Source organism: Bradyrhizobium sp. TM239 (assembly GCF_036247985.1).
GTDB lineage: Bacteria > Pseudomonadota > Alphaproteobacteria > Rhizobiales > Xanthobacteraceae > Bradyrhizobium > Bradyrhizobium ottawaense.
Genome location: NZ_BTIR01000016.1, coordinates 1 through 56,322, shown reverse-complemented (window position 1 = coordinate 56,322; position 56,322 = coordinate 1). Strand labels below are relative to the sequence as shown.

Genomic DNA, 56,322 nt, shown 5'->3' with positions numbered 1-56,322 from the left:
GACGTCGTGGTCGCCGGCGTGCGCGCCCAGCCGGACGGCTCGGTCGTGGTCGACGGCTCGGTGCCGATCCGCGATCTCAACCGCGCCATGGACTGGCACCTGCCCGATGAAGAGGCAACGACGGTCGCCGGCCTCGTCATTCACGAGGCGCGCTCGATCCCCGATCGCGGCCAGAGCTTTACGTTCCACGGCTTCCGCTTCCGCGTGCTGCGCCGCGAGCGCAACCGCATCACTGCGCTCCGTATTTCACCGGTGCCGCGCGAGGCGGAGCTGGAAGAGGCGAAGCCGCGACGGGCGGGGACGTCGTTCTAAGCCCCCAGTCATTCCGGGGCGATGCGGAGCATCGAACTAGGGTGCGCCCTTGCGCACCCGAGAATCTCGAGATTCCGGGTTCGGCTCTTCGAGCCGCCCCGGAATGACGAACTAGTTTTCCCCCGGCGCCTTCGCCTGGATCGCGAGCGCGTGCACGCTGCCGGAGAGTTCCGCGGCCAGCGCCGAATTTATCATGCGGTGGCGCTCGACCCGGCTCTTCCCTTTGAAGGCATCAGACACGATATACACACGGAAGTGCGTCTCACCGCCGGGCCGATGGCCGGCGTGGCCTTCATGCAGATGTGACTCGTCGACGACATTGAGGCTTTCCGGCGTGAAAGCTTCCTGCAACTTGTTGCTGATAGTGTCTCTCATAGCCATGTATGTGCCATTCAGGTGCGCGATCGCACTCCGTCAATTGCATAGGCCGCCTCTGGCGGCCGTACGTCAAGTACGCCGAAGTGAAACTTCGGCTACGGGTTTCGTCCTAATTGCAATGTCAAGACTTGAAGGTTTTTGCATTGCGTAGTCAAAGTCAGCCATGCCGATCGATTCATCAAAGTTCTTCGACTCCATCCGCGTCAAGCCGCGGGGCAAGCAGCCGGAAGTGAAGCCGCGCGACACCGCGGTCGGTTGCGAATGGGCCGGATGCCAGAACAAGGGCGCGCATCGCGCGCCGAAGGGCCGCGAGAACCAGCGCGAGTACTGGCACTTCTGCCTGAACCATGTGCGCGAGTACAACCAGAACTACAATTTCTTCTCCGGCATGAATGCCGATGCCGTCGCGCGCTACCAGAAGGATGCGCTGACCGGCCACCGTCCGACCTGGAAGATGGGCGCCAATGGCGGCAAGAAGGGTGCGGAAGCCGAGATCGACATGGCGGCCGACCCGTTCAGCATGTTCAGCGAGATCAACGGCCGCGCGGGCTGGCGCAAGGGCCCCGAAGCCGCGCCCAAGGCCGAGACGCGCAAGGTGATGAACGCCGAGCGCAAGGCGCTGCAGGTCATGGGCCTCGGCCCCGATTCCACGCTCGCCGACGTCAAGACCAAGTACAAGGCCCTGGTGAAGCAGCACCACCCCGACGCCAACGGCGGCGACCGCTCGACGGAAGACCGCCTGATCGAGATCATCAAGGCGTATAATTATCTGAAGACGGTGGTGCGTGAGGCGTAAGGGCCTCGCGGGCGCTGTGTAGGTGCGAGGCACCTCGGCGCCAAACCCTCGGTGTCGTCCCGGACAAGCGGAGCGCAGATCCGGGACCCATAACCCCAGGGAGACGTTTGGCGAAGACTCATAGTGAAATGGTCTTCCCGTGGTCCTCACACCTGTCTCTCACCGATAAATCACGCGGTAGGGGTCCCTGCTTTCGCAGGGACGACAGCGGAGTGATCGACTCCGCTGTTGCGCCTCTTTCCGCGCGCTGGTCGCCTACGCCTCCGGCATCGCCCCCACATAGGACGAGCTCGGCCGGATCAACCGCCCCGTCCGCCGCTGCTCGAGCGCATGCGCGGTCCAGCCCGCGCTACGTGCCACTGCGAAGATCGGCGTGAAGGCCTGCCTCGGGATCGCCAGCGCATCGAGCAGGATGGCGGTGAAGAACTCGACATTGGTCTCCAGCGGTCGCTCCGGATTTTTCTTGCGCAAGGCGGCGCGGATGTAAGCCTCGACCTCGCCGGCGAAGGGCAAATCGGTGCCGTTGGACGCCAGCGCCTCGACCGCGGTCTTGAGCACATCGGCGCGCGGATCGCGCACGCGGTAGACGCGGTGACCGAAGCCCATCATCCGCTCGCCGCGGGCCAGCGCCGCATCCACCCAGGGCTGGATGCGTTCGCGCGAGCCGATCGCGTCCAGCATCTCCAGCACCGGCTCCGGCGCGCCGCCGTGCAGCGGGCCCGTGAGCGCGCAATAGCCCGCGGTCACCGCGGCAAACAGATCGGCTTGGGTCGAGGCCACCACGCGTGCGGTGAAGGTCGAGGCATTCATGCCGTGGTCGCTGGCGGTGACGAGGTAGGCATCGAGCGCGGAGACCTCGCGGGTTTCAGGCGCGGCGCCACGCAACATCCGCAACGTGTCGGCGGCATGGCTCGCATTCGGGTCGGGCGCGACCGGCTCCAGCCCCTTGGCGCGCCGGACCAGCGCGCCTGCGATCACCGGAAACGCGCCGACGATCGTCGATTCGTGCTCGAGCCCGTGCTCGGCGCGAAGTCCCGCGACCGCCGCGCGAAACCCGTCGATGACGCCCATGCCGCGCGTTGCCGGCAGCAGGTCCGGCAGCCGCGCGAACGCGCGCTCGCGCGCCGCACCCAGGCTCGCCCGCACATTGGCTTCACTCAAGCTGGTCTTGTTGGCGCCGTTCCAGAGCCGGGCGGTGACGCCCTCGAAACTCGATTGGGCGGCGAGACGGCCGACATACTCGCCGGCGATGATCAATTCGCCGCGCTCGCCGTCGACATGGCTCAGCACGGTCTCCGCCGCGGGAACGCCGTCCAGCCCGATCTGGCTTTTGGTGAGGTGGATGTTCATGGCCCAAATCTCCCTTTGCGTTGCACCAAGGAAAATTCGGGCCTCTCGACAGATTGATCAATCTTGATTACATAAATCAATATGAAAAATTCCGATGGGCTCTATCTCTCCGCCCGGGAAGCCGCCGCCGAGCTGGCGATCTCGCCGGCCACGCTCTACGCCTATGTCAGCCGCGGCCTGATCCGCTCCGAGCCGACGCAGGACTCGCGCAAAAACCGCTACCGCGCCGAGGACGTCCGCGCGCTGAAGGAGCGCCGGGTGCCGTCCCCGGAGCCGCGCGGCCTGCGCAGCTTCGACGCCGACCTGCCTGTCATGGATACGGAGATCTCGACCATCACCGAAGAGGGCGCGATCTATCGGGGCGTCAATTGCGTCGATCTCGCCGAGAACGACACGCTCGAGCACACCGCGACGCTGCTGTGGGATGTCTCCGAGGTCGATCCGTTCGCTCCGGACAATCAGCCCGCGCTCTCCGAAGAGATGCGCACGATCGCAGAAGCTGCACGCCGGGCCGCGCCGATCGACCGCGCCATCGCCGTGCTTGCACTGGCCGCGAGCGTCGATCCCCGTGCGTTCACCCGGGCGCCCGACGGCCGCGCCATGGTCGGCGGACGGATCGTCCGGCTGCTGGTCGCGACCATGCTCAATTCAGAGCCGTCGGCCGAGCCGCTGCATCAGCAGATCGCAAAAGCCTGGGCGGCGGACAACAAGCACGCGCCCGATCTGATCCGCCGCGCGCTGGTGCTGCTTGCCGACCACGAGCTGAACGCCTCGACCTTCACCGCGCGCTGCGCGGCCTCGACCGGCCTCAACCTCTATGATGCCGTGATCGCCGGTCTCGCCTCATTGAAGGGGCCGAAGCACGGCGGCGCCAGCGTGCTGGCTTCGCAGCTCGTCAAGACGCTGATCGATCGCGACGTCGCGCCCATGGTGCGCGAGCGCGTCGCGCTCGGCGAGCGGTTTGCCGGCTTCGGCCATGGCGTCTACAAGCGCGGCGATCCCCGCGCGCAATCGCTGCTGAATGCGCTGTCCCGTGCAGGCGCGCCGCGAAAGTTCACGCGCGAGGTGCCGGAGCGGATCGCGGAGGCGACCGGCGAATTCGTCAATATCGACTATGCCCTCGCCGTGCTCGTGCACGCGCTGCGCCTGCCCGCCGGCAGCGAGCTCGCTCTGTTTGCGATGGCCCGCAGCGTCGGCTGGATCGCGCACGCCAGCGAGCAATTGCAGTTCGGCAAGCTGATCAGGCCAAGGGCAAGGTATGTGGGGCCTGCGCCGGGGCGGCGGGCGGGGACTAGTTAGGGGGGCTCGCCGCTGTCGTCCCTGCGTTCGCAGGGACGACACCTGCGGTGTGGCGCCGGCTAAACCCGTGGCTTGGCCGTCGCTGCGACACCACCGTTCTGCCGCCTCCGATAGATCCACACGCCCACGCCGCCAACGATCGCAACCGCAACCACCGTCAACATCCAGATATGCTTGCCGACATGCCCGTGGTGATGCAGCCCGGCATATTCGTGCAGCGCCGACACCGCCAGCACGCCCGGCAGCACGTGCGCGGGGGCCCAGACCAGGATCGCCGGGATGTTCACGGCATAGAACTTCGCCGGCGCCATGCCGAGCGCGCCGGCGGTCACGGGGACGAAGGCGCGGATCGGCGGCACGAAGCGGGCGAAGAACACGGCCCAGGTGCCGAAGCGGTGGAAGAAGCTCTCGCTCTCGGCGACCACGCGCGGATAATTGGTCAGCGGCCAGGTGTTGAGGATTTTGCGCTGCTGCCGATGCCCGACCCAATAGGCCGAGCCGTCTCCGAGCACGGCGCCGACCGACGCCGCCAGCAGCACCCATGGCAGCATCAACTCGCCGCCCGGAACCAGGGCGCTGAGCGCCAGGATGATGGTCGAGCCGGGAATGACCGATCCCACCACCGGGACCGCTTCGAGCAGGGCCGCCAGGAACAGGGTCAGATAGGCCAGCCACGGATGGGCCGAGACGAACAAGATGAGGGGATCGAGGAAGGACGTCACGTCGTCTCTGTGGCGGGCTGGAGCACTGGGGCTTGAACCCTACATAAGTAAGGAGAGCCGGTGAAAGTGCCATCTGGCATGGGCAAGGCCGGCCCTCCGGCGCGAAATTCCAGCGTGATTCGCAAGGCAGCCCTCCAAAAACTGCGTTCCTTGCCTATCTAAATGAAAAGACAATGGAACTTTGATTGTGGCACGGGCTTCTGCCGGCCACTGGTCTCTGATAGGTTGATTTTCAGCACCCAGCCGCAGCCAACGTGCAAATAACTGGTTTCGGGATCGCCCGGGACCTCGGAGGATTGATGACGACCGCCGCCCTGTCCAAAGTTGAGGAAGTTTCCGGTCTGCCCGACATGAAGGTGTCGGTGCGGCAGGTGTTCGGGATCGACAGCGATCTCGAAGTCCCCGCCTATTCCGAAGTCGATCCTCACGTGCCCGAAGTCGATTCCGACTATCGCTTCGACCGTGCCACCACGCTCGCCATTCTCGCCGGCTTCGCCCGCAACCGCCGCGTGATGGTGACCGGCTATCACGGCACCGGCAAATCCACCCATATCGAGCAGGTCGCGGCCCGCCTGAACTGGCCCTGCGTCCGCGTCAACCTCGACAGCCACATCAGCCGTATCGACCTCGTCGGCAAGGACTCGATCGTGGTCCGCGACGGCAAGCAGGTCACCGAATTCCGCGACGGCATCCTGCCCTGGGCGCTCCAGCACAACGTCGCGCTGGTGTTCGACGAATACGACGCCGGCCGCCCGGACGTGATGTTCGTGATCCAGCGCGTGCTGGAGGTCTCGGGACGCCTGACGCTGCTCGACCAGAACAAGGTGATCAAGCCGCATCCGTCGTTCCGGCTGTTCGCCACCGCCAACACCGTCGGCCTCGGCGACACCTCGGGCCTCTATCACGGCACCCAGCAGATCAACCAGGGCCAGATGGACCGCTGGTCGATCGTCACCACGCTGAACTATCTCAGCCATGACGAGGAAGTGGAGATCGTGCTGGCCAAGGCCAAGCACTATCGCACGCAGGAAGGCCGCGACATCGTCAACAAGATGGTGCGCCTCGCCGATCTCACCCGTAACGCTTTCGCCAATGGCGATCTGTCGACGGTGATGAGCCCGCGCACGGTGATCACCTGGGCCGAGAACGCCGACATCTTCGGCGATATCGGCTTTGCGTTCCGCGTCACCTTCCTCAACAAGTGCGACGAGCTCGAACGTCCCCTGGTCGCCGAGTTCTACCAGCGCTGCTTCAACGCCGAGCTGCCGGAATCGGCGGTGAATGTGGCGCTGAGCTGATCTCTCACGGTGTGTCGTCCCGGCGAACGCCGGGACCCATACCGCGTGATGTTTCGATTGAAACGACGCTGATAGTTTCCTGACACGAGAGCGGCCGGTGGTTATGGGTCCCGGCGTTCGCCGGGGCGACAGATAGGGTCAGATGACCACCTCCAACTCCAAATTCCGCAGCACCAAGGAAGCGCCGACCGAGCCGTTCAAGCGCTCGGTCGCCTCCTGCCTGAAGGCGATCGCCAAGACGCCGGAGCTCGACGTCTCCTTCGCGGCCGAGCGGCCGGGCCTCGCACCCGGCAAGGCGCGGCTGCCCGAGCCCGCGCGCAAAATGACCAAGCGCGATGCCGCGATCGTGCGGGGTCATGCCGATTCCATCGCGCTGAAGATCGCCTGTCACGATGCCAAGCTGCATCGCAAGCTGATGCCCGGCAATCCGCAGGCGCGCGGCGTGTTCGAGGCGGTGGAGCAGGCACGGGTTGAGGCGATCGGCGCGCGCCGCATGGCGGGCGTTGCCAAGAACCTCACCGCGATGCTCGACGACCATTTCCATCGCGGCAAGTTCGACGAGATCACCGACCGTGCCGACGCCCCGCTGGCCGACGCGCTGGCGATGCTGGTGCGCGAGCGCCTGACCGGCATGGCGCCGCCGACCGCCGCGAAGAAGATGGTCGATCTCTGGCGTCCCATTCTCGAAGACAAGATCGGCAAGCGGCTCGACCGTCTCGACACCCTGGTCGAGGACCAGACCCGGTTCGGCGACGCCGTGCACGATCTCCTGACCGCGCTCGATATCGGCGACGAGCGCAACGCCGACAGCGAAGACAATGACGAGAACGACGAGAACCAGGACGGCGACAACGACCAGTCCGGCGCCGAAGGCTCGCCCGATTCCGACGCCGCGCAGGAGATGAGCGCCGACCAGGCGCAGGCGAGCTCGGAAGAGATGAGCGAGAGCGCGATGGAAAGCGCGCAGGCCTCGACCTCGGACACGTTCGACGACGGCGAGCTCGGTGACGACGAGACACCGGGCGAGGCGACGCGTCCGAATTCGCACGGCAAGAACGAGCCGCGCGGGCCGGAATATCACGCCTTCGCGCCGAAATTCGACGAGATCATCGCCGCCGAAGACCTCTGCGACCATGACGAGCTGGAGCGCCTGCGCGCCTATCTCGACAAGCAGCTCGCGCATCTGCAAGGCATCGTCGCCCGCCTCGCCAACCGCCTGCAGCGCCGCCTGATGGCGCAGCAGAACCGCGCCTGGGAGTTCGATCTCGAAGAGGGCATTCTGGACCCCGCGCGCCTGTCGCGCGTCGTCACCGATCCCTATCATCCGCTGTCCTTCATGCACGAGAAGGAGGCGACGTTCCGCGACACCGTGGTGACGCTGCTGCTCGACAATTCCGGCTCGATGCGCGGACGGCCCATCACGGTCGCCGCGACCTGTGCCGACATCCTCGCCCGCACGCTGGAGCGTTGCGGCGTCAAGGTCGAGATTTTGGGCTTCACCACGCGCGCCTGGAAGGGCGGGCAATCGCGCGAGGCGTGGCTTGCCGCCGGCAAGCCGGCCAATCCGGGCCGTCTCAACGATCTCCGCCACATCATCTACAAATCCGCCGACGCCCCCTGGCGCCGTGCGCGAAAGAATCTCGGCCTGATGATGCGCGAGGGGCTGCTGAAGGAGAACATCGACGGCGAGGCGCTGGACTGGGCGCACAAGCGCCTCTTGGGTCGGGCCGAGCAGCGCAAGATCCTGATGATGATCTCGGACGGTGCGCCGGTCGACGATTCCACGCTGTCGGTCAATCCCGGCAATTATCTCGAGCGGCATCTGCGCCACATCATCGAGGAGATCGAGACCCGCTCGCCGGTCGAGCTGATCGCGATCGGCATCGGCCACGACGTGACGCGCTACTATCGCCGCGCGGTGACGATCGTGGATGCCGAGGAGCTCGGCGGCGCCATCACCGAGAAGCTCGCCGAACTCTTCAGCGAGACCAACACCGCACCAACCCAGCCGGCCGGTCGCCCGCGACGCAAATTGCATTCGTGAGCACGCATCGATCCCGCCGCAGCTTCCTTAGGCACGCAGCGGCGGGATTTTCCACTCTCGCACTCTCCCGCCTGGCGCAGGCGCAAGCCGCGACCGAGCCGCAGCCGCGCGCGCTTCAGGTCGAGAACGCCGTCGTCGAGCCTGTCAGCGTCGAGGTCAACGCGCGCGTCATTCCCAATTTCGAGCCGCGTGACCGCACGCGCACGCGCTTCGGCTCGCTGGACTATCGCAGCGGCCTGGTGCTGACCTCACCCTATCGCGGTTTTGGCGGCCTGTCCGGCATCCGGCTCGATGCCAGGGGCGAGGGCTTCCTCGCGGTCTCCGACCAGGGCGGCTGGTTCACGGGCCGCATCCGCTATTCCGGCCGCAACATGGCCGGGCTCGCCGACGTCGAGGCCGCGCCGCTGCTCGGCGCCGAAGGGCGGCCGATCACGGAAAAGCGCCTGTGGTGGGATTCGGAATCGATCGCGCGCGACGGCAATTTCGTCTATGTCGGGCTCGAGCGCGTCAACCAGATCCTGCGCTACGATTTCTCCAAAGGCGGCACGCGCGCGCGCGGCGAGGTGGTACCGGTGCCGGCGGGCGTGCGCAAGCTGCCGTCCAACAAGGGACTCGAAGCGCTGGTCGTCGTGCCCAAAGGCAAAGACCAGAACATGCCGCTGGCGGGCACCCTGATCGCCTTCTCCGAGCGCGGGCTGGATGCCGACGGCAACCTCACAGCCTTCCTGATCGGCGGCCCGACGCCCGGCCAGTTCAGCGTGCGCCGAACCGAGAAATACGACATCAGCGATGCCGTGCTGCTGCCCTCCGGCGAGCTTCTGATCCTCGAGCGCAAATTCTCCTGGTTCACCGGCGTCAACATCCGCATCCGCTCGATCCCCCTGAAGTCGATCGCGCCGGGCGCGCTGGTCGACGGCCCCGCGCTGTTCGCTGCCGATCTCGGCCACGAGGTCGACAACATGGAAGGCATCGACGCCCACGTCACGCCCGACGGCGAGACCGTGCTGACGCTGATCTCCGACGACAATTTCTCGATGCTGCAGCGAACCCTGCTGCTGCAGTTCACGCTGGCGGAGTAGGCCGTGTCGTAGCCACCATTGCGCTCGCGTGTCCCGGACGCGCTGCAACGCGCGAGCGTTGCTGCGCAGAGCCGGGACCCAGGAAACCGCGCGTTCGCTGTTGCATGGGCCCCGGCTCTGCGGCGCATCGCTGCGCGCTGCGCGCTGCGCCGTGTCCGGGGCACGAAACCGCCGTCGAGCGGCAATGCATGGCCCTGCCCGCTGCCATGCCGCCCGCGAGGGCTGGCAATCTGCCGTCCGCCCATTACACTCCATGCAATTGCTTCCATCCCTCTTACCGGAACTCCCCCGCATGAGCGTCCTGTTTTCCCCGATCAAGCTGCGCGGCCTGACGTTGAAGAACCGCATCGTGGTGTCGCCGATGTGCCAGTATTCGGCCGACGACGGCGTCGCCAATGACTGGCACTTCACCCACATCAACAATCTCAGCCTGTCGGGCGCGGCGATGTTCTGCATCGAGGCGACCCATGTCGAGGCGATCGGCCGCATCACGCCCGGCTGCCTCGGGCTCTACAGCGATGCCGCCGAAGCCGCGCTGAAGCAGGTGCTCACCTCGGTGCGCAAGCATTCCTCGACCGCGATCGCGATGCAGCTCGCCCATGCCGGCCGCAAGGCCAGTAGCGCGCGGCCATGGGACGGCGGCCAGCTGATCCCGGTGGAGCAGGGCGGCTGGCAGACGGTGGCGCCATCGGCGCTGCCGCACAAGGAGGGCGAGGCCGCCCCGCTCGCGCTGGACGCGGCGGGCCTCAAGCGCATCCGCGAGGCCTTCGTCGACAGTGCGAAGCGCGCGGAGCGCATCGGCATCGACGCCATCGAGCTGCACGGCGCGCACGGCTATCTCTTGCATCAGTTCCTCTCGCCGATCTCCAACAGGCGCACCGACGAATATGGCGGGAGCCTGCAGAACCGCATGCGCTTCCCGCTCGAGATCTTTGATGCGGTCCGCGCCGTCTTCCCGCACGACAAGCCGGTCGGCATGCGGGTGTCGTCGACCGACTGGGTCGAGGGCGGCTGGGATCTGGCGCAGACGATCGAATTTGCCAACGCGCTGAAGGCGCGCGGCGTCGACTGGATCGACGCCTCCTCCGGCGGCGTCTCGCCGCTGCAGAAGATCCCGCTCGGCCCCGGCTATCAGGTGCAGTTCGCAGACAGCATCAAGCGCGAGACCGGATTGCCGACGATCGCCGTCGGCCTGATCACCGACGGCAAGCAGGCCGAAGAGATCGTCGCATCCGGCAAGGCCGACATGGTCGCGCTCGCCCGCGGCATGCTCTACGACCCGCGCTGGGCCTGGCACGCCGCCGCCGATGTCGGCGGCGAGGTCGAGGCCCCACCGCAATACTGGCGTTCGCAGCCCTCGACGCAGAAGGCGCTGTTCGGCAAGACGACGTTCGGGGCGAGGTAGGGGTGCGTGGTTGAGGCACGTGTGGCTCGATACCCGCGCCACAAACTCTGCTGTCGTCCCTGCGCATGCAGGGACCCATACCGCGTGATCCATCGATGGCGCGCGGTGGCGGTTGACAACTTAACTAAGAGTCTTCGCCTCACCACTTCCTGTGGTTATGGGTCCCTGCGTGCGCAGCGACGACAGCGGAGAATGTCGCGCGGCCTTTCGCCCGCCCCCCCTCCGTAAATCTCCCCAGCTTCCACCCCCCGCAAAACTGGCCTAACCTTGCGCGACCCAACTGCTCACGGAGGCCCGCCATGCGTTTTCGTGTTCGCAAAACCGCCCATGTGTTCGAGCGCGTGGGGCTTGCGATGGCCGGCGCGGCGTGCGGGCTGTTCGTCGGTGCCTATGTGGGATCGGCGATATCAGCGCTCACCACGCAGGGCTTTCTGATGGTGATGATGGTGCTGGGCTTCGTCGGCTTCTATCTCGGCATCGACACGCCGCAATTGCCGTTCGACGAGGCGCATAGCGCGATCGACGCCGCCGAATTCCTCAGCGCGGCCGGCACGCTCTGCGCCACGCTCACCGCGCTCGCCTCCGTCGCCGTCATCGTGCTCCGCCTCGATCCGCACCTGGCCTGGACCTGGCTGGCTCTGCTCGGCTGGGTCGCCGGCGTCGCCATGCAGATCGTCGGCGGTGCGAAAGCGAGAATGCGGAAGTAGCCTTCTCTTCACTCTCCCCTGGAGGGGGCAAGACGTCCCTCAGAACACCACACCCACCCGCGTGCCGCGCTTCCAGGCGATGCGGCAGCGCTTCTTGGTGTTGACGTGCAGCAGCTCGAAGCGATCGGGGATGTTCACCTGGCCGCCGAGATCGACGCAGGCGCCGCCGGGCGAATAGTCGATCAGCGTGCAGTTGATGACAGGCGCGCGGGGGTCGGTGATGATCTTGGCCTGGCGCGACACCAGTCCTGCAGGCTTCACGCGGGCATATTTACGCGGATACATTGGCACTCTCCTCCAATTCCGCAGGTCTAGCGGCGGACACGGTGCAGGATGATGCGGAAGAGTTGATGCGATCCGGCTAAAGCGGGCGGGAGAATTTTAATGAAAAGTAGCGGCGAAGGCAGAAAGCGGCGGTAGCGGGGTGGGGCGTGTCGCCTCACACCGCCTCCGCCACATCCACCCCCGGCCGCACCGGCATCGGCACCGTCTCATACACCTTCGGCATGTTCACCGGCCGATAGTCCGGCTCCACCGCCATCCGCTTCAGCACGCTCTCATGCACATGCGCGCCCTCCGGAATGAGGCGCGGCTCGCAGTCGGGGATGTAGAAGCCGAACAGCACCTTCCGCTCCGGCCACTCCCGGTACTTCGCGCTCTTCGGAAAGAATTCCAGCAGCCGCCAGGCGGACGTCATGGAATCGTGCAGCACGCCCGTCTTCCCCGTATAGGCCGGTTCCACGTATTTGAACGGCGAGTTCTTGCGCTGGATGCCCCAGGCGAGCTGCTTGATGGTCGCCGGGTTGAAGTTCAGCCCCGCCTTCTCCGCCTCCGCGATCATCCAGATCAGCGGATATTTGGAGTCGCCGCTCTCGGCTTCCGGATAGCCGCCGCCGACGTCGCTGTGCACGCCGGAGAACCACACCTGCAGAATGTCCTGCGGCACCTTCTTCTCGTCGGGCACATAGCGGTTGCTCCAGAACTCCTGCGGCTCCCAGTACTTCTTCAGGCGGAACATGCAGCGCCGCTCGTCGATCGCGATCGCCTGCCGAAAAATCTCGACGCTGGGATTGCGCAGCGTGAAGGCGAGCTCCTCCAGGCTCGGCCAGAACAGCCGGTCGGCGCGCGGCACGATCACGCTCGCCACCGTGTCCCACACGCCGACGAAGTGGATGGTCGGCCAGCGCGTCGAGGTAATGCGCGCGAACTGCGCGGCGAGATCGAATTGGTCCTTCGGCAGCGGCCCCTGGTCGTCGAAGGCGACGTCCTTGAGGTCCTCGACGTCGTTGCCGCGCCCGGTGCCGGAATATTGCTTGTAGGCGACGAGACCGCTTCCCGCGAGGTTCGCCTGCTCCGGCCTGATCAGGCCGATCTTGTGGATCAGCCCCGCCAGCACCCGAACCGTGTAGGCCCCGCGCGAAAAGCCGAACAGATAGATCTTGTCGCCGGGCGCGTAATGCTCGACCAGGAAGCAATAGGCCGAGAGCACGTTGGCATCTAACCCGTAGCCGGTGGCGAGCCCCAGCACCAGATTGATATTGGCCTTGAGCCGGTGCCACGTCGTCGGCTCCGTCACGGTGCCGACGCCCGGATCGTAAAACACCATCTGCCGCGGCGACGTCCTGTCGGTCTTGCGCAGGCAGCGATAGAGCTTGAGGACGTTGGAGATGTTCTCCGAGATCTCGTTGCCGGTGCCGTCACAGCAGATGACGAGGTTTTTCGGCGCGGTCGTGCGGTCGTGCTCCAAGGGTCATCCCCTCCCGGTAATGCTACCGGGACGAGTATAGCAAAAAAGCGCGACGGCGAGGAGCCGGCGACGTCAGCCGCGACGGCGCTGCGCTCCCTCGCCCCGCAGGCGGGGCGAGCCGAAGAGAGCCGCTACTTCTTCTTCCCCGGTCCGAAATCCGGCTGCCAGGCCGCATCCTTGCGGCTCGGCGCTGCCGCGATCACCTTGGCCTTGTCCTTCTTCGGCTTCTTGGTCTCGCGATTGCCGCGTTGCTGTCCCTTGGCCATGTCGGTCTCCTCTTGAAATTTCTCTGGGGGTGCGAGTTCGTCCAGTTCGTCCGATTGCAGCACGCGTCCGCGCGGCGTGCAGACCTTCACCTCGATGGCGCCGTCGCGCAGAAACTTTCGCGCCAGCCGCAGCGCCAGGCTGGCGCTGCCGCGGCCGAGATTGGCGCAGCCATATTCGCTGGTGGCGCTGACAAGGTAGGGCACGCGAATGGCCCTAGCCATTGAAGATGGCCGCCGCGCACACCAGCAGCAGAAGGAACAGCGGAACCACAACCGGCGGCACGATCCATTCGGAAAGGCGAAACTGCGACATGCTCGCTCCTGCTCGAACTTGCGGCGGGAGCGCACGTCACCCTCAGTCACCGGTCGAAGCCGTTGCGAGATGTGCGGTGATGCGATGACTCTACGCCTGCACCGCGCCGATAGCGAGGGCTAAAACGCCGCGCGCGCAATCACCGCGCGTGCCGCGTTGGCGCGCGCTGCCGACAATAACGCTGGCTATTGCCGCGCAATGCGCGCATGCTCGCTCCCGCCAGCGTCCGGTGGGGCCCCTCTTTTTGAAAGGCAGGCGCGCATGACCATCCGCTCGCGGCACGAATCCGTGACGTTCAAGCATCCGTTTCACATCCGCGGCATCGCGCGCGAATTGCCGGCGGGCCGCTATGACGTCGTCACCGACGAGGAGATGATCGAGGGCCTGTCGTTCGCCGCCTGGCGCCGCGTCGCCACCATGATCACGGTGCCCACGGAGGGCGCGCGCGGCGGCACCACGGAAGTGCATGCGATCGGCTCGGTCGACCTCGCGGACGCTCAACGCATCGATGCGACCGCCCATGACTGATGTTCCGGTCGAGCTCGACAAGCACCGTGGCATGGCCGCGCAAAAGGCCACCGACCTGCGCCGCGCGCTGGCCGAGGTCGAGAACAATGTCCGCGAGCTGCGCGAGCGCGAGGCCGATCTCGAAAGCCGCATGCTGACGGTGCCGGCGATGTCGTGGCCGGAAGCCGCGGTGAAGGCCCGCTATCTGCTCAACCTCTACGCCGCGAGCCTGCCCAGCGAGGACACCCGCCACCGCGCGCTGGTGGCCGCCCTGTTCGACGATTTCGCAAGGCTCAACGGCGACGGCTGAAGGCGGCCGCTACACAGGTGTCGTCCCGGACAAGCGAAGCGCAGATCCGGGACCCATAGCCACGGAATTGAGTTGTTGCAGATGCTCGTGCCACGGCGTGTTTGATCAAGCCGACCGGGTCGTAGGTCCCGGCCCCCCGTGCGCAATGGCGCACCAGGCCGGGACGCGCGCAGTACAGGAGTAACCCCATGACGCTCACCACCAGCCGCTTCATCGGCCACGACCAGGACCGCGGCATCGTCCAGTTCTCGATGCAGGACGGCGCGAAGGAATTCGCCTGCGCGATCTCGACCTCCGCCATGGACGACCTCGAGCGCGGCCCCCGCGCCCGCCCCAATGAGCGCGAAGCCCAGTTCACCCGCCTGCGCGAGCGCATCGAAGCCTGCGCGGGGCGGAAGTATCAGGCGACGGAGTTCGAGGGCACGCCACCGGGGATCGTGCTGCGGAGCATTGATTTTCGGGGGTAGGGGGAGGGGGCTGCGCAGAGCGGCGATCCCGCGCCTCACGCGGCCCGGTCGAGTTCCTTCTCGTAGGCTTTCAGGCTTCCCTTCAGGGTCTCTTCGAGCTTGCCTGTGCGCGATCCGATCGCCGCATTGGCCGCGCGTACGGCCGCCGCCTCGATCGCCTCGTCGCGGCTGAGCTTGTCGTGATGAAACAGCCATTTTGCCACCGTCGCCCAATCCCACAGCGGGCTGTCGGACGTCACGCGGGCGACCGGCGCGGGAAAACCCTTGGCGCGCTGTCCCTTGGAATATTGCGTCATCGCCGCGCGCGTCATTCCGGTGCGGGTGGCGATATCGGAAAGACTGACGAGCGGGTCGGGCTCGACGCGATCGACGCGCGCGCCGGCCGCCTGCACGTTCCGCACCGCCGTGACGATGGCTTCGCTGACCGATGTTGCCTCGCGGGTGAAGTCGACGATGATGTGGCCCTTCTGGAACGCGATCGCCGCATCGTCGCAGCCGGCGTCGTAGAAGCGCTGCTCGAAATCCTCCGCCTCAGGATCGAGGCCGGACGCAATGATGCTGAACTCGAATTTCTTCACTTGTCCTCCTCGCCCCCGTGCGGGCAGCGCCCGATTGCGCGCATCACCTGCCGGGCGTGGTCTTCCGGATTCTTCGGCGTGCCGTTCACGCCGACCTGGCAACCATCACGACCCGCATGCGGACAGAACAGCCGCCCCCAATGCCCCATCTTGCGCCACCGCCAGCCAATCGACTCCGCGTGCGCGACAACGGCCTCGATTTCCTTGTGCGGATGCCTGGGCCGATCAGCCATGCGGAGACCTCAAGATACCGAACGTGTTAACAAATGTCAACATGATGGGGTGACGGCTTTCTGTCTTGCGAAGGCAGGGATACAGCGGATCAGCAAAAAGCAAAAAGTAGTATGTACAACCTATGGATTAAATTGCATCTTTGCTGAATATGCCAAATTGTAATTTTGCTCAACGATAGCTGGGAAATTACTTGAGTCTTAAATGGAAAAAAGCCTGTTAGAGGTTTTGGTTGAAAAGCCTCAGCGAGAAACCTCTGGATCAGACACGTCCGCTCGATTTGACTATCAGAAGAGCTGGGCTTTTTGCCAGATGCTCCGTAGGCACATGGAGCAGGCAGATTATCTCGTGGCCTTTGAATTTCACGACGACGTACTTTTTCTGTCGCCGAGTGCCGCTCCGACGAGCGCTGAATTCTTCCAAGTAAAAACGTCAAGCTCAGCGAGCCCTAGAAAGTTGGCTGGTTTGGTTTCTCGCCTCAAGAAATCAAACTCGATCTTGGGCAAGATGTTTTTGAATTTCGACGGCCTTCTTTCTGCATATCAAGTGCAGGTGATTCTCGTTTCGAACATTGCCTTTGAATTTGCAGGCAATGACATATCGGCCAATGAGCTTCCAAAAAGCGTCCGGACTAAGATCATTACGAAGTTGAAGGATGAGCTGCCGAGTTTCGACGAAGAGAAGATTGAGAGGCTGCACTTCATTGTTAGCGGCGTATCGATCGACGCGATGCATAGCTATTTGCATGGCGAAGCCATGGAGCTGTTTAATTCTCACTTCGGCGAAGGACATGGGTGCAATGTGCACAGCTGGGTAAGGTTGTTGCACAGCGAGATCACAAGAAAGAACAATTACGCGTCAGATAAGATCGCGACTGTTGATGATTTAATTTCTAAAAAGTGCATCGGGCGAAATATTGTAGATGAGAGTCTGGAGTTGCTTTCGTCTCAGAAGCGAACGGCTCCCGACACAACGCTCGTAAATATTGAACTCAAAGATGCCGGCTGGACCTCACAAGATTTGATGCGAATGGGCAAACGAATGCCGCAGGCGGTCGCTGATCTTACTGATTCGACAAACCTAGACGCTGGAGCGCTTGTGAGCAGGCTTGAGGAGCTGTTCATGTCGCAGGCGGATCTAGCATCTCTTTCTCAGTTCATAAGTTTGGCTGAGCAGGAACTTCGGGCATCTCTGTATGCTCCTTATGATCTGGCGTACCTCAGGGCTCTTAGCGTCGTGGTCTACTATGAAAAAATCTAGATTTCGTCAGCTAGTTCGAAATCTTCGCAAGGGCCGTGTTAATGACAAGCTTAGTGTTCAAAGAGGTGTCGATCCTCTCAAAAGTCGAAAAGACGGCGAGAAGAGAGGCGTTCAGCCCGACGATCAACCTGATCACGGGCGAAAATGATGTAGGAAAGTCTACGCTCATAAAGAGCCTCTACCACGCACTCGGTGCTGATGTACCTGGGCTCCAAAACGCGCGCTGGAAGAAAGCTCGTCCGATCTATTGTGTGCACTTCTCGCTGGGCGCGATGGATTACACGGTAATTCGTGATGAGCGATACTTCGGTGTGTTTGATGCGAAGGGTACGTTGATAGGAAGGTTTGCGGGAATTTCGGGCGAGGCAGGTATCGCTCAGTTCCTGAATCCAAAGCTCAATTTTCGTATAGAGCTCGAGCGTGCCGAAGACGGCAGATTGGGGGCGGCTGGTCCGGCATTCTACTTTCTTCCGTTCTACATCGATCAAGACGAGGGCTGGACCAAGAGCTGGGCATCGTTCTTGGGCTTGCAGCAGTTCAGTTTATATCGAAAGAACATGCTTGAGTATCATCTGGGGGTTCGCCCTCAGTCGTTTTATGATGCAAAGAAGCGGCAGGTTGAACTTTCCGATGAGAAGGCGAAGCTTTCTGCCGAAATCGACACCTTGAACAAGGTCAGGGACTCGTATCAAAAGAGGAAGGCTTATCGTCAGGTTGACCTTGATCCCTCCGTTTTTCGCAGGGAAGCCGAAGAACTCGTTGATCAGTACAACGCAGTCTATGGCCGGCAGCAGCAGGCCGGACAGGAGCTAAAGGACATCAGAAACGAACGGCATAGCATCGAGAATGAGATTGCTGTTCTTCGACAGGCGATAAGGGAACTCGATGCGGACTACAGCTATGCCGAAGATCCAAATACTCCTGATCCCGTACTATGCCCCACTTGCGGGACGGCTATAGCCAATTCGATAGTCGAGCGATTCGGAATCCTCGACGATATCGACCTTTGTTATGGTCTCTTGGATCAACGAAAGAAGAAGCTGCTCGACGTACATGAGCAAGAGAGAGCCGTTGAGCAGAAATATCAGGCGGTGACTTCGGACCTCGCTCCTTTGGAAGATATTCTTAAGCGAACACGCGAGAAGGTGACGTTCGCGGAATTCGTAACCGCCGAGGGAATGAAGGAGATTCTTTCGTCGCTATCTCAGGACATCAATGAGTTAGCCATGCGGGAGCAGGAGATTCGTCTCAGTCTCGCCAAGCTTGATGATGACTTAAAGTTGGACTCGAAACGGAAGCGGGAAATCAACGACTATTACCAAGCTCGAATGAAAGAGTTCTTGGGCAATCTGAACGTGAATGTGCTTTCAACCGAAGACTATAAGACGTTTGACAGGCAAATAAAAGCGAATGCCCTCGGCAGTGATCTACCTCGCTCATTGTTGGCTCAGCACTTCTCATATCTTCACACGATGTCACGCTTCAATCAGTCGACGATCTGCCCCTTGGTCATCGATTCACCGCTTCAACAGGAGCAAGATCGACACAACATTGGTGCCATCTTCAGTTTTATTTTTTCTCGGGTCCTCTCGGGGCAGCAACTCTTGTTAGGAACGTTGCACTTCGACGAGGTGCCGAAAGCGGTGGTTCCACCAAATGCCAATAGGATTCATCTGACGCAGGAGCTGCACTTGTTGCGTGAGGATCAGTACGTCGACGTTTTGAGTCATGTTGGGGGGATGCACGAGCAGACTTTGGCAGCTGATTAGGCCGGCGGCGAGAGATTGTCGTGCTTCGGCTCTTGCTGTGTGTTTGGAAAAGAAATTGCGATGATTGCTGCGGTGTTCCGTGTTCTTGATAGCCTCTTCAGTAGGCAAAGATGAGTGACACATTCAAGATTGAGAAGTTCTTCTGCAATGCTTGCAAGCGGAAGACGAACCACTTTGTTCGTGCCGAGTATTGTAAGACAGAGGTGGATGATCATGCGCCGGTTAGTTTTACGCAGAGGGTTCTAATTATTGAGTGTTGCGGATGCGAGCACCTCGCGCTTGTTAAATTGACTCATTTTTCTGAAGATGTGGAGTACGACTACGATCCGCAGTCAGGCGAGCCGATTGAGGTCCCGAATTGGGATGAGATGATCTATCCACCCGTAACGTATCGCGTGGCGCCAACTTGGTTCGAGGACCTTCCTGACCCTACGCTTCGAGAGATTTCAGCCGAAATCTATAAGTCACTTCAGACCGGTTCGCATTACCTCGCCACGTTTGGTTCGCGGACGCTTATCGATCGCCTGATCGTGCTGACAGTCGGAGACAAGGGCAACTTTGCTAAGGGGCTGACAGCCCTACGTGATGAGGGCAAAATTTCTCAACACGAGCGTGATATCTTAGAGCCAGTGTTGCAAGCCGGGCATGCAGCTGCGCATCGCGGTTGGGCGCCAACTAGGGAGCAACTGGCGACTATTCTTGATACCGTAGAAGGATTGCTCCATCGGCTGCTCGTATTGCCTAAACTTGCCGAAGAGCTCGAGGAGGCGGTACCCACTAGAGGTGGCGCAAGGGCTAAGCAGGTGGCAACGCTACCGAACATCAAGGCCAAGATTGATGCCGCCCCCAAGGACCTGCGCGCCGTGTACGAGGATCTTGCAGGTCGCTTAAAGACTCTAGGTGATGATGTAACCGTGCATCCGCAGAAGCACTACATGGCGTTTCGCCGTAGGCGCAACTTCGCATCAGTTCAAATCTACAATCGAAAAAAAGTCGTGCGAGTCTATCTCAACATCGACCCGGATGAGGTCAAGGCGAATGGCCTGGCTATACGGGATGTTCGCCAATTGGGACACTTCGGTACCGGCGATGTTGAGGTCACGATCCAGACGAAGAAAGACGTCGAAGCGGCGGCCGATCTCTTCAAGGCAAGCTATGACGCCTCATAGGGCGAATGGGGCAAGATGGTTTGGGAAGGAGTTGATGCCCATGTTCCGACCACAAACAAGAACGGCCGGATCTTCCGATCCGGCCGCAACGCAAACTCTTGCTCGGCTAAGCCTACGCCACGCGACGCAACCTAGCCCCCGCCCAATTCTGGAAAGACTTAGCTGGCCTTCTTGGCCGGTGCGGCCGTCGGGCCGACCTTCTTCTGGATGGCGCGCTTCAGCTCGAGGGCGCGGGGCGACAGAAGGTCGGCCTTGGCCTTGAGCAGGAAAGCGTCGAGGCCGCCATTGTGGTCGACGCTCTTCACCGCGTTGGTGGAGACGCGCAGGCGCACGTTGCGCTCCAGGGCTTCGCTGATGAACGTCACGTTGACGAGGTTCGGCAGGAAGCGGCGCTTGGTCTTGATGTTGGAGTGGCTGACCTTGTGGCCGACGAGGGGGCCCTTGGCCGTCAGTTCGCAGCGGCGAGACATGGTAGAAATCCTTAAGTTTCGAACCCCTAACGAGTGCGGCCGCCATTCTGGGCGCCACGGGGGCTAATTCTTCGTCCTTGCAGGGAGCGGGCGGACGTATAGGGGGGAAGGGGCGGGCAGTCAAGGTTTTGGACGGTCTTTTGGGGCCGCGCCCCGGCGGAGGCGCGCGAAGGGACCGTCGTTATCACGGAAGGTGCCCCCCAGAGGAGAAAGCCCTCACCCGCGCTTCGCGCGACCTCTCCCGCAAGCGGGAGAGGTTTTAGAGCCCGCGGCTACCCCCCGATCACCAAAACGGCAATGTTTGTCGCGCCTTACCATCACATAAAGGGCGCATTCGCGCCTGAAGACTCCGGTGGAGTTCCCGGTTCGACACGCTCCGACACATTGCTCGCCGCGGTTTTTGGCTTAAGTAACAACCGTCGCGCCCCGATTGGATTGTTTCGTGCTCACAACGTCCCCTTTTGCGCCAGAACAGCGCTCAGTCCGCCTGAGCTTTGCCGGCTGGCTGGCGGCGCTTTGCGGTCTGGCTGTGGCCTGGGGCGCGGTGCCGGCGGCGGCGCAGGGCAAGCTCGAGGCGCAATATGAGGCCTCGCTGGCCGGCATTCCCGTCGGCAAGGGCGGCTGGAATATCGACATCCAGGACGATGTGTTCTCGGCAGCGGCTGCGGGCGGCACCTCGGGGCTGCTGAAGTCGTTCACGGGCGGGTCCGGCACCGGCGCCAGCCAAGGGCGCATCGTCAACGGCGCGCTGGTCGCGACCGGCTACCAGGCCTCCACCACCACCTCGAAGAAGACCGAAGAGATCCGCATCACGCTCGACAAGGGCAATGTGAAGGATTTTGCCATTCTGCCGGAGCCGCCGGTCGATCCCGACCGCATCGTCGTCACCGACGCGCACCGCCGCGGCGTTTGGGACCCCATGACGGCCTCGCTGCTGCGCGTGCCCGGCAATGGCGACCCTGTTACGCCGGAGGCCTGCCACAACTCGGCCCCGGTGTTCGACGGCCGCATGCGCTACGATCTCAAGCTCGATTTCAAGCGCATGGAGAATGTGAAGGCGGAGAAGGGCTATCACGGCCCGGTGGTGGTCTGTTCGCTCTATTTCGTGCCTGTCGCGGGCTACATCCCCGACCGCCCCGTGATCAAATACCTCGCCGCCCAGCGCAACATCGAGATTGCGTTTGCCCCCGTCGCCGGCACCCGCGTCCTGGTCCCGTTCTGGCTGAAAGTGCCGACCCCCTTGGGGCCGGCCATGCTGGAAGCCACCAGCTTCATCACCACGGCCCAGCCACCGCGCGTGGCGAAGACGCAGTAAGCGGCTGTCGCGCCTCTGTCCGCGTCATTCCGGACGCGCCGGGAGGCGCGGGCCCGGAATCCATCGTGCGACCGTCACTGCGGCCCGATGGATTCCGGGTTCGCGCCAAGAGGCGCGCCCCGGAATGACGGCGGGATTTGAGCTAAAAGAAAACGCAATTATTTCAATCACTTCCCTACTGTGCATGGGGTTGTTTTCGCAAAAAATGGTCCCGGCGGCTCCGGTCCCGGAATCCATTTGACTCCTCCCCGATTCTGATTCGACTCCGCGCCGTCCCCAACTTAAGGGTTTGCGCCATCGAAAGGTCACTTGTACGGCGGCGGAAAACTCCATCTAGTTGCAGCCAATAAGACTCCCGCGACATGTTGCGTGAACGGAACATGACTCTAGGAGGAGTCAGCGATTCGGCCGCGATTCGTTCTAGAGTCGTTCCGAAGCTTAAGACCAACGGGAAAAGCGTCGCAAAGTGAGACAGTTGCGCGAGGTTTGGGGAGGCGCCGGATGCTCCGCTGCCACGTCCCGTCACCCTGAGGTGGCCGCTTCTTCAGCGGCCCTCGAAGGGCGACGGGCCCGGCTGGTGCCGCGGAGACGTGCTGGGCCGGCACCCGGGCGGTTCATCCTTCGAGGCTCCCCATGCGGCGCGATGCGCCGCAGGGGGAGCGCCTCAGGATGACGGGCTGATGGGGGCGGATCAGCCCCGAGCCCCGCCCCCGCCCCAGACAGCACTGACATTCGCCCTATCAGCCACTACCTAATCCCCCAGATGCCCTTTTCCTCCTCCCCCTTCGCTTCCGAGCGCGCGCCGTCCGATCGCGTGCCTGGCGCCGGCGTCACTGCGGTGCTCGGGCCGACCAACACCGGCAAGACCCATCTCGCCATCGAGCGGATGCTGGCGCACCCTTCCGGCATGATCGGGCTGCCGCTGCGCCTCTTGGCGCGCGAGGTCTACAACAAGATTGCAGCCAGGGTCGGCAGCGAAGCGGTCGCGCTGGTCACCGGCGAAGAGAAGATCAAGCCGAAGAGCCCGCGCTATTGGGTCTCGACCGTCGAGGCGATGCCGCGCGACCTCGACGTCTCCTTCCTCGCCGTCGACGAGGTCCAGATCGCTAGCGATCTCGAACGCGGCCACGTCTTCACCGATCGCATCCTCAACCGCCGCGGCCGCGACGAGACGCTGCTGCTCGGCGCCGCGACGATGCGCCCGATCATCGAGCGGCTGTTGCCGGGCGTGTCCATGATCACGCGGCCGCGCCTGTCGCAGCTGGAATTCGCCGGCGACCGCAAGATCACGCGCCAGCCGCGCCGCACCGCCATCGTCGCGTTCTCGGCCGATGAGGTCTACGCCATCGCCGAGCTGATCCGCCGCCAGCATGGCGGCGCCGCCGTGGTGCTGGGCTCGCTCAGCCCGCGCACGCGCAATGCGCAGGTGGCGATGTTCCAGAACGGCGACGTCGACTATCTCGTCGCCACCGACGCCGTCGGCATGGGCCTCAATCTCGACGTCGACCACGTCGCCTTCGCCTCCGACCGCAAGTTCGACGGCTACCAGTTCCGCCGGCTGACGCCGTCCGAATTCGCGCAGATCGCGGGGCGCGCCGGCCGCGCCACGCGCAACGGCACTTTCGGCACCACCGGCCGCTGCGCGCCGTTCGAGCCCGAGCTCGTCAACGCGCTGCAGAACCACACCTTCGATCCCGTGAAGATGCTGCAATGGCGCAACGCCAGGCTGGATTTCTCCTCGCTCGGCGCGCTCCAGGTGTCCCTGAACCTCGCCCCCGGCCATGAGGCGCTGACGCGCGCCCCTGTCGCCGAGGACATGCGCGTGCTCGACCATGCCGCCCGCGACGCCGAGGTGCGCGATGTCGCGCATGGCAAGGCCGCCGTGGAGCGGCTGTGGGAGGCCTGCCAGGTCCCGGACTATCGAAAATTGTCGCCGGCCGCCCATGCCGAGCTGGTGACCACGCTGTACGGCTTCCTGATGCGGAAGGGATGCATCCCCGACGCCTGGTTCGAGGCCCAGGTTACCCAGGCCGACCGCGTCGACGGCGACATCGACACGCTGTCGGCCCGGATCGCGCAGATCCGCACCTGGACCTTCGTCGCCAACCGCCCGGACTGGCTGAAAGACCCCGAACGCTGGCAGGGGATCGCCCGCGAGGTCGAAAATAAATTATCGGATGCGCTCCATGAACGCTTGACTGAGCGTTTCGTTGATCGCCGGACCAGTGTATTGATGCGCCGCCTGCGGGAGAACACGAGCTTGAATACTGAAATCGGCAAGACCGGCGAAGTCATCGTCGAAGGCCATGTCATCGGCCGCCTCGACGGCTTCACCTTTGCACCGGATGCGGCGGAAGCTGGCTCGGATGCGAAAGCCTTGCAGGCTGCAGCGCAAGCGGTGCTCGCCGGCGAGATCAACACGCGCGCCGAAAAGCTCGGCAACGCGCCGGACGATCAGTTCGTGCTGACCTCGGAAGGCACCATCCGCTGGACCGGCGACGCCGTGGCGCGGCTGTCTGCCGCAGAGGACGCGCTGCATCCGCGCATCCGCATCATCTCGGACGAGCGTCTCACCGGGGCGCCGCGCGAAAAAGTGCAGGCCCGGCTCGAGCTCTGGCTCAAGACCCATGTCGAGAAGCTGCTCGGGCCGATGTTCGAGCTCTCCAAGGCCGAGGACGTCACCGGCATTGCCCGCGGCATCGCCTATCAGCTGGTCGAGGCGCTCGGCGTGCTGGAGCGGCCCAAGATCGCCAACGAGCTGAAGGATCTCGACCAGCCCTCGCGCGCGGTGCTGCGCAAATACGGCGTCCGTTTCGGCGCCTATCACATCTATTTCCCCGGCCTTTTGAAGCCCGCCGCGCGTGCGCTCGCAGCGCTCTTGTGGGCGCTGAAGCAGGACAATGTCGATCTGTCCTCGCTGTCGGGCGCGCAGCATCTCGCTTCGTCCGGCCGCACTTCGTTCCCGGTCGACAAGGCGCTGCCGCGCGATGCCTATCGCGTGCTCGGCTACAAGCAGGCCGGCGAACGTGCCGTGCGCGTCGACATCCTGGAGCGCCTTGCCGATCTGATCCGCCCGGCGCTGGCCTGGCGCGAGAACGCGTCCGGCGAAAAGCCGGCCGGCGCCTTCGACGGCCGCAGTTTCGTGGTGACGCAGGCGATGACCTCGCTCACGGGATCTGCCGGCGAAGATTTCGCCTCGGTGCTGCGTGCCCTCGGCTATCGCATGGAGAAGCGTCCGCCGCTGCCGCAAAAGCCTGTCGTGGCCGCGACCGTCGCGGCCGAGACGCCGCCGGCTGAAGGCACCGCGGAGACCTCGACGGAGACCGCGCCCGAAGCCGTTGCCGGTCTGCCGGCGGAGCCCTCCACCGAAGCGGTCGCCGAGCCGGTCACCGTCGAAGATGCGCCCGGCATGGAGCTGCAGGACGAGCAGGCTCAGCAGGCCGAGCCTGCGCTCGAAGCCTCTCCCGAGGCCCCCGTCACGCCCGAAGACGCCCCCGGCATCGCGCCGCCGGCGGAAGAGCCCGCTGCGCCCGTCGAGGCTGCCGGCCTCGAAGCCGCTCCTGCCGAGACCGCCGCAACCGAAGCTGCCGCGTCCCCCGACGCCGCCGCGCCTGAAGCTGCGGCGACGCCCGCCGAGCCCGAGCTGATCGAGGTCTGGCGTCCCGGCGGCCGTCATGAGGACCGCAAGCCGCGCCACGAGCGCCATCGCCACCAGCGTCACCACCATCAGCGTCCGCAGGCCGGCGCTGAAGCTGGCGCTGCACCCGGTGCAGCGAACGCCGCGCCCGGCGAAGCAGCCGAGGGCGCGAAGCCGGGCCATCGTCATGGCGGCCATCGCAGAGATTCTGGCAGGGACGGCGGCAGAGACTTCCGCAAGCCGCGCGAAGGCGGCGAAGGCGCGCCGCGTCCCGAGGGGCGCGACGACAAGAATCGCCGCTTCGAGGGCAAGGATCGTGATAACAAGGATCGCGACAACAAGGGCCGCGATCGCGACAAGGGCAAGTTCGGCGGAGACCGCGACAAGGGCCGTGACAACCGTGGCCGTGACCGCGACAAGGGCCGCGACCGTCAGGGCGGACCCTCGCTGCGTCCCTACGCCTCGAGCGCGAATCCGCGCGAGCGCGATCGTCCGGCCGATCCGAACTCGCCCTTCGCCAAGCTCGCTGCGCTGAAGGAGCAGCTCTCGGGGCGCAAGGAGTAATCCCACGAGCGAGCGGCAGCGCCTCGACAAGTGGTTGTGGCACGCGCGGGTGGTGAAGGCGCGCACTTCCGCGGCCGAGCTCGTCGAAAAGGGCCATGTTCGCGTCAACGGTGAGCGCGAAAAGTCGCCAGGGCATGCGATCAAGATCGGCGACGTCATCACCGTCGCGCTGGATCGCACCGTGCGCGTCTTGAAAGTCACAGGCTTCAACGAACGCCGCGGCGACGCCGCCTCGGCACGGGTGCTCTACGAGGAGCTCGGGATGCGCAATTAATTGCGCATCGTATTCATTTCTTGGTCGATCAAACGCGCAAAGCCGTCATGATCGAGCTTTCCCGACCTTGCGGCGCCCGGCCATCCGCGCTACGCAAGCCCCGACTTTTAAAAGAGCTTTTCGGAGCGTTGGATGACTTACGTCGTCACTGAAAACTGCATCAAGTGCAAGTACACCGACTGCGTCGAGGTCTGCCCGGTCGACTGCTTCTACGAGGGTGACAACATGCTCGTCATCCACCCGGACGAGTGCATCGATTGCGGCGTGTGCGAGCCGGAATGCCCCGCCGACGCCATCAAGCCGGATACGGAACCGGGGCTGGAAAAGTGGCTTTCGGTCAACGCCGACTACGCCAAGAGCTGGCCGAACATCACCCAGAAGAAAGAATCACCTGCCGACGCCAAGGAATTCGACGGCATGGAAGGCAAGTTCGAGAAATATTTTTCTCCGAACCCCGGCTCCGGCGACTGAATCGGGCCTAAACTTAACCCTAATAGCGGCGCCGCCGCCGAAAACCAGCCCTGAAGACCCCTAAATCATTGATTTTTGCGGGAAATGTGCTATATTGGGCACATTAAGCCGAACCCTGTCAGCCCCGTTGGCCCCGCTGGGTTCCCGTGAAACCAAATGTCGAACAGGGGCGTGGCAGTTTCCGCGCGCAGGCTGTGTCACAGAAAACGCGTAAAAAGAGTACTTCAGCGAGGGCTTCCCATAAGGAGGCCAAAAAAGTCGCCGCGGCCAGCCGTAGCGCATCCAAGGGTCGGACCGCGACGAAGGCGCCGGCTGCAAAGTCCTCGAAGAACAAAAGAAGCGCAATGCCTAACAAGACTGCCAAACCGGCCGCGAAAGCGACCGTTGCCAAGCCTGCTGCCAAGCCTGTCGCTGCCAAGGCTCCCGCTGCCAAGCCCGCCGCGTCGAAGGCTCCCGTTGCTGCTCCTGCCAAGGCTCCCGTCGCTGCCGCCAAGCCTGCTGTGAAGGCCGCTGCACCCGCGCCGAAGGTCGAGGAAAAGAAGGTCGTAACCCAGCGTCAGGGCTTCAAGGCCAATGAATTCGTCGTCTATCCCGCTCACGGCGTCGGCCAGATCCTGGCGATCGAGGAGCAGGAGATCGCCGGCGCGAAGCTCGAGCTGTTCGTCATCAACTTCATCAAGGACAAGATGACGCTGCGCGTGCCGACCGCCAAGGTCGCCAATGTCGGCATGCGCAAGCTGTCCGAGCCGGCGCTGGTGAAGAAGGCGCTGGAGACGCTCAAGGGCCGCGCCCGCGTCAAGCGGACCATGTGGTCGCGCCGCGCCCAGGAATACGAAGCGAAGATCAATTCGGGCGACATCGTCGCGATCGCGGAAGTCGTGCGCGACCTCTATCGCTCGGAGTCGCAGCCGGAGCAGTCCTACAGCGAACGCCAGCTCTATGAAGCGGCGCTCGATCGTCTCTCCCGCGAGATCGCGGTGGTACAGCACTCGACCGAGACCGAAGCGGTCAAGGAGATCGAGGCCCAGCTCGCCAAGAGCCCGCGCCGCAACGCCAAGGCGGAAGCCGCCGAGGGCGAGGCGGATGCCGAGGGCGAGGCCGACGATACCGATGGCGACGACACCACCGTCGCCGACGAGGCCGCGTAAGCAGCTTCGTTCTGCGCAAGCAATCAAAAGCCCGGCCGGTTGGCCGGGCTTTTTGTTTGGGGTCGTAGCCGTCATTCCGGGGCTCGCGAAGCGAGAGCCCGGAATCCATTCAACCACCGTCTCTGCCGCCTGATGGATTCCGGGCTCGTGCTCCGCACGCCCCGGAATGACGGCGGTGAGACCTTGGTGAAGGCCTACTTCACCGGCCGCTTCTCGAGCTTTCGCGCCAGCGTCCTGCGGTGCATCCCGAGCCTTCTCGCCGCTTCCGAGATGTTAAAGTCCGTCTCGATCAGGGTCTGGTGGATGCGCTCCCATTCCAGCGTCTTGATCGAGGTCGGCCGCGCGTCGAGTGCGACCTCGGCATTGCCTTCGGCCTTGTTGAAGGCGGCTTCGATGTCGTCGGTGTTCGAGGGCTTTGCGAGATAGTGGCAGGCGCCGAGCTTGATCGCCTCCACGGCGGTGGAGATGCTGGCAAAGCCGGTCAGCACCACGATCAGCATATCAGGATCATGCGTGTGCAAGAGCTCGACGCAGGCAAGGCCCGAGGCGCCGCCGAGCTTGAGGTCGACGACGGCGTGGCCGAAGGAGCGCTCCTCCAGCACGCTCCGCACGTCCTCGATCGAGGCGGCGAGCACGACATCATAGCCGCGGCGCTCGAACGAGCGCTTCAGCGTGCGCGCAAAGCCGGCATCGTCCTCGACGACGATGAGCGAACGGTCAGGCGTCAAAATTCCCCCCGATCGCCAGCGTTGCGAGCGGCAGCGTGAGGCGGACGGTGGCGCCGCGCTTCCTGTGGTTCTCGGCCGTCACGGTGCCTCCGAGCTTGCGCACGACGTTCACCACCAGGAACAGCCCGAGCCCGCCGCCGGCGCGGCCCTTGCTGGAGTGATAGGGTCTTCCGAGCTGCGCCAGCATCTCCGGCGCAAAGCCCGGGCCGCGATCGCTGATCGACAGCACGAGATTGTCGCCCTCGCGCTCGGCGACGAGCTCGACCCATTCCCGCGAGACCTCATAGGCGTTGTCGAGCACGTTGAAGATGACCTGCTTCAGCGCGATGTCGGAGACGATGGCGACGTCCGCGCCGAACGTATTGACGAAGTAGAGCGTCCGCGCCGAGCGCGCGTCGCGCCACTCGTCGACCAGGGCGGTCACGAAGGCCGTCACCGTCGTCGGCGATGAGCCTTCGCCGCGTGCTTCGCCCGCCGAGACCAGGATTCCCGTCACGATCGACTTGCAGCGTTGCAGCGAGGTCTCCATCTCCGCGAGGTCCTCGGCGAGCTCCTGGTCGGCGGCAAGATCGGGCATGCGGCGCCAATCGCTGAGGATGACCGAGAGCGAGGCGAGCGGTGTACCGAGCTCATGGGCCGCGCCGGAGGCGAGCAGGCCCATGCGGACGATGTGATCCTGCTCGGCGGCATGCTGGCGCAGCGCCGCCAGATGCGCGTCGCGCTCCCTCAGGTTTCGATTGATGCGGGTGACGAACACCACCAGCAGCACCGCGTTGAGCACGAAACCCAAGAGCATGCCGGCGACCGTGAGCGTGTAAGTCTCGCTCAGCGGGTTGGGCGGCAGATCCAGTGGGCGATACGCCAGCGTCAGCCAGACGAAACTCGCGCAGGTCAGCGCGACCAGCGACCAGGTCGAGCGGGCATCGAGCAGCACCGCGCCGAGCGTCACCTGCAGCAGGAACAGCGAGGTGAAGGGATTGGTGGCGCCGCCGGAGAGGTAGAGCTGCGCGGTCAGCGCGGCGACGTCCAGCATCAAGGCGACCAGCAGCTCGTTGTTGGTGATCGCGGCGCGATGGCGCACCCAGACCAGGCTGGAAACGTTGAGCAGCACCAGCGCGCCGATCACCGCGCCCATCCGCTCCAGCGGCAGGGGAATGCCGAGCCAGAAATGCACGCCGCCGATGGTCACGATCTGGCCGACCACCGCGGTCCAGCGCAGCTGGATCAGCAGCGCCATGTTCTTGCGGTTGGTCCCGTCGTCGGTCGGCGCTGCACCGATCAGCTCGCTGCGCGCGTCGGCCTGCGATTGCAGCGTGACGGCCAGCCCGTCATGCGGAAGTGTTTGGGAAAGCGTCTTCCCGTCGTCAGGCCTGTTCGACGATCGTTCCAGCATCTGATCCCGTCCTGCGGGCGAGGGCATCGGAGCCGCCAGCCGTTTCGTGGACGAAGCGTTTGCGGCGGAACAGCCCGCCGCCGAATGTGACGAAGAGTTTACCCGCCAGCATGAAAGCCAGGGCGAACCACGTCAGCGCGTAGATCAGGTGGTTATTGGGAAAGCGAACCACGGTCAATCCGCCGATGGGACCGCCGCCGGATTGTGATCCGGCATCGGCATCGACGAAGAACGGCGCGACATCGTGCAGACCGCGGGCCGCCGCGATCTCGGCGACATCGCGCGAATACCAGCGGTTGTGCTGGGGCACGTTGTTCCGGAGGAATCCGCCTTTGGGCTCCGTGATGCGGAGCAGGCCGGTGATCTCGACCTGGCCGTCCGGATTGCCGTCCCGGCGCGTCGATGCGTCACGCCGCTCCGACGGCACGAAGCCGCGATTGACCAGGATCTGTGTGCCGTCGCTGCGCAGAAGCGGCGTCAGCACCCAATAGCCCGGGCCTTCCTCGGTGACGGCCTGGACCAGCGTCTCGCGGTCATGCAGGAAGCGGCCGGTGACGCCGACATGCCTGTATTCGTCGTTTGCCGCGGAGACGGCGGGCCATGAAGCGGGCGAGGGGATCGGCTGGGTCGGGGCGTGGACGCGCTGCTCGACGCGGTCGATCAGCGCCAGCTTCCAGGCGCGGCGCTCGATCTGCCAGACGCCGAGTGCGATCAGGAGAACAAAGGCCGTCAGCGAGAGGACCGTGAGCCACAGGGAGGGACGCGCAGCCTTGCCGTGCGCGCCGCTCGCCTTGCTTGTCACGGTCCTGACCTCGCTCACTTCATTCCGCTCATCTGGTGCATCGGCATCATGTTGCTGTTGAGGTGGCTCATCACCCACAGCGAACCCGACAGCGCGATCACCACCATCACGATGGTGAAGATCAGCGCCATCATGCTCCAGCCGTTCTCGGACCTCGTGTTCATGTGCAGGAAGTAGATCATGTGCACGACGATCTGCACGACCGCGAAGGCCATGATGACGAGCGCGGTGATCTGCTTGCTCGGCAGCGCGCCGCTCATCACCAGCCAGAACGGGATCGCGGTAAGCACGACCGAGAGCACGAAGCCGAGGAGATAGGTCGAGAACGTGCCGTGGGCGTGGCCGCCTTCGTGGTGATGATCGTCCGCATGGGCGGCATGGGTATCGGTGTTCATCGCAGAACTCCCAGGAGATAGACGAAGGTGAAGACGCCGATCCAGACCACGTCGAGGAAGTGCCAGAACATCGACAGGCACATCAGGCGGCGGCGGTTGGCTTCGATCAGGCCGAGCTTCTGGACCTGCACCATGAGCGTCAACAGCCAGATCAGGCCGCAGGAGACGTGAAGTCCGTGGGTGCCGACCAGGGTGAAGAACGCCGACAGGAAGGCGCTGCGCTGGGGCGTGGCGCCTTCATGGATCATGTGGGCGAACTCGGTGAGCTCGATGCCGATGAAGGCGAGGCCGAACACGCCGGTGATCGCCAACCAGACTTGCGTCTGCGCGACCTTGTTCTGCTGCATCGTCAGCATGGCAAAACCATACGTGATCGACGACAGCAGCAGCATCGAGGTGTTCACCGCGACCAGGTTCAGGTCGAACAGGTCCTTCGGCGCCGGGCCGGCGGCGTAATTGCCGCCGAGCACGCCGAAGGTGGCGAACAGGATCGCGAAGATGAGACAGTCGCTCATCAGGTAGATCCAGAAGCCGAGCGAGGTGCTCCAGCCTTCCGGATGCGGATGCTCGTCGGCGAGGTAGAAGACCGGCTCGCCGGTCTGGGAGGGATTGACAGCGACAGTCATTTACTTGGCTCCGGCGAGCAGTTTGGTGCGCGCGTCCTCGGCCCGGATGACGTCTTCAGCCGGAATGTCGAAGTCGCGGTGATAGTTGAAGGTGTGACCGATGCCGACCACGAGCAGCCCGGCGAAACTCACGGCGGCCAGCCACCAGATGTACCAGATCAGGCCGAATCCCATCGCGGTGGCGAGGCCGGCAAGGATGATGCCGGTGCCGGTGCTGCTGGGCATGTGGATCGGCCTGAACCCGGTGAGCGGACGCTGGTAGCCGCGCTTCTTCATGTCCCACCACGCGTCATTGTCGTGAACGACGGGGGTGAAGGCGAAGTTGTAGTCCGGCGGCGGAGAGGAGGTCGCCCATTCCAGCGTGCGCGCGTCCCAGGGATCGCCGGTGACGTCCTTGAGCTGCTCGCGCCTGAGGAAACTGACCGCGAACTGAACCAGCATGCAGAGGATGCCGAGCAGGACGAGGAAGGCCCCGATCGCGGCGATGACGAACCAGATCTGCAAGGACGGATCGTCGAACACGCGCAGGCGGCGGGTCACGCCCATCAGGCCGAGCACGTAGAGCGGCATGAAGGCGAGGTAGAAGCCGGTGACCCAGAACCAGAACGACATCTTGCCCCAGAACGGATCGAGCTTGAAGCCGAACGCTTTCGGGAACCAGTAGGAGATGCCGGCGAAGGCGCCGAACACCACGCCGCCGATGATCACGTTGTGGAAGTGCGCGATCAGGAACAGGCTGTTGTGCAGGACGAAGTCGGCCGGCGGCACCGCCAGCAACACGCCGGTCATGCCGCCGACCACGAAGGTCAGCATGAAGGCGATCGTCCACATCATCGGCAGCTCGTAGCGGATGCGGCCGCGATACATCGTGAACAGCCAGTTGAACATCTTCGCGCCCGTCGGGATCGAGATGATCATCGTGGTGATGCCGAAGAACGAGTTGACGCTGGCGCCCGAGCCCATCGTGAAGAAGTGGTGCAGCCACACCAGGTACGACAGGATGGTGATGACGACCGTGGCGTAGACCATCGAAGTATAGCCGAACAGCCGCTTGCCGGAGAAGGTCGAGGTCACCTCCGAGAAGATGCCGAACGCCGGGAGAACCAGGATGTAGACCTCGGGATGGCCCCAGATCCAGATCAGGTTCACGTACATCATCGGGCTGCCGCCGAAATCGTTCGTGAAGAAGTTGGTGCCGACGTAGCGGTCGAGCGAGAGCAGCGCGAGCACGACGGTCAGGACGGGGAAGGAGGCGACGATCAGGACGTTGGTGCAGAGCGAGGTCCAGGTGAACACCGGCATCTTCATCATGGTCATGCCGGGGCAGCGCAGCTTGACGATGGTGCAGATCAGGTTGATGCCTGACAACGTCGTGCCGACGCCGGCGACCTGCAGCGCCCAGATGTAATAGTCGACGCCGACGTCAGGACTGTAGCCGATGTTCGACAGCGGCGGATAAGCCAGCCAGCCGGTGCGGGCGAATTCGCCGATGAACAGCGAGGCCATCACCAGCACCGCGCCGCCGACCGTCATCCAGAAGCTGAAATTGTTCAGGAACGGGAACGACACGTCGCGCGCACCGATCTGGAGCGGCACGACGTAGTTCATCAGGCCCGTGACCAGCGGCATCGCCACGAAGAAGATCATGATCACGCCGTGGGCGGTGAAGACCTGATCGTAATGATGGGCGTTGAGATAACCTTCGGAGCCGCCAAACGCGAGCATCTGCTGGCCGCGCATCATCAGCGCATCGGCAAAGCCCCGCAGCAGCATCACGATGCCGAGGATCATGTACATGATGCCGATGCGCTTGTGGTCGACGGTGGTGAACCATTCGCGCCAGAGATAGCCCCAGAGGCGGAAATAGGTGAGACCGCCGAGCAGGGCGGCGCCGCCGAGCGCGACAACGGCGAAAGTGCCGACGACGATCGGCTCGTGCAGCGGCAGCGATTCGAAGCCGAGCCGGCCGAAGATGAGCTTGAGAAGATCAGGAGACATGCGGGGATCTCTTTAGGAGTCTGACTTCGGACGCAGTCCGAGGAAGAAGGACGAGGACTTGAGCGGCGCGAAGCTCGGCCGCTTCAGGCCGGCGCCGAGCAGCGGCGCCGTGTCGACGGGAGCCAGGATGGACGCCGTGGTCTTGCCCTGCGGCGCATCGGGCGTGCAGGTGCCGGCCACGAAGGTCGGCTCCGGCCCGAGCGGGGTGCCGCGGCGGGCGTACTTGTCGTAAGTGAGCGGCAGGGTGTTGTTCAGGCCCTCATGGCCGTTGCCGCCCTTGGCGTCGATCGCCATCATCTCGCTCTGGCACATCTTGCCGGTCTCGACGCACATGTTGAGGATCAGACGGTAGAGATCGGAGTCGATCGTGCCGTAGCGGCGCACCGGCTCGTTCTGGCTGGGCTTTTCGAGCTGGAGATATTCGGCGCGGCCGAGCGACCCGCCGGCCGACTTGGCGCTGGCGATCCAGGCGTCAAAACCCTTGTCGTCGAGTCCCCTAAAGTTGAAGTGCATGCCGGAGAAGCCGGCGCCGCTGTAGTTCGCCGAGAAGCCCTTGTACGTGCCAGCGTGGTTGACGACGGCGTGGAGCTTCGTCTCCATGCCCGGCATCGCGTAGATCTGGCCGGCGAGCGCGGGGATGTAGAACGAGTTCATCACCGAGGACGCGGTGATGCGGAATTTGATCGGACGGTCGACCGGAGCTGCGAGCTCGTTGACGGTGGCGATGCCGTAGTCCGGATAGATGAAGAGCCACTTCCAATCGAGCGCGACGACGTCGACGTCGAGCGGAGCCCTGGACTGATCCACGGCGCGGTCGGCATGGATGCGGCCGAGCGTGCGATAGGGGTCGAGCAGATGCGTGCCCATCCAGGTCAGCGCGCCCAGGCAGACGATGATCAGCAGCGGCGCGGACCAGATCACCAGCTCGAGCTTGGTCGAGTGGTCCCATTCCGGCTCGTAGCGAGCGGCGGTGTTGGACTGGCGATAGCGCCAGGCAAACAGCACCGTCAGCGCCATCACGGGGACGACGATCAGGAGCATCAGGACGGTGGAGATGATGACGAGGTCGCGCTGCTGGGCAGCGATATCGCCGGCTGGCGCCAGCACGACGTAGTCGCAGCCGCTGAGCGCAGCAGCCAGAGGTAGTAGCGCCAGGATCTTGAGACGAGACACGGGCCGAGCCTTTGAGAATGAGTTTCTTTTGCGGGGCCAACGGGTAGCTGCGGCGCAGCAATCCGGACATTGGACAATTTGTCCAATGTTGCAGTGCGGAATGTTGGGTCAGAGAGGGCCAGATTGCCCGGCGCCCGCCGGGCGGTCAGCTTTGGTTTTCAGGACGTTAAGGGCGCACGAATGGCGACGGCACAGACCCCTGCAATGGCAGACCTCCACTCGGGCGAGCACGGCCACGACCAGGCCAGTCCCGGCGAGATCGCCATCGGCGTCATCATCGGCCGCACCTCGGAATTCTTCGACTTCTTCGTCTTCGCGATCGCCTCGGTGATCGTGTTCCCGCGCCTGGTGTTCCCATTCGCGAGCGAGCTGACCGGCACGCTCTATTCCTTCATGATCTTCGCGCTGGCCTTCATGGCCCGTCCGATCGGCACCGTCATTTTCATGACGGTGGACCGTGCCTACGGCAAGACCGCCAAGCTGATCTCGGCGCTGTTCCTGCTCGGCACCGCAACGGTCGCGCTCGCGTTCCTGCCCGGCTATCACGACATCGGCGTTGCCGCGATCTGGCTGCTGGCTCTGGCGCGCATCGCGCAGGGTCTGGCCTGGGGCGGCGCCTGGGACGGCATGGCTTCGCTGCTGGCGCTGAACGCGCCGCCCTCCAAGCGCGGCTGGTACGCGATGGTGCCGCAACTCGGCGCTCCGCTTGGGTTGATCGTGGCGAGCGCGCTGTTCGCCTATTTCGCCGGCAACCTCTCGGCCGACGATTTCTTCGATTGGGGCTGGCGCTATCCGTTCTTCGTCGCCTTTGCCATCAACGTCGTGGCGCTGTTTGCGCGCCTGCGCATGGTGACGACGGAGGAATATGCCTCGCTGTTCGAGACCCGCGAGCTGCAGCCCGCGCGCATCTCCGACACCGTCGCGAGCGAAGGCCAGAACATCATGTTGGGGGCGTTCGCGCCGCTCGCGAGCTTTGCGCTGTTCCACATGGTCACGGTGTTTCCGCTGTCCTGGGTGTTCCTGTTCACCCGCGAAAGCCCGGTGCGCTTCTTGATCATCGAGATCGTCGCCGCCGTGTTCGGTGTCGGTGCGATCGTGCTGTCCGGCGTCATCGCCGACCGCGTCGGCCGCAAGTCGCTGCTGATGGGATCGGCGATCGCAATCGCGATCTATAGCGGCTTTGCCCCGCAGCTGCTCGATGCCGGCGCGTTCGGCGAGACCATCTACATGGTGATCGGCTTCATCCTGCTCGGCCTGTCGTTCGGCCAGTCCTCGGGCGCGATCGCCTCGAACTTCAAGCAGGCGTATCGCTACACGGCGTCCGCGCTGACCTCCGACATGGCCTGGCTGTTCGGCGCCGGCTTCGCTCCGCTGGTCGCATTGCTGCTCGCCACCAATCTCGGCGTCATCGCCTCGGGCGCGTATCTGCTGTCCGGTGCGTTCTGGACGTTGCTTGCGCTCTGGCTCAGCGGCCAGCGTGAGGCCGGGGACATGGACGCGGGGACGCCGGAGACCAAGCGCTAGTTTCGTAGGGTGGGTTAGCGAAGCGTAACCCACCAACTTCGTTCCGCATGTGCGGATGCGCGGTGGGTTACGCCTTCGGCTAACCCACCCTACAAGAGCGCGATTCGGGTTCACGCTAAGCGTGCCCCGGGATGACGCGCGCTTAGCGCACGTCAATCCGCCACGATCTTCACGCGATCGCGCACCTTCACCTGCGCGGTGCGATCGAGGCCGTTCAGCACGCGAAAACGCTCGGCGGGATGATCGACGCCGGCCATGCGGTGGGAGAGCGATTCCACGGTGTCGCCGGGCTGCACGGTGATGACCTTGATGCGGAGCGGACGGGCGGCCTGGATCTCGTCCAGCGTCAGGCGGCGGAATGAATTGACGGTCTCGCGCGCGTTGCGCTCGCTCTCGGTCGACTTCTGCCGTGTCGCAAAGATGAAGCGATAGACGTCGCTGCCGAAGCGCAGCGCGTAGACCTTGAACTGCCACTGGTCGCCCTTGGCGGCGGCGGAGGCGGCCGGAAAGCCGTTGATGGTGATGTCTTCGGTGGAGGCCTTCTCGACGCCCTCCATCCAGCCGGAATTGAGGTAGTCGCCGAGCGACTGCTCGGCCGGCACGCGCACCACGTCGAAACGCATCGCCTGTGCGCCGCCCTCGCGCACGCCGATCACGGCCTGGGCGGTGTTGTCGAGCGTGAAATTGTCCGGCGCCTGGAAGGTGAAGCCCAGCTTCGGATGCAGGAAGCGGCGGCCGCGGACAAAACCTTCGCTGGGGTCTTCGCCGTAGACGAGGTTGTCGATCGCCGCGAGATAAGTCTCGCGATCGCGCTCGGCGCCTTCAGGCGCAGTATATTGCCGCGCAATGGTTTGCGCGTTCTGCACGCGCTCCGGGGTCGCCGGATGCGACGAGGTGAAATCCTGCGCGCGCGGATCCAGCGAGCTCTTGCCGGCCTTCAGCTCGGCATTGCGCTCCATCGCCGAGAGGAAGCGCGCCGCACCATAAGGGTCGAAATGCGCCTTGGCGGAGATGCCGACGCCGATGCCGTCGGCCTCGAACTCCTGCTTGCGCGAAAAGCTCGCCATGGTGAGCTTGGTCTTGGCCAGCGCGAGCGCGGTGAGGTCGGGGTCGTTGCTCATGTCGGTGACGACGCGGGTGACGATCGCGGCCTGGCGCGCCTGGTCCTCGCGCATCGCGGCGTGCTTGGACAGCACATGCGCCATCTCGTGGCTGAGCACGGAGGACAATTCCGAGGTGTCGCTGGCGAGCGCGAGAAGTCCGCGGGTGACATAGAGCTGGCCGTTCGGCAGCGCGAAGGCGTTCACCGCGCCGGAATTGAGGATGGTGACCTTGTAGCCCTGATCGGGACGGTCGGAGGCCGCGACCAGCCGGTCGACGGTCTTGGTGACGAGTGATTCGAGCCTGGGATCGTCATAGGTGCCGCCATAGCTCGCCAGGATGCGCTCGTGCTCCTTCTCGGTGGCGGGGGTCTGTGCGACGGCCGGCTTCGGCTTCGGCATCGCGACGGTCGCCGGGACGGCCGCGGTCTGGAACCGGCCCATATCGCCGCAGCCCGCCAGCGTCGTGCCCAGCACGAGGCAAAGCGCGGCCGGCGCAGCCCGCAGGCGGCGGCCCTCATTCCGTACGTGCCGTTCTAGCACCCCATTCACGTCGCTTAACCCGTGCCTGGCCTGATTTAAGGCCGTACCCCTGTCGGCTCGTTTGCGCCCAGCAACTCGACCTGCCCCACGAGCCGCACATCGATCCGCGGCCCCGTACTCCCCTCGACCCAGCCCCGGACGCGAATACGCTTACTTTCCATGGACTTAAGGGTGATTCCAGCGCTTTCGAACGCCGGTAGCGTGCGCTTTGAAATAGTCGCGGCAAAGCCACGTGTCCAGTTCCGTCCGAAGTTGAGGTAGGTCATTGCCCCAGCTTGCCGGACCGACAGGACTTTACCCTCGACCACCACAAAGCGCCCGATCCCCGCCAAAATATCGTCCGGACTTTCCGCGTTTTTTATGGCCGACGGGTCAGCCCAGCTGCCCTTTTTTTGGCGCCGCGCTTCGGCCTCCGACGTCATCAGGGCTGCCGCGCAGTCCTTGTCCGTGATTTCGGCCGAGACCATGGCGTCGCCCTGGGCGAGCAGCATGGCCTGCACCGGGGTATCGCTTTCGCCGATGAAGACCAGCGCGCCCTGCCGGCCGTAGCGGTCGGGTGTGTCGTCGCTGCCGCGAAGCGTCACGTCGCGGCCAGCGAGCAGCGAAGCCAGCGCCTGCTTCGTGGTCGCCGTCGGTTCGATTCCGGCGAGGCGGATTTCGCGGCCGTCGTCGAGACGGACGCTGCGGGCATCGACGATGGCGACGACGCGGCCTTCGCCTTGCGACTCGAACTGGCACGGTGCGGCGGACGCGGTGTGACTCGCGACGAGAAGGATTGCGATGATGAGGTGAAGCCGTTGCGCCACGTGACCCGGAAAGGTTGTGTTACTTGCTAACCATAACTCAAGCGTCGTGGGCCGCGAAGAGGGTTCGTCATACTCCGTCATTGCGAGGAGCTCTTGCGACGAAGCAATCCAGACTGTCTCCGCGGAAAGACTCTGGATTGCTTCGCTGCGCTCGCAATGACGCGGAAACATTTTGCGTCATTCCACCATTCCGCTTTGCGGAAAACATGCGCGGCATTCCTGCGCGCATCGCAGCTCGCGCTTGCTGCGCTCTTGCGCATGCGGCATGATTGCGGCAACAGCAATAACCAAGAGCAATAACCAAGCCGCCATCAGAGTACGGCGCGATAAGGGAGATCTTTTCCATGAAGACAATTTTGTCGGGCATTTTTGCCGCCGCGTTTGCCCTCAGTGCGAGCGCCGCCGCGCAGGCCCAGGACAAGCCACCGCTCAAGATCGGCGGCATCCTCGACATGTCGAGCCTCTATGCCGACATCACCGGTCCCGGCAGCGAGACTGCGGCCAAGATGGCCGTTGAGGATTTCGGCGGCGAGGTGCTGGGGCGCAAGATCCAGGTGCTCGCGGCCGACCATCAAAACAAGGCCGATCTCTCCGCCAACATCGCCCGCGACATGCTCGACAACCAGGGCGTCGAGATGATCTACGACGTCGCGGCTTCCGCGACTGCGCTTGCTGCCGGTGAGATCGCCAAAGCGCGCAACAAGATCATCATCTTCAACGGCCCGGGCTCGATCCGTCTCACCAACGAGGCCTGCGGTCCCTACACCATCCACTACGTGTTCGACACCTACGGCCAGGCCAACGTGACCGGCCTTGCGGCCGTGAAGTCGGGCCTCGACAGCTGGTTCTTCCTCACCGCCGATTACGCCTTCGGCCAGGACCTGGAGAAGGACACCAGTGCCGTCGTCATCAAGACCGGCGGCAAGGTGCTGGGCAGCGTGCGCCATCCGCTCAACACGTCGGACTTCTCCTCCTTCCTGCTGCAGGCCCAGGCCTCCAAGGCCAAGGTGATCGGGCTTGCGAATGCCGGCGGCGACACCGTCAACGCGATCAAGCAGGCGGCCGAGTTCGGCATCACCAAGGGCGGCCAGAAGGTCTCGCCGCTGCTGGCCTTCGTCACCGACATCGACTCGATTGGTCTGGAGACCGCGCAGGGCCTGCTGCTCGCGGAAGCCTTCTACTGGGACCTCAACGACGACACGCGCGCATTCTCGAAGCGCTTCCAGGAGCGCGTGAAGCGGCCGCCGACCTCGGCGCAGGCCGGCGTCTACTCCTCCGTCACCCATTACCTGAAGGCGGTGAAGGCGGCCGGCACGACCGATGCAGCGACTGTCATGAAGGTGATGAAGGAGACGCCGATCAACGACTTCTTCGCCAAGGGTGGCAAGATCCGCGAGGACGGCCGCATGATCCACGACATGTATCTGTTCGAGGTGAAGAAGCCGTCGGAATCGAAGGGCCGCTGGGACGATTACAAGCTGCTCGCCACCGTGCCCGGCAGCGAGGCGTTCCAGTCGCTGGAGCAGTCGCGCTGCCCGCTGGTGAAGAAGTGACGCGAAGCGTCATCCCGGGGCGCGCATGAGCGCGAACTATGGCGCGCAATTGCGCACCTGAGGATCCATCGGGCCGCAGTGATCGTCGACAAATGGATTCCGGGCTCGCGCTTCGCGCGCCCCGGAATGACGAAGGAAACAACAAGGGAGACGCCCCATGAACGACATGGTCCTGCAAAAGCTCGAAGGCGGGCTGCTCACCATCACGATGAACCGCCCGGAGCGGAAGAACGCGCTCAATCCCGAGATGGTGGCAGGGCTGGTCGAAGCCGCACGCCGTGCGGCTGACGATCCGGAGGTGCGCGCGGTGCTGTTCAAGGGCGCCGGCGGCAGCTTCTGTGTCGGCGGCGACGTCAAGTCTATGGCGGCAGGCCGCGCCCCGCTGCCGTTCGAGCAGAAGCTTGCGAATTTGCGCCGCGGCATGGAGGTCTCGCGCATCCTGCACCAGATGCCGAAACCCGTGGTGGCGCAGCTCGATGGTGCTGCGGCCGGCGCCGGCCTGTCGATGGCGTTGTCGTGCGACCTGCGCATCGCTAGCGAATCCTGCAAGATCACCACGGCCTTCGCCAAGGTCGGCTTCTCCGGCGACTACGGCGGCACCTATTTCCTCACCCAGCTGCTCGGCAGCGCGCGGGCGCGCGAGCTTTATCTGATGTCGCCGGTGCTCACGGCCAGGGAAGCGCATGCGATCGGCATGGTGACCAAGGTCGTGCCCGATGCCGAGATCGACGCCGCCGCGCATGAGCTGGCGCTGTCACTGGCGCAGGGGCCGTCGATCGCGCTCGGCTTCATCAAGCGCAACATCAACAATGCCGAGCATCTGCCGCTGGAAGATTGCTTCGACGGCGAGGCGATCCATCACACCCGCTGCAGCGACACCGAGGATCACAAGGAGGCCGCAAAAGCCTTCGTCGAGAAGCGCAAGCCGACCTTCAGGGGCGCCTGACCATGGCGCCCTATATGCGGTTGCGGCAGATCTGCCTGGTCGCGCCGCAGCTCGCGCCCGTGATCTCCGACATCGCGGCGATCATGGGCCTCGCCGTGTGCTATCGCGACGGCAATGTCGCAAAATACGGCCTGGAGAATGCGCTGCTCCCGGTCGACACGATCATGCTGGAGGTGGTGGCACCCTTCAAGGGCGGTACCACGGCCGGCCGCTTCATCGAGAAGACCGGCGGCCGCGGTGGCTACATGGCGATCTTCTGCTGCAATGATCCCGACGAGCGTGGCCGCAACGCCAACGCGCTTGGCGTGCGGACCGCGAACGTCATCGACCATGCGCCCTATCACGGCGTCCAGCTCCACCCCCGCGACTGCCGTGCCGCCTTCATCGAGTTCAACCACACCGAAGGCAGCGATGACATCCTGGGCGCTTATCCGCCGGCCGGCCCGGATTGGCAGAAATTCATCCGCAAGGATGTGACGCTGGCGCTCACCGGCGTGGAGATGCAGAGCCCTGATCCGGCGGGGCTGGCTGAGCACTGGGGCAAGATCATCGGTGTTGCGCCTGAAGGTGCCGAGCTGAAACTGCCCAACGCCACCTTCCGCTTCGTGAAGGGCGCCAGCGAGATCATGAGCGCGCTCGAGTTTCGGGTCGCGGATCGGGCGAGCGTGCTGCATGCCGCGAAGGCCAGGGGGCTCGCGGTGGCGGGGAACGAGTTCCTGCTTGGCGGGGTGACGTTCCGGCTTGTGGCTTAGGAGTTGCCTCACCTACCGCCGTCGTCCCGGACAAGCGAAGCGCAGATCCGGGACCTCCGCGCGAGCGCTTGCGCTCGTCGCCATAGCCACAGGGAGTGGTTTGGCGATGACTCGTAGTGCCCAGCTTTGCGCGACAATCTCTTCCTGTGGTTATGGGTCCCTGCTTTCGCAGGGACGACTGGGGAGGATGCCGCGACGCTGACGTGATACGAAGCTACCTTCCCTTGAAATTCGCCGCGCGCCGTTCTTCCGTGGCCTTGACGCCTTCCTTGAAATCCTCCGTCGCGCGCAGCCGTGTCTGCTCGGCGAGCTCGTGGTTGGTCGCGGCCATGACGCGGTCGGCCAATCCGGCGCGCATCGTGGCGCGGGTGGAGAGCAGGCCGAGCGGGGAGCATTCGGCGATCTCGCCGGCGAGCTTCATCGCGGCCGCCTTGACCTGGTCCTGCGGCACCAGCTCGTTGGCGAGGCCCCACTTCACGGCCTCTTCGCCGGTGACGCGGCGGCTGGTGTAGAACATCAGCTCGGCGTTGTTCTTGCCGATCAGCTCCGGGAGCGTCGTCGTCAGGCCGAAGCCGGGATGGAAGCCGAGTTTCGTGAAATTCGCGGAGAAACGCGCTTCCGGGCAGGTGACGCGGAAATCGGCGGAGACGGCGAGGCCCAATCCGCCGCCGATGGCGGCGCCCTGCACGGCCGCGACGATCGGCTTCTTGGCGCGGAAGATGCGCACGGCCTGGATGTAGAGATGGTTGATCGGGCCGAGATTATCGGCCGGATCGCCCTTCTTCTCGGCCTCGCGCGCCTCCTGCGCCTGCCGCGCCGGATCGCCAAAGTTTGCGCCGGCGCAGAACGCCTTGCCCTGGGCCGAGAGAACGGAGGCACGGATCTCGATGTCACGGTCGAACTCGTCGAGCGCGTCCGCGATCTGGTTGATCAGCGAAATGTCGAAGAAGTTCAGCGGCGGGCGGCGGATCTCGATGGTGCCGACGTGTCCGACCTTCTCGACGCCGATGTCTTTGTATGTGGTCATGATGATCCTCGATTAAATCAGCGCAAACCAAGTCCGCGGGCGATGATGCCGCGCAGCACCTCGGTGGTGCCGCCCTGGATGGTGAGTTTCGGCGCGGTCTTGATGGCGAAGTTGAGCTGCCGCTCCAGCGTCTCGCGGTTGGTCGCGGTCTCCTCGACGAAAGCAGCAAGGTCGCGGACGCGGTGGGGCAGCTGCTGCTCCCAGACCGTGCCGATGTCCTTGACGATGGAGGCCTCCACCACCGGCTCTTTGCCGGCCTGCAGCATGCCGGCCACCGAGACCGACATACGCCGCATGGTGTGGAGCTGCGCGACGAGACGGCCGATGCCTTCGGCGCTGCGCGTATCCGGGTTGGGGCCAACCGCGCGAACCAGCTCGGTCAGCACGTAATAGGTCTCGAGGAAACGCTCGGGGCCCGAACGCTCATACGCCAGCTCGCTCGTCGCCTGCTTCCAGGCGCCGTCGACCTCGCCGAGCACGTGATCGTCAGGCACGAAGAAATCGGTGAAGACGACCTCGTTGAACTCGTACTGGCCGGTGATCTGGCCGATCGGGTTCACCTGAATGCCCGGCTGCTTCATCTTGACCAGGAACTGGGTCAGGCCGTGACGGCGGTTTTCCTTGGTTGGCGGCGAGGTCCGGAAGATCGCGATCATGTAGTCGGCGATGTGCGCCGACGAGGTCCAGATCTTGGTGCCGTTGATGAGATAGCCGCCGTCGGTCTTGGTCGCGCGCGTCTTTGCGGCGAACAGGTCGGAGCCGGAGTTCGGCTCGCTCATGCCGATCGCAAAGCAGATCTCGCCGCGACAGATCCGCGGCAGGATCTCCATCTTGATATGTTCAGGCGCGTATTTGATCAGCACCGGCCCGCTCTGGCGGTCGGCGACGAAGAAACGCCGCGTCGGAGCGTTGGCGACGCGCATCTCCTCGGTCACGACGTAACGTTCGAGGAAAGAGCGCTCCTGGCCGCCATATTTCTTCGGCCAGGTCATCCCGAGCCAGCCTTTGGCGCCGACCCGGCGAGAAAATTCCGGCGCGTCGGTGTCCTCGCGATTGGGCTTGTGCGGATCGAAGGTGCCGGCGGCGATTTCCTCGGCGAGGAAGGCGCGCACTTCCTTGCGCAATTGCTCGCACTTCTCGGGCAGGCGGATCGGATCGAAACGGAGGGCAGCGGTCATGTGTTTCTCTCCCGGATCAGCGCGACGCCACGAGCGGCCATAATTCGTCGGCGCCGCGGCTTGCGACCAGCTTGCCGAGCTCGACGGCCCAATGGCTTTCCGAGCCGAAATCGTCGCGCCAGGCCAGCGCCCGCAACGAATAGCGGTGCAGGATGTGCTCAAGCGTGAAGCCGATCGCGCCGTGCACTTGATGTGCGATGGCGCCGCCCTTTTCCGCCGCTTCCGCGCAGCGGATCTTCGCCGAGGCGGCTTCGAGATACACCTCGTCGTCGAACGACTTTGCGTTGGCGATGGCGTCGGCAGCGGACGTTGCAGCTGCGAGCGCTGCGGCGGATTCGCCGGCGAGACGCGCGAGATTGTGCTGCACGGCCTGGAATTTCGAGATCTTCTTCTCGAAGGCGACGCGCTCGTTGGAGTAGCGCACGGAGATGTCGAGCATCGATTCCAGCGCGCCCGCGATCTGCAGGCTGCGCGCAACGCCGCCCATCAGCATCATCGTGGTCTGGTCAAAGCCCTTCGGGGCGGCTTTGAGCGTGACGGGTTGGACCCTGTCGAGCGTCACGGTGTCGCTGTGGTCGTAGCCGACATTGAGGCCGGACTCGATCCGGACCTTGCCGGCATCGACCAGCGCGATCGAGACGCCATCCCTGCCGTGCGCCAGCACCGCAAAGTGCTTCGCCGCCTTGGCAAAGGGCACGCCGCGGGCGCGGCCGGAGAGCGAACCGTCGGCATCGAGGGTGAGGCGGTCCTTCGGCGAGGCCGGCAGCACCGTCATCTCGCCCTCGGGGGATGCGATCTTCGCCTGCGCCAGCAGCCAGCCGGCCAGCATGGTCTCCGCCAGCGGAACCGCGACGGCGAAACGGCCGGCGGCGTTCAACAGCGCAAAGCCGTCGGCCAGGCTCGCGCCGGAGCCGCCGAGATCATCGGGCACCCAGGACAATGGCAGGCCGGCTTCGCTCAGCGCCCGCCACAGCGGCGCCTGCCAGGAATCCTTCTTGTCGTTGTTGATGGTTTGCGGATCGGCGAGATCGGCGAAGATCTTCTCCGCGGTCTCGACGACGATGTTGTCACTCTCCGCCACAGCGCTCCCCGTGCTTTTTCCGTTGGCGCGTCCCGCCTGGTGGAGCGAACCGCGCAGGTCTTCTTGCGCCCGATGATCCGAAAAAGCCATGGCCGTGACAAGCGTTGATCGCAGGTCAACCTGCGGCGCGGGCATGGGGGATAAGCTAATTCCGCTTAGCGGAGTTTGCTTGATTTGCAGGGCGCGGCAAACTCGCTAAACAAGGCCAGCGACTTAAGGCTCGCATCAGATACAGGGGAAGGAAATCCGGATGGCCAAAGACAGTCTGTGCGCAATCGTGACGGGGTCCGCATCCGGACTTGGCGCAGCAACCGCGGAAATCCTCGCGCGAAGCGGGGCGCGGCTCGTCATCAACTATTCCTCTAGCCAGAAAGAAGCCGAGGCCACCGCGGACGTCTGCCGCAAGGCGGGCTCTCCGGAAGTTCTGGTTGCGCAGGGCGACGTTTCAAAGGACGACGATTGCCGCAAGATCGTTGGGGCCGCCAGCGCCTGGGGCCGGCTCGACATCCTCGTCAACAATGCCGGCACCACCAAGCATGTCGCCCATGCCGATCTCGACGGATTGTCGGCTGAAGATTTCCAGCGCGTGTATGGCGTCAACACCATCGGCCCGTTCCAGATGGTGCGCGCCGCGCGCAGCCTGCTGGAGGCCGGCGCCAAGGCTTCGGGTCGGCCCTCCGCCGTGGTCAACGTGTCCTCGGTCGCCGGCATCAGCGGCGTCGGCTCGTCGATCGCCTACGCCGCGAGCAAGGGCGCGCTCAACACCATGACGCTGTCGCTGTCGCGCGCGCTGGCGCCGCTGATCCGCGTCAACACGGTGTGCCCCGGCTATATCGACACGCCCTGGTTCACCAAGGGCCGCGGCGAAGCCGGCGCCAAGCAGGTGCGCGACAGCGTGGTGGCGAAGGTGCCGCTCAAGGTCGCATCGACCGCCGAGGACATCGCGCAGCTCGTCTGCTTCCTGGCGATGCCGGCCACCAGCAACATGACCGGCGAGGTCGTGCGCATGGATGCGGGGATGCATTTGATTACGTGAGATACTCAACTAGCGTCACATACCGGTGTCGTCCCCGCCTAGTGCGCAATTGCGCACGGGGCGCGGGGACCCATAACCACAAGCAGGAGTTGCCGCGCGACTCTGGTCACTCCGAGTCTTCGCCAAACCACTCCCTGTGGTTATGGGTCCCGGATCGGCGCGGGCTTAGGCGCGCTTGTCCGGGACGACACCGAGTTTGTTGATAGGTTACGCCATGACGCGCCGGCGGCCTACCCCTTGATCACGCCGCTCGTCACCAGCCGGTGCCAGATGAACAGCACCACCACCGCGCCGAGCGTGGCCATGATGAAGCCGGCGCCCTGGTCGGGGCTGTAATGGCCGATCGCCTGACCGATGAAGGTGGCGAGAAACGCCCCGGCGATGCCGAGGATGGTGGTGAGGATGAAGCCGCTCGGGTTGTTCGGTCCCGGCGCCAGCCAGCGCGCGATGAGGCCGGCGATGAAGCCGACGACGATGATCCACAACAGACCGCCCATGCTCATGAGTGTGCTTCCCTTCCCGAGAACGCGTAGATCGGATTTGGATTAAATTCTGCCCGAAAGCTCGTTCTCGGTCGGCAGCCGGCCGTCCGGCGTCAGATGGTCGATCACCTGCGGCAGATACTGGCTGAGGCCGGAGAGCAGCTCCTCGCGCGACAGGCCGCTCTGGGCGGACAGGCTCTCGATCTGGTCGGCGCCGAGTGCGCTCGCCAGATCGCCAGGCGCGATGGCCTTGTTCTCGCCCTTGCCGACCCAGGAATTCGCGGCCTCGCCGTGGCCGCCCTGCTGGAGCTGGTTGAGGAGATCGCCGAGGCCGCCGCTCAGCACGGTTCCGGCCGCGCCGCCCGCGAGCAGGCCGCCGAGCCCGCCTTTGAGCAAATCGCTGAGACCGCCGCTCCCGCCGGGAAGAGCGCTGCTGCCTGTATTCACAGGCGTCGGAGGCGGCAGCGGAGAGCGCTGCTGCGGGGCCGGCGCCGCGCCGGGCTGGCCTGCCGTCAAATGCTTGAAGGCCTTCCATCCAAGCAGGGCAATGATCGCCATGGTCATCGGCGACATGCCGCCGGAGGATTTCTCGGAGCTGGGTGTAGAGGGGCCGCGGGGGCCGTTCTGCATGCCGTTGAGGACGTCGAGTAGACCCATGGTGCTCTCCTTTGGCGTCTCGTTCGGCGAGCGCTCGCCGCTGGCTGCCCCCGGGCCGAAAACATATGGGGCTCTCATGACGGTTACAAGGCGGATGCGCCGCGATTGGTTGCCGGCCTCGCCTCTGCTATCGAGGGTGGGTCGTTCAGGGAGCAAGGCGAGGTGATGACGGATCGACCGATCGTGGTGGCCGGCGCGGGCGCCATCGGCTGTTTCGTCGGCGGCATGCTGGCGGCCTCGGGCCGCCGTGTCGCGCTGCTGGTGCGGCCGCGGGTGAAGACCGAGATCGAGCGGTTCGGCCTGCGGCTGACCCATTTCGACGGCTCCGAGAAGAAGCTCGGTGCGGGGCAGCTCGCGCTGTCGGAGGATCCCGCGATCTTCCACAGCGCCGGCATCGTGCTGGTCACGGTGAAGAGCGCCGATACCGCCGATGTCGCGGATCAGATCGCGCAGCATGCGCCTGAGGATGCCGTCATCGTCTCGCTGCAGAACGGTATCGGCAATGCCGCGGTGCTGCGCGACCGTCTTGGCAATCGTCCTGGCGGCCGTCGCGTGCTCGCGGGCATGGTGCCGTTCAACGTGATCGCGATGGGCGAGGGCCGTTTCCACCGCTCGACCTCCGGCGATATCCATATCGGAGAGGACGCTGAAAACACGGCCGCGTCGCTTTCGGTGGCCGGTCTCACGGTGCGCGCGAGCGGTGACATCACCGGCGTGCAATGGGGCAAGCTCATCATCAATCTCAACAATGCGCTCAGCGCATTGTCCGACTTGCCGCTCGCCGCGCAACTGGCAAGCCGCGACTGGCGCAGGCTGTTTGCCGACCAGATGGCGGAAGGGCTGGCCGCGCTGAAGGCCGCCGGCATCGCGCCGGTCTCGGCAACGCCGATCCCGATGAACTGGACCCCGGCCTTGCTCCGGCTGCCCGACACGATCTTCAACGCGATCCTGGGGCGGACCATGAAGATCGATCCCGAGGCGCGCTCCTCGATGTGGCAGGATTTGAAGCACGGACGCAAGACCGAGATCGACTATCTCCAGGGCGCTGTCATTGCGCTTGCCGAACAAAACCATGTCGAGGTGCCGCTGATGCGCCGCATTGTTGCGCTGATCAAGGAAGCCGAGGCCGCCGGCAAGGGTCCACCGCGTCTGACGCCGCAGCAGATTCGCGGCCGGGCTTGAGCGTGAGGAAGAGCGCGATGAAACATTGTTTGGTGATCGGGCTCGCGCTGGTAGCGCTTTGTGGCGCGGCCACATTCGCTGACGCCAGGCCGCCGACGGTCATGAACTCGCCCGGCTATGACGCGCGGCTGCAGGAGAGCCGCAAGGCGCTGAGTGGGGCACCGACGACGGCGGCGCCGCCGGATGCGCCGGTGGTCAAACCCAAGCGCAGCAAGAAGAAGCCCACGAAGTGAGGCGACGCTCTCGTAGGGTGGGCAAAGCGAAGCGTGCCCACCAACTCTCTTAATCATAAACGAATGGTGGGCACGGCGCTTTGCGCCTTTGCCCACCCTACGATCATCGCGCAATGACGGCTGTAGCTCAGCCCTTCTTCGCCGGCTTGCTCGGGGTCGGATTGAACAGCTTCTTCAAATCGTTCAAGCTCTCCGACAGCCGCGGCCATTCGCAGGAGAATGAGCCTTTGGTGCACGCGCCCTTCGAGCGCTGACCGACGGTTTGCTGCACCTTCGGCCGCTCGACCGGAACGGGCACGCGCGCGACGTCGGTGCGCAGCGCGACCTGCTGGAGTTGCCGCGCCTGCAGTTCCTGCTGCTCGCGCTGTTGACGGGCAGCGGCCTCGGCCGCTTCGTTGCTGCGGCGCTCTTTGGCGAGATAGGCGGTATAGGCTGCGTCGATCTTCTTCTGCTCCTCCGGCGTCGGATTGGGTCCGGCGATGTCGAAGGTGCGATCCTGCAGGAAGTCGTAATAGGAGTAGCCGCCGCCTGCCTTGCGGCGGCCGGCGAACTTGGCGTTGCAATCGGCAAGTGCGGATGTCTTCTCGGACTTGGTGGCGGCCTTCTCGGCGGCGTCGGCGCATTCCTCGAAATCGACCGGCGCGCGTTTCCACCATTGCGCCTGGGCATGCGCGTGCGTCAGCAGAAAAAACCCTGCTGCGGCAACGAGAAGCAGCGCCGCACGACGCAATGCAATCACGGACGACATTCTACGAGAGCATTCCTTGCCAAGCTCAACCCGAACTGAGTCGAGCCAGATTTTTGCCTCTTTATCGCCGGCTTGTCACCCGTGGAACTCGGGAATTTCATGGCTGCAATGCTGACATTTTGTGCTTGACGTGGCGAAGGAGTCACAGCGGCGCGCCGGCCGGCTGCTACACTTCGCCTTGCGAGCGCCTCACCCCCGTGGCGACGCCAAGAAGACGAAATGGAAACACCTGATGTTGCTGCCCCTGTCCGACGTGCCGCGCTGGTACGCTGAACGCAAACCACGTGGCATGATTGCCATCCGCCATGGGCAGGACACGCTGACATGGGACGAGCTCGAGCGCGGCGCCAACCGGCGCGCGCGGGCGTTCGCGGCCAAGGGCGTCAAGCCCGGCGATTTCGTCGCGATCGGACTGCCCAACGGCAACGCGTTCTTCGAGACCTCGTTTGCGGTGTGGAAGTGCGGTGCGACGCCGACCTCGCTGTCATGGCGGCTGCCGCGCGGCGAGGCCGCGGCCGTGCTCGACATTCTCAGGCCGGCGCTGGTGGTCGGCGGCGAAGCCGACTGGAACGCGCCGAACCGCCTCCCGGCTGATTTCGTGCCGGCAGGATTTTCGGACGAGCCGCTCAATCCGCCGGTGGCGCGCTACTGGAAGGCCATGACCTCGGGCGGCTCGACCGGGCGGCCGAAGGTGATCCTCGATCATCAGCCGGCCGTGACCGACACGGTCGCCGCGCCGCCGCTCAACATCCCCTTCGGGGTCTCGCTGCTCAATCCGGGGCCGCTCTATCACAATGCGCCGTTCATCGTGTCGCACTACGCGCTGTTCACTGGCGGCCAGCTCACCGGTCTCGCCAAGTTCGACGCCGAGGAGACATTGCGGCAGATCGAACGCGAGTGCGTGCAATGGGTCAATTTCGTGCCGACCATGATGCACCGGATCTGGGCGCTGCCGGAGCAGGTGCGCAACGCCTACGATCTGTCGAGCCTGCAAACCGTCTTTCACATGGCAGCTCCGATGCCGCCCTGGCTGAAGGAGAACTGGATCGCCTGGCTTGGGCCGGAGCGAGTCTGGGAGCTCTATGGCGGCACCGAGCGGCAGGGCGCCTGCATCATCTCGGGCACGGACTGGCTGACGCACAAGGGCTCGGTCGGCAGGATCGGCGAGATGGCAAAGCTGCGCATCATCGGCGAGGATGGCAACGACGTCGCGCCAGGCGAGACCGGGGAGATCTATTTCCTCAACAATGACGGCAGGGACGCCACCTATCACTATCTCGGCGCCGAGCCGAAGCGCCGCAGCGATGGCTGGGAATCGCTCGGCGATATCGGCAGGCTGGATGCGGAAGGCTATCTCTATCTCGGCGACCGCCTCGCCGACATGGTGCTGCGCGGCGGTGCCAACATCTATCCGGCCGAGGTCGAGGCCGCCGTCTCCGAGGCTCCGGGCGTGCGCTCCTGCGTCGTGGTGGGGTTGCCCGATCCGGAATTGGGCCAGCGCGTGCACGCCATCATCGAGCCGGAGGGCGATGCCGACGGCCAGGCCATCGCCGACGGCATGGCGGAGTTCCTGAAGGACAGGCTCAGCCGCTACAAGCATCCGGAAAGCTTCGAGATCGTCGGCGCCTCGCCGCGCGATGATTCCGGAAAAGTCCGCCGCACGCTGTTGCGCGACGAGCGCGCAACGTGGATGAAGGAAGGGCGCGCCTTCCGGATTTGGCCGGCGAAGGCGCGGTCGCACGCCGATTGATTGACGAAAGGACTCCAGGACATGACCATCACCATCGCTGCGAACAGCGTGCCGAAGCCGCCGGCCGAGATCATCGCGGGCTTTCGCGGTGCGCCGACCTCGGTCATTTCAGACAATCTCGCGCGGCTGCCCGGCGCGGTGGGACTGAAGCCCTATCACCGCGGGGCTAAGCTGGTGGGCACGGCCTTCACCGTGCGCACGCGCCCCGGCGACAATCTCGCCATCCACCGCGCGCTCGAGCTGGTCGGTCCCGGCGACGTCATCGTGGTCGATGGCGGTGGCGACGAGACGCGCGCGCTGGTCGGCGAGATCATGAAGAACATCGCGCAATGGCGCAAAGCCGAAGGCTATGTGATCGACGGCGCCATCCGCGATGTCGCGGCGTTCGCGGCCGACGACTTTCCCTGCTACGCCCGTGCCGTGATCCATCGCGGCCCCTACAAGAACGGCCCCGGCGAGATCAACGTGCCTGTCTCGGTCGGCGGCAGCGTGATCTCGCCCGGCGACATCGTCGTCGGCGACGAGGATGGTGTGGTGTCGTTTCCCGCCGCGAGCGCCGCCGCGCTGCTGGAAGCCGTGCGCGCCCAGGTCGCGCGCGAGGAGGAGACCATGAAGGCGATCCGCGAGGGCCGTTATCAGGGCTCGTATGGAAAATCCTGATCAGGCGACAACGAAGGGGAGGATGGCGTGAGTCAGAAGGACGAATTCCACAATATCGATGATCCCAGCGACGGGCTGTTCCGCGAGCTCGCAGCAGGGGTGACCACCCGCATCTTCTCCGGCGAGCAGGCGATGCTGTCGGTGGTGACGCTGGCGCCGCATGCGCAGGGCACGCTGCACCATCATCCCGAGGAGCAATGGGGCGTGCTGCTCGACGGCTCGGCCATCCGCGTCCAGGGCGATGAGGAGATTGCGGTGAAGAAGGGCGATTTCTGGCGCACCGCGGGCAATGTGCCGCACACCATGCGCGCCGGCCCCGACGGCGCCCGGGTGCTGGACATCTTCAGTCCGCCTCGGCCAGAATACAAAAAAGCGGGGTCGGGCTTCGGCACGACTTAGCGCCAAAGAGCAAAAAGCCAGGCGCTGAACACAAAAGGGAGGGGACCATGACGATCACACGACGTGCGCTGCTGGCTGCACCGGCCATTCTCGCAATGGCACCGGCAGCGGCGCAGGCTGGCAAGATCACGCTTGTCGTGCCGTTTCCGCCGGGTGGCTCGACCGATGCGATGGCGCGGCTGTTGCAAGCCAGCCTGCAAACCAAGCTCGGTCGCATCGTCGTGGTCGAGAACAAGTCCGGCGCGGCCGGCGCGCTCGGCGCGGCTCAAGTCGCCAAGAGCCCGGCGGACGGCACCTCGTTCCTGGTGACGTTCGATTCCCATGCGGTGATTCCGTCGATCCTCGACAAGCCGCCGGTCGATGTCGAGCGTGAGCTGATGCCGGTGCTGCTGATCGGCACCGCGCCCTATGTGATCGCGGCCGGCGCCGGCCGCCCCTACAAGAGCTTTGCCGACGTGGTGGCCGCCTGCAAGGCGACCCCGGGCGCGGTGAAATATGCCTCCGTCGGCATCGGCACGCTCGGCCATCTCGCCATGACCGTGCTCGGCAGCAAGGCCGGGGTCGAGATCATGCACGTGCCCTATCGCGGCGGCGGCCCGGCCATGAACGACGTGCTCGGCGGCCATGTCGATCTCATCGCGGGATCGGCCGCGCTGGTCGCCGCCCAGCTCGGCACCAACATGCTGCATCCGATCCTGCAGCTCGGCCGCGAGCGGCTGCCGGCGCTGGCCGATACGCAGACCGCGATCGAGGCGGGCTTTCCCGATTTCGAGACGCTGGCCTGGTGGGGCATCTTTGCGCCCGCAGGCACGCCGCCCGATATCGTCGCAGCCTTCGCGACGGCGTCCAAGGAAATCCTCAGCGAGCCCGCGACCGCCGCCCAGCTCAAGGACACCCAGCACATGACGCTGCTGCTCCAGGACGGCGCGGCCTTCAAGACCTTCTTCGACAAGCAGGTCGCTTATTGGGGCAAGGTGGTGAAGGACAACAATATCAGGGCGTGAGGCCGAGCGGCAGCCTTTCATATTGGGCAACGCGGAGGGCTTCCGATCCCGTCTCCGCTTTGATATGTACACCTCCAGGCAACCCGCCTGACTTGCGGGTTCCGCGGTCCCGTAGCTCAGCCGGATAGAGCGACGGTTTCCTAAACCGTAGGTCGGAAGTTCGAGTCTTCCCGGGATCGCCAATCTTTCAGAGCCTCTTGCCGGTCATCAGTGCCCTGCGGCCCTCCCCGCTGACTGCAAGCGTGTGGGCGCGGGTTTACGCGAGGCGGCACGCAGGACGCCATGGCCGTGTGGCCGGACGACCCTCGGCAGATGGATCGGAAATCCGCGGAAGTCATTCTCGCTCCGAGAGACGAAGTTCGGACAAGCATCCGCGACGTCGCTAGAGGCTGCGGCGCCGATTGGTGCGTGCAGCCCGCCGTTGGTGATTGGCGAAGCGAAGGCACGCGACGTGAGGCGCAATACATATTGGTGTTGACGAAGACCGCACAGGTTCGTTGCCGATTTAAATAGAGCGCTCGATCGAAATTTAATCCTGATTATTAATTCTCATTCCGGCGATAATATTAATTTTGGACGGCGGCAGGAACTGCGGCTGCGCGATTTAAAAACTCCATCCTCGGGTCAATGAATCGTCTCAAAAAAGGCGCGTGCGAATTCGAACACGCGCTCGATGGGGCGGCAAAGAACCAGTCGAGTTGGACTGAGCCGCGACATATCGAACCGTATGCGCATGAGACTCAGTCTGCGCGTGCATTGCAGAGGGGATGAACATACATGGCAATTGCTGGATTTCCAGACGCGAATAGCACCGGTCTTCCTGATGGCGTTATCCTGACTCCATCGGGCGACGTAACTGTCACTCAACCAGGAACCGTCATCGACGCTCTCGATGTCAAAGGCACGATTTCGGTCCTGGCCGATAACGTCACGATTCAGAATAGCCGCATCACGTCCAGCGATTGGACAGGGATCTGGATCAAGGATGGCATTACGGGAACTGTCGTCAAGGACAGCGAGATTTTAAACGTTGGAAGCAGCCCGGATGGCGCGAACGGCATCGTCGGGTCCGGCACATTCCTGCGCAACGATATCCATGACGTGGAGAATGGTATTATTGTCACCGGGGCGAGCCTCGTCCAGGACAATTATATCCATGCCATGAATGCGCCCGATGTGCGTCTCGGCACGTCCTTGGGCGGTCCGCACTACGATGGCATCGAGATCGACGGCGGCGTTTCAGACGTCGTCATTCGGCACAACACCGTCATCAACGAGAACAGCTACGTCTCGGCCGTGATGATCAATAATGACTTCGGTCCGGTTTCCAACATTCAGGTGGACGGCAACTATCTTGCAGGGGGCGGCTACACCCTTTACTCCGATGGCAGCTTCAGCAGCACCGACAAGATTTCCGGAGTCTCGTTCACCAACAACGAACTTGGTGAGGGCAAGTGGGGTTACTATTACTTCAGGAACAACACGCCCGTCCTGACGAACAACGACGAACTCGGCACGGGATGGCAGACGTCGTCTCCGACGACGCCCCCCGCAACGCCCGATGTCCCGGCAGCGCCGACCATCGCATCCTGGTCACCCGATACGGGCAAGACTGGCGATGGCATCACTGACGCCAGCCAGATCACCCTGCACGGCACCGCCGCGGCTGGCAGCACCGTGAAGGTCTATGATGGTTCGACGCAGATCGGTACGGCGACTGCGACTTCGACCGGCAGCTGGGACTACATCACCAAGGTCCTGACCGATGCGAAGCATACGCTGACGGCAACCGCGACCAGCTCGTCGGGGCAGACCAGCGTGGCGTCGGCCGCGGTGGCTGTCACCGTCGACACCAAGGCGCCAGCTGCACCGACGATCGCGAGTGACACCGTCAACACTGCCAATCAGGTCGTGATGTCGGGGACTGCCGAAGCGAACAGCGCGATCAAGGTGTTCGACGGAACGACCCAGGTCGGCACCGCGACGACCAACGCGAGCGGCGCGTGGAGCGCCACGACGTCTGCATTGTCGGCCGGTTCGCACGCCCTGACGGCGAAGGCGACCGACGTTGCCGGCAACGTCAGTGCCGCGTCGACGGCCGTGGATGCGGTCATTGGTTCTGGGACGACGGGCTCCACCGGCACGAGCACTGCGCCGGCCGCGCCGAAGATCGCCTCGTTCTCCAGCGATACCGGCACCGCCGGTGATCACATCACGAGCGACAAGACGGTGACCCTGGCGGGGACTGCGGTTGCCAACAGCACGGTCAAGGTGCTCGACGGCACGACCCAGCTCGGCACCGTCACGGCGGATGCGAACGGGGCATGGCACTACACCACCGTCGCACTGCCGGACGGCAAGCACAGCTTCACCGCGACCGACACGGTCTCCGGCGTTACCAGCAAGGCATCGACTGCGCTTGATGTCACGGTGGATAGCGCTGCCCCCGATGCTCCGATCCTGTTGAGCGATCCGACGACGCATAACCGCGCAACGGTATCCGGTACGGCGGAGGCGGGGAGCTCGATCAAGCTCTATGAGGGCACGACCCTGCTTGGCACCGCGACCGTCGCGAGTGATGGCGACTGGAGCGTGACGACCCCGAATCTCAAGCACGGGTCCCACACCTTCACCGCGACGGCGACCGATGCCGCCGGCAA

54 protein-coding genes, 1 tRNA gene and 1 pseudogene (1 of these 56 only partly in view) are annotated in these 56,322 nt (G+C 64.3%); 32 read left to right on the top strand and 24 right to left on the bottom strand.

What is annotated here, in order from left to right; all coding sequences use genetic code 11:
- Positions 1-312, top strand: the end of a protein-coding gene (locus AABA84_RS25255) for an HlyC/CorC family transporter (RefSeq protein ID WP_212247071.1). 993 nt of this gene lie to the left of the window's left edge; only the last 312 of its 1,305 coding nucleotides appear in the window; its start codon lies beyond the left edge, outside the window; the stop codon is at positions 310-312.
- Positions 313-423: 111 nt separating this feature from the next.
- Here the strand turns inward: AABA84_RS25255 and AABA84_RS25250 are convergent, their stop codons facing one another.
- Complete coding sequence (locus AABA84_RS25250; protein ID WP_212247069.1) at positions 424-693, bottom strand: BolA family protein; 270 nt, start codon at positions 691-693, stop codon at positions 424-426.
- Between the two features lie 160 nt (positions 694-853).
- Between AABA84_RS25250 and AABA84_RS25245 the strand changes: the two genes are divergently transcribed.
- Positions 854-1,486 carry a J domain-containing protein gene (locus tag AABA84_RS25245; protein ID WP_028141863.1) on the top strand — a complete coding sequence of 211 codons (633 nt, stop codon included), beginning with the start codon at positions 854-856 and terminating at the stop codon, positions 1,484-1,486.
- A 255-nt stretch (positions 1,487-1,741) separates the two neighbouring features.
- On the opposite strand, the gene AABA84_RS25240 is transcribed toward AABA84_RS25245, so the two are convergent.
- Positions 1,742-2,836, bottom strand: coding sequence for a citrate synthase/methylcitrate synthase (locus AABA84_RS25240; protein ID WP_338313557.1), 1,095 nt, complete (start codon positions 2,834-2,836; stop codon positions 1,742-1,744).
- 81 nt (positions 2,837-2,917) lie between these two features.
- Between AABA84_RS25240 and AABA84_RS25235 the strand changes: the two genes are divergently transcribed.
- Positions 2,918-4,135 (top strand): citrate synthase family protein, encoded by a 1,218-nt coding sequence (locus AABA84_RS25235; RefSeq protein WP_212247065.1) that lies wholly within the window; start codon positions 2,918-2,920, stop codon positions 4,133-4,135.
- Between the two features lie 59 nt (positions 4,136-4,194).
- Here the strand turns inward: AABA84_RS25235 and AABA84_RS25230 are convergent, their stop codons facing one another.
- Complete coding sequence (locus AABA84_RS25230; RefSeq protein ID WP_212247063.1) at positions 4,195-4,857, bottom strand: DedA family protein; 663 nt, start codon at positions 4,855-4,857, stop codon at positions 4,195-4,197.
- Positions 4,858-5,156: 299 nt separating this feature from the next.
- Here AABA84_RS25230 and cobS point away from each other — a divergent pair, with 299 nt between their 5' ends.
- The 5 genes from cobS (at position 5,157) to AABA84_RS25205 (ending at position 11,390) form a co-directional block, all read left to right on the top strand.
- Positions 5,157-6,155: a cobaltochelatase subunit CobS gene (cobS, locus tag AABA84_RS25225; RefSeq protein ID WP_008144548.1), complete on the top strand. Its 999-nt coding sequence runs from the start codon at positions 5,157-5,159 to the stop codon at positions 6,153-6,155.
- Between the two features lie 142 nt (positions 6,156-6,297).
- Positions 6,298-8,199, top strand: a complete 1,902-nt coding sequence (gene cobT / locus AABA84_RS25220; protein WP_212247061.1) for a cobaltochelatase subunit CobT — start codon at positions 6,298-6,300, stop codon at positions 8,197-8,199.
- The gene (locus AABA84_RS25215) at positions 8,196-9,278 is read left to right on the top strand and encodes an esterase-like activity of phytase family protein (protein ID WP_338313556.1); all 1,083 of its coding nucleotides are present in this window, start codon (positions 8,196-8,198) and stop codon (positions 9,276-9,278) included. The genes cobT and AABA84_RS25215 overlap by 4 nt, the downstream gene beginning before the upstream one ends.
- Positions 9,279-9,570: 292 nt before the next feature.
- Positions 9,571-10,683: an NADH:flavin oxidoreductase/NADH oxidase gene (locus AABA84_RS25210; RefSeq protein ID WP_212247059.1), complete on the top strand. Its 1,113-nt coding sequence runs from the start codon at positions 9,571-9,573 to the stop codon at positions 10,681-10,683.
- A 299-nt stretch (positions 10,684-10,982) separates the two neighbouring features.
- Positions 10,983-11,390 (top strand): hypothetical protein, encoded by a 408-nt coding sequence (locus AABA84_RS25205; protein WP_212247058.1) that lies wholly within the window; start codon positions 10,983-10,985, stop codon positions 11,388-11,390.
- A 39-nt stretch (positions 11,391-11,429) separates the two neighbouring features.
- Here the strand turns inward: AABA84_RS25205 and AABA84_RS25200 are convergent, their stop codons facing one another.
- The 3 genes from AABA84_RS25200 to AABA84_RS25190 all read right to left on the bottom strand — a co-directional run bounded on the left by AABA84_RS25200 (position 11,430) and on the right by AABA84_RS25190 (position 13,625).
- The gene (locus AABA84_RS25200; protein WP_026201681.1) at positions 11,430-11,675 is read right to left on the bottom strand and encodes a PilZ domain-containing protein; all 246 of its coding nucleotides are present in this window, start codon (positions 11,673-11,675) and stop codon (positions 11,430-11,432) included.
- 154 nt (positions 11,676-11,829) lie between these two features.
- On the bottom strand, positions 11,830-13,137 hold the full coding sequence (locus AABA84_RS25195; RefSeq protein WP_338313555.1) for a DUF2235 domain-containing protein: 1,308 nt from the start codon (positions 13,135-13,137) through the stop codon (positions 11,830-11,832).
- 131 nt (positions 13,138-13,268) lie between these two features.
- The gene (locus AABA84_RS25190) at positions 13,269-13,625 is read right to left on the bottom strand and encodes a hypothetical protein (RefSeq protein ID WP_338313554.1); all 357 of its coding nucleotides are present in this window, start codon (positions 13,623-13,625) and stop codon (positions 13,269-13,271) included.
- Positions 13,626-13,977: 352 nt separating this feature from the next.
- Between AABA84_RS25190 and AABA84_RS25185 the strand changes: the two genes are divergently transcribed.
- From AABA84_RS25185 to AABA84_RS25175, 3 genes are all read left to right on the top strand, one after another.
- Entirely contained in the window at positions 13,978-14,244 is a 267-nt protein-coding gene (locus AABA84_RS25185) for a hypothetical protein (protein WP_212247052.1), read from the top strand.
- The gene (locus tag AABA84_RS25180) at positions 14,237-14,533 is read left to right on the top strand and encodes a hypothetical protein (RefSeq protein ID WP_212247051.1); all 297 of its coding nucleotides are present in this window, start codon (positions 14,237-14,239) and stop codon (positions 14,531-14,533) included. Before AABA84_RS25185 ends, AABA84_RS25180 begins: the two co-directional genes overlap by 8 nt.
- Before the next feature lie 188 nt (positions 14,534-14,721).
- On the top strand, positions 14,722-15,000 hold the full coding sequence (locus AABA84_RS25175; protein WP_212247049.1) for a DUF1488 family protein: 279 nt from the start codon (positions 14,722-14,724) through the stop codon (positions 14,998-15,000).
- A gap of 35 nt (positions 15,001-15,035) precedes the next feature.
- Here AABA84_RS25175 and AABA84_RS25170 read toward each other — a convergent pair whose 3' ends face one another.
- Both AABA84_RS25170 and AABA84_RS25165 read right to left on the bottom strand, forming a co-directional pair.
- Complete coding sequence (locus tag AABA84_RS25170) at positions 15,036-15,578, bottom strand: hypothetical protein (protein ID WP_212247047.1); 543 nt, start codon at positions 15,576-15,578, stop codon at positions 15,036-15,038.
- Entirely contained in the window at positions 15,575-15,811 is a 237-nt protein-coding gene (locus AABA84_RS25165) for a hypothetical protein (RefSeq protein WP_212247045.1), read from the bottom strand. The genes AABA84_RS25170 and AABA84_RS25165 overlap by 4 nt, the downstream gene beginning before the upstream one ends.
- A gap of 202 nt (positions 15,812-16,013) precedes the next feature.
- On the opposite strand from AABA84_RS25165, the gene AABA84_RS25160 reads away from it, so the two are divergent.
- The 3 genes from AABA84_RS25160 to AABA84_RS25150 all read left to right on the top strand — a co-directional run bounded on the left by AABA84_RS25160 (position 16,014) and on the right by AABA84_RS25150 (position 20,007).
- Entirely contained in the window at positions 16,014-17,069 is a 1,056-nt protein-coding gene (locus AABA84_RS25160) for a dsDNA nuclease domain-containing protein (RefSeq protein ID WP_212247043.1), read from the top strand.
- 53 nt (positions 17,070-17,122) lie between these two features.
- Positions 17,123-18,838, top strand: coding sequence for an ATP-binding protein (locus AABA84_RS25155; protein ID WP_212247041.1), 1,716 nt, complete (start codon positions 17,123-17,125; stop codon positions 18,836-18,838).
- A gap of 110 nt (positions 18,839-18,948) precedes the next feature.
- Positions 18,949-20,007: a DUF5655 domain-containing protein gene (locus AABA84_RS25150; protein WP_212247039.1), complete on the top strand. Its 1,059-nt coding sequence runs from the start codon at positions 18,949-18,951 to the stop codon at positions 20,005-20,007.
- A gap of 158 nt (positions 20,008-20,165) precedes the next feature.
- Here the strand turns inward: AABA84_RS25150 and rpmB are convergent, their stop codons facing one another.
- Positions 20,166-20,477 carry a 50S ribosomal protein L28 gene (gene rpmB / locus AABA84_RS25145; RefSeq protein ID WP_028141842.1) on the bottom strand — a complete coding sequence of 104 codons (312 nt, stop codon included), beginning with the start codon at positions 20,475-20,477 and terminating at the stop codon, positions 20,166-20,168.
- Between the two features lie 505 nt (positions 20,478-20,982).
- Here rpmB and AABA84_RS25140 point away from each other — a divergent pair.
- From AABA84_RS25140 to AABA84_RS25120, 5 genes and pseudogenes are all read left to right on the top strand, one after another.
- The gene (locus AABA84_RS25140) at positions 20,983-21,792 is read left to right on the top strand and encodes a DUF3108 domain-containing protein (RefSeq protein ID WP_212247573.1); all 810 of its coding nucleotides are present in this window, start codon (positions 20,983-20,985) and stop codon (positions 21,790-21,792) included.
- Between the two features lie 763 nt (positions 21,793-22,555).
- Positions 22,556-25,993, top strand: coding sequence for a helicase-related protein (locus AABA84_RS25135; RefSeq protein ID WP_338313553.1), 3,438 nt, complete (start codon positions 22,556-22,558; stop codon positions 25,991-25,993).
- Between the two features lie 10 nt (positions 25,994-26,003).
- A pseudogene (locus AABA84_RS25130) lies at positions 26,004-26,267 on the top strand (RNA-binding S4 domain-containing protein); the annotation flags it as partial.
- Between the two features lie 132 nt (positions 26,268-26,399).
- Positions 26,400-26,738 carry a ferredoxin FdxA gene (gene fdxA, locus AABA84_RS25125; protein ID WP_011082989.1) on the top strand — a complete coding sequence of 113 codons (339 nt, stop codon included), beginning with the start codon at positions 26,400-26,402 and terminating at the stop codon, positions 26,736-26,738.
- A 344-nt stretch (positions 26,739-27,082) separates the two neighbouring features.
- Complete coding sequence (locus tag AABA84_RS25120; RefSeq protein WP_212247033.1) at positions 27,083-27,886, top strand: CarD family transcriptional regulator; 804 nt, start codon at positions 27,083-27,085, stop codon at positions 27,884-27,886.
- A 194-nt stretch (positions 27,887-28,080) separates the two neighbouring features.
- Here AABA84_RS25120 and AABA84_RS25115 read toward each other — a convergent pair whose 3' ends face one another.
- The 7 genes from AABA84_RS25115 to cyoA are packed head-to-tail and all read right to left on the bottom strand — an operon-like array spanning position 28,081 to position 35,001.
- Positions 28,081-28,614, bottom strand: a complete 534-nt coding sequence (locus AABA84_RS25115; protein ID WP_212247032.1) for a response regulator transcription factor — start codon at positions 28,612-28,614, stop codon at positions 28,081-28,083.
- Positions 28,604-30,007 carry an ATP-binding protein gene (locus AABA84_RS25110; protein WP_338313552.1) on the bottom strand — a complete coding sequence of 468 codons (1,404 nt, stop codon included), beginning with the start codon at positions 30,005-30,007 and terminating at the stop codon, positions 28,604-28,606. The genes AABA84_RS25115 and AABA84_RS25110 overlap by 11 nt, the downstream gene beginning before the upstream one ends.
- Complete coding sequence (locus AABA84_RS25105; RefSeq protein ID WP_338313551.1) at positions 29,979-30,827, bottom strand: SURF1 family protein; 849 nt, start codon at positions 30,825-30,827, stop codon at positions 29,979-29,981. The genes AABA84_RS25110 and AABA84_RS25105 overlap by 29 nt, the downstream gene beginning before the upstream one ends.
- On the bottom strand, positions 30,824-31,204 hold the full coding sequence (gene cyoD, locus AABA84_RS25100; protein ID WP_338313550.1) for a cytochrome o ubiquinol oxidase subunit IV: 381 nt from the start codon (positions 31,202-31,204) through the stop codon (positions 30,824-30,826). The genes AABA84_RS25105 and cyoD overlap by 4 nt, the downstream gene beginning before the upstream one ends.
- Positions 31,201-31,830 (bottom strand): cytochrome o ubiquinol oxidase subunit III, encoded by a 630-nt coding sequence (gene cyoC, locus AABA84_RS25095; RefSeq protein WP_338313549.1) that lies wholly within the window; start codon positions 31,828-31,830, stop codon positions 31,201-31,203. The genes cyoD and cyoC overlap by 4 nt, the downstream gene beginning before the upstream one ends.
- Positions 31,831-33,828 carry a cytochrome o ubiquinol oxidase subunit I gene (gene cyoB / locus AABA84_RS25090; protein WP_338313548.1) on the bottom strand — a complete coding sequence of 666 codons (1,998 nt, stop codon included), beginning with the start codon at positions 33,826-33,828 and terminating at the stop codon, positions 31,831-31,833.
- Between the two features lie 12 nt (positions 33,829-33,840).
- A complete protein-coding gene (gene cyoA / locus AABA84_RS25085; RefSeq protein WP_338313547.1) occupies positions 33,841-35,001 on the bottom strand; it encodes a ubiquinol oxidase subunit II in 1,161 nt (386 codons plus the stop codon).
- A gap of 180 nt (positions 35,002-35,181) precedes the next feature.
- Between cyoA and AABA84_RS25080 the strand changes: the two genes are divergently transcribed.
- The gene (locus AABA84_RS25080) at positions 35,182-36,525 is read left to right on the top strand and encodes an MFS transporter (RefSeq protein ID WP_338313546.1); all 1,344 of its coding nucleotides are present in this window, start codon (positions 35,182-35,184) and stop codon (positions 36,523-36,525) included.
- A 152-nt stretch (positions 36,526-36,677) separates the two neighbouring features.
- Here the strand turns inward: AABA84_RS25080 and AABA84_RS25075 are convergent, their stop codons facing one another.
- The gene (locus AABA84_RS25075) at positions 36,678-38,069 is read right to left on the bottom strand and encodes a M48 family metalloprotease (RefSeq protein ID WP_246550136.1); all 1,392 of its coding nucleotides are present in this window, start codon (positions 38,067-38,069) and stop codon (positions 36,678-36,680) included.
- Between the two features lie 134 nt (positions 38,070-38,203).
- A complete protein-coding gene (locus tag AABA84_RS25070) occupies positions 38,204-39,055 on the bottom strand; it encodes a thermonuclease family protein (RefSeq protein ID WP_338309055.1) in 852 nt (283 codons plus the stop codon).
- A gap of 263 nt (positions 39,056-39,318) precedes the next feature.
- Here AABA84_RS25070 and AABA84_RS25065 point away from each other — a divergent pair, with 263 nt between their 5' ends.
- The 3 genes from AABA84_RS25065 (at position 39,319) to AABA84_RS25055 (ending at position 42,225) form a co-directional block, all read left to right on the top strand.
- Positions 39,319-40,527 (top strand): ABC transporter substrate-binding protein, encoded by a 1,209-nt coding sequence (locus AABA84_RS25065; protein WP_212247016.1) that lies wholly within the window; start codon positions 39,319-39,321, stop codon positions 40,525-40,527.
- Positions 40,528-40,684: 157 nt separating this feature from the next.
- Entirely contained in the window at positions 40,685-41,473 is a 789-nt protein-coding gene (locus tag AABA84_RS25060) for an enoyl-CoA hydratase (RefSeq protein WP_212247014.1), read from the top strand.
- A 2-nt stretch (positions 41,474-41,475) separates the two neighbouring features.
- Positions 41,476-42,225: a hypothetical protein gene (locus AABA84_RS25055; RefSeq protein ID WP_338313545.1), complete on the top strand. Its 750-nt coding sequence runs from the start codon at positions 41,476-41,478 to the stop codon at positions 42,223-42,225.
- Positions 42,226-42,439: 214 nt separating this feature from the next.
- Here AABA84_RS25055 and AABA84_RS25050 read toward each other — a convergent pair whose 3' ends face one another.
- From AABA84_RS25050 to AABA84_RS25040, 3 genes are read right to left on the bottom strand one after another with little or no spacing between them, the layout of a single operon-like run.
- Positions 42,440-43,252 carry an enoyl-CoA hydratase/isomerase family protein gene (locus tag AABA84_RS25050; protein WP_028141827.1) on the bottom strand — a complete coding sequence of 271 codons (813 nt, stop codon included), beginning with the start codon at positions 43,250-43,252 and terminating at the stop codon, positions 42,440-42,442.
- 17 nt (positions 43,253-43,269) lie between these two features.
- A complete protein-coding gene (locus AABA84_RS25045; protein WP_338313544.1) occupies positions 43,270-44,430 on the bottom strand; it encodes an acyl-CoA dehydrogenase family protein in 1,161 nt (386 codons plus the stop codon).
- A gap of 16 nt (positions 44,431-44,446) precedes the next feature.
- Positions 44,447-45,511: an acyl-CoA dehydrogenase family protein gene (locus AABA84_RS25040; RefSeq protein WP_338313543.1), complete on the bottom strand. Its 1,065-nt coding sequence runs from the start codon at positions 45,509-45,511 to the stop codon at positions 44,447-44,449.
- A 250-nt stretch (positions 45,512-45,761) separates the two neighbouring features.
- Between AABA84_RS25040 and AABA84_RS25035 the strand changes: the two genes are divergently transcribed.
- Positions 45,762-46,547 carry an SDR family NAD(P)-dependent oxidoreductase gene (locus tag AABA84_RS25035; RefSeq protein WP_338313542.1) on the top strand — a complete coding sequence of 262 codons (786 nt, stop codon included), beginning with the start codon at positions 45,762-45,764 and terminating at the stop codon, positions 46,545-46,547.
- A 230-nt stretch (positions 46,548-46,777) separates the two neighbouring features.
- Here AABA84_RS25035 and AABA84_RS25030 read toward each other — a convergent pair whose 3' ends face one another.
- Both AABA84_RS25030 and AABA84_RS25025 read right to left on the bottom strand, forming a co-directional pair.
- Positions 46,778-47,050, bottom strand: a complete 273-nt coding sequence (locus AABA84_RS25030) for a GlsB/YeaQ/YmgE family stress response membrane protein (protein ID WP_212247007.1) — start codon at positions 47,048-47,050, stop codon at positions 46,778-46,780.
- A 42-nt stretch (positions 47,051-47,092) separates the two neighbouring features.
- A complete protein-coding gene (locus AABA84_RS25025; RefSeq protein ID WP_212247006.1) occupies positions 47,093-47,686 on the bottom strand; it encodes a YidB family protein in 594 nt (197 codons plus the stop codon).
- 162 nt (positions 47,687-47,848) lie between these two features.
- On the opposite strand from AABA84_RS25025, the gene AABA84_RS25020 reads away from it, so the two are divergent.
- Complete coding sequence (locus AABA84_RS25020) at positions 47,849-48,868, top strand: 2-dehydropantoate 2-reductase (protein ID WP_338313541.1); 1,020 nt, start codon at positions 47,849-47,851, stop codon at positions 48,866-48,868.
- A 17-nt stretch (positions 48,869-48,885) separates the two neighbouring features.
- Complete coding sequence (locus tag AABA84_RS25015; protein WP_212247002.1) at positions 48,886-49,101, top strand: hypothetical protein; 216 nt, start codon at positions 48,886-48,888, stop codon at positions 49,099-49,101.
- Positions 49,102-49,228: 127 nt separating this feature from the next.
- On the opposite strand, the gene AABA84_RS25010 is transcribed toward AABA84_RS25015, so the two are convergent.
- Positions 49,229-49,849 (bottom strand): hypothetical protein, encoded by a 621-nt coding sequence (locus tag AABA84_RS25010; protein WP_338313540.1) that lies wholly within the window; start codon positions 49,847-49,849, stop codon positions 49,229-49,231.
- Between the two features lie 232 nt (positions 49,850-50,081).
- Between AABA84_RS25010 and AABA84_RS25005 the strand changes: the two genes are divergently transcribed.
- The 6 genes from AABA84_RS25005 to AABA84_RS24980 form a co-directional block, all read left to right on the top strand.
- Complete coding sequence (locus AABA84_RS25005; RefSeq protein ID WP_338313539.1) at positions 50,082-51,599, top strand: AMP-binding protein; 1,518 nt, start codon at positions 50,082-50,084, stop codon at positions 51,597-51,599.
- A 21-nt stretch (positions 51,600-51,620) separates the two neighbouring features.
- Complete coding sequence (locus AABA84_RS25000; RefSeq protein WP_212253862.1) at positions 51,621-52,259, top strand: RraA family protein; 639 nt, start codon at positions 51,621-51,623, stop codon at positions 52,257-52,259.
- Positions 52,260-52,286: 27 nt separating this feature from the next.
- A complete protein-coding gene (locus AABA84_RS24995) occupies positions 52,287-52,658 on the top strand; it encodes a cupin domain-containing protein (RefSeq protein ID WP_338313538.1) in 372 nt (123 codons plus the stop codon).
- A 47-nt stretch (positions 52,659-52,705) separates the two neighbouring features.
- Entirely contained in the window at positions 52,706-53,662 is a 957-nt protein-coding gene (locus tag AABA84_RS24990; RefSeq protein WP_338313537.1) for a tripartite tricarboxylate transporter substrate-binding protein, read from the top strand.
- Positions 53,663-53,767: 105 nt separating this feature from the next.
- Positions 53,768-53,844: transfer RNA gene (locus AABA84_RS24985), tRNA-Arg, on the top strand.
- A 595-nt stretch (positions 53,845-54,439) separates the two neighbouring features.
- On the top strand, positions 54,440-56,322 hold a 1,883-nt coding region (locus AABA84_RS24980), incomplete at its 3' end, for an Ig-like domain-containing protein (RefSeq protein ID WP_338313536.1).

Bases quoted from the DNA above. Each gene is read 5' to 3' on its own strand.
- AABA84_RS25250 (WP_212247069.1), bottom strand. From the start codon at position 693: ATGGCTATGAGAGACACTATCAGCAACAAGTTGCAGGAAGCTTTCACG.
- AABA84_RS25245 (WP_028141863.1), top strand. From the start codon at position 854: ATGCCGATCGATTCATCAAAGTTCTTCGACTCCATCCGCGTCAAGCCG.
- AABA84_RS25240 (WP_338313557.1), bottom strand. From the start codon at position 2,836: ATGAACATCCACCTCACCAAAAGCCAGATCGGGCTGGACGGCGTTCCC.
- AABA84_RS25235 (WP_212247065.1), top strand. From the start codon at position 2,918: ATGAAAAATTCCGATGGGCTCTATCTCTCCGCCCGGGAAGCCGCCGCC.
- cobS (WP_008144548.1), top strand. From the start codon at position 5,157: ATGACGACCGCCGCCCTGTCCAAAGTTGAGGAAGTTTCCGGTCTGCCC.
- cobT (WP_212247061.1), top strand. From the start codon at position 6,298: ATGACCACCTCCAACTCCAAATTCCGCAGCACCAAGGAAGCGCCGACC.
- AABA84_RS25210 (WP_212247059.1), top strand. From the start codon at position 9,571: ATGAGCGTCCTGTTTTCCCCGATCAAGCTGCGCGGCCTGACGTTGAAG.
- AABA84_RS25205 (WP_212247058.1), top strand. From the start codon at position 10,983: ATGCGTTTTCGTGTTCGCAAAACCGCCCATGTGTTCGAGCGCGTGGGG.
- AABA84_RS25200 (WP_026201681.1), bottom strand. From the start codon at position 11,675: ATGTATCCGCGTAAATATGCCCGCGTGAAGCCTGCAGGACTGGTGTCG.
- AABA84_RS25190 (WP_338313554.1), bottom strand. From the start codon at position 13,625: ATGGCTAGGGCCATTCGCGTGCCCTACCTTGTCAGCGCCACCAGCGAA.
- AABA84_RS25185 (WP_212247052.1), top strand. From the start codon at position 13,978: ATGACCATCCGCTCGCGGCACGAATCCGTGACGTTCAAGCATCCGTTT.
- AABA84_RS25180 (WP_212247051.1), top strand. From the start codon at position 14,237: ATGACTGATGTTCCGGTCGAGCTCGACAAGCACCGTGGCATGGCCGCG.
- AABA84_RS25175 (WP_212247049.1), top strand. From the start codon at position 14,722: ATGACGCTCACCACCAGCCGCTTCATCGGCCACGACCAGGACCGCGGC.
- AABA84_RS25165 (WP_212247045.1), bottom strand. From the start codon at position 15,811: ATGGCTGATCGGCCCAGGCATCCGCACAAGGAAATCGAGGCCGTTGTC.
- AABA84_RS25160 (WP_212247043.1), top strand. From the start codon at position 16,014: ATGGAAAAAAGCCTGTTAGAGGTTTTGGTTGAAAAGCCTCAGCGAGAA.
- AABA84_RS25150 (WP_212247039.1), top strand. From the start codon at position 18,949: ATGAGTGACACATTCAAGATTGAGAAGTTCTTCTGCAATGCTTGCAAG.
- rpmB (WP_028141842.1), bottom strand. From the start codon at position 20,477: ATGTCTCGCCGCTGCGAACTGACGGCCAAGGGCCCCCTCGTCGGCCAC.
- AABA84_RS25135 (WP_338313553.1), top strand. From the start codon at position 22,556: ATGCCCTTTTCCTCCTCCCCCTTCGCTTCCGAGCGCGCGCCGTCCGAT.
- fdxA (WP_011082989.1), top strand. From the start codon at position 26,400: ATGACTTACGTCGTCACTGAAAACTGCATCAAGTGCAAGTACACCGAC.
- AABA84_RS25120 (WP_212247033.1), top strand. From the start codon at position 27,083: ATGCCTAACAAGACTGCCAAACCGGCCGCGAAAGCGACCGTTGCCAAG.
- AABA84_RS25110 (WP_338313552.1), bottom strand. From the start codon at position 30,007: ATGCTGGAACGATCGTCGAACAGGCCTGACGACGGGAAGACGCTTTCC.
- cyoD (WP_338313550.1), bottom strand. From the start codon at position 31,204: ATGAACACCGATACCCATGCCGCCCATGCGGACGATCATCACCACGAA.
- cyoC (WP_338313549.1), bottom strand. From the start codon at position 31,830: ATGACTGTCGCTGTCAATCCCTCCCAGACCGGCGAGCCGGTCTTCTAC.
- cyoB (WP_338313548.1), bottom strand. From the start codon at position 33,828: ATGTCTCCTGATCTTCTCAAGCTCATCTTCGGCCGGCTCGGCTTCGAA.
- AABA84_RS25080 (WP_338313546.1), top strand. From the start codon at position 35,182: ATGGCGACGGCACAGACCCCTGCAATGGCAGACCTCCACTCGGGCGAG.
- AABA84_RS25075 (WP_246550136.1), bottom strand. From the start codon at position 38,069: ATGGGCCGGTTCCAGACCGCGGCCGTCCCGGCGACCGTCGCGATGCCG.
- AABA84_RS25070 (WP_338309055.1), bottom strand. From the start codon at position 39,055: ATGACGGAGTATGACGAACCCTCTTCGCGGCCCACGACGCTTGAGTTA.
- AABA84_RS25065 (WP_212247016.1), top strand. From the start codon at position 39,319: ATGAAGACAATTTTGTCGGGCATTTTTGCCGCCGCGTTTGCCCTCAGT.
- AABA84_RS25060 (WP_212247014.1), top strand. From the start codon at position 40,685: ATGAACGACATGGTCCTGCAAAAGCTCGAAGGCGGGCTGCTCACCATC.
- AABA84_RS25055 (WP_338313545.1), top strand. From the start codon at position 41,476: ATGGCGCCCTATATGCGGTTGCGGCAGATCTGCCTGGTCGCGCCGCAG.
- AABA84_RS25050 (WP_028141827.1), bottom strand. From the start codon at position 43,252: ATGACCACATACAAAGACATCGGCGTCGAGAAGGTCGGACACGTCGGC.
- AABA84_RS25045 (WP_338313544.1), bottom strand. From the start codon at position 44,430: ATGACCGCTGCCCTCCGTTTCGATCCGATCCGCCTGCCCGAGAAGTGC.
- AABA84_RS25035 (WP_338313542.1), top strand. From the start codon at position 45,762: ATGGCCAAAGACAGTCTGTGCGCAATCGTGACGGGGTCCGCATCCGGA.
- AABA84_RS25030 (WP_212247007.1), bottom strand. From the start codon at position 47,050: ATGAGCATGGGCGGTCTGTTGTGGATCATCGTCGTCGGCTTCATCGCC.
- AABA84_RS25025 (WP_212247006.1), bottom strand. From the start codon at position 47,686: ATGGGTCTACTCGACGTCCTCAACGGCATGCAGAACGGCCCCCGCGGC.
- AABA84_RS25015 (WP_212247002.1), top strand. From the start codon at position 48,886: ATGAAACATTGTTTGGTGATCGGGCTCGCGCTGGTAGCGCTTTGTGGC.
- AABA84_RS25010 (WP_338313540.1), bottom strand. From the start codon at position 49,849: ATGTCGTCCGTGATTGCATTGCGTCGTGCGGCGCTGCTTCTCGTTGCC.
- AABA84_RS25005 (WP_338313539.1), top strand. From the start codon at position 50,082: ATGTTGCTGCCCCTGTCCGACGTGCCGCGCTGGTACGCTGAACGCAAA.
- AABA84_RS25000 (WP_212253862.1), top strand. From the start codon at position 51,621: ATGACCATCACCATCGCTGCGAACAGCGTGCCGAAGCCGCCGGCCGAG.
- AABA84_RS24990 (WP_338313537.1), top strand. From the start codon at position 52,706: ATGACGATCACACGACGTGCGCTGCTGGCTGCACCGGCCATTCTCGCA.